The 57,671-nt window shown below is 34.5% G+C and carries 60 protein-coding genes and 1 pseudogene (2 of these 61 running past the window's edge); 25 read left to right on the forward strand and 36 right to left on the reverse strand.

The genetic code is table 11. The features are described 5' to 3' along the window. From NBT05_RS13375 to NBT05_RS13390, 4 genes are all read left to right on the forward strand, one after another. On the forward strand, positions 1 to 566 hold the 3' end of the coding sequence (locus NBT05_RS13375; protein WP_265770361.1) for a protein adenylyltransferase SelO. It extends 1,000 nt beyond the left edge of the window; the window shows 566 of its 1,566 coding nt (coding positions 1,001-1,566); the start codon falls outside the window, past its left edge; its stop codon occupies positions 564 to 566. An 8-nt stretch (positions 567 to 574) separates the two neighbouring features. After that, a complete protein-coding gene (locus NBT05_RS13380; protein WP_265770362.1) occupies positions 575 to 838 on the forward strand; it encodes a peptide methionine sulfoxide reductase in 264 nt (87 codons plus the stop codon). Between the two features lie 166 nt (positions 839 to 1,004). Next, positions 1,005 to 2,330, forward strand: a complete 1,326-nt coding sequence (locus tag NBT05_RS13385; RefSeq protein WP_265770363.1) for a M16 family metallopeptidase — start codon at positions 1,005 to 1,007, stop codon at positions 2,328 to 2,330. Positions 2,331 to 2,364: 34 nt separating this feature from the next. Further along, positions 2,365 to 4,434, forward strand: a complete 2,070-nt coding sequence (locus NBT05_RS13390; RefSeq protein WP_265770364.1) for a M16 family metallopeptidase — start codon at positions 2,365 to 2,367, stop codon at positions 4,432 to 4,434. Between the two features lie 139 nt (positions 4,435 to 4,573). Here the strand turns inward: NBT05_RS13390 and NBT05_RS13395 are convergent, their stop codons facing one another. After that, positions 4,574 to 4,894, reverse strand: a complete 321-nt coding sequence (locus NBT05_RS13395) for a hypothetical protein (protein ID WP_265770365.1) — start codon at positions 4,892 to 4,894, stop codon at positions 4,574 to 4,576. 339 nt (positions 4,895 to 5,233) lie between these two features. Here NBT05_RS13395 and NBT05_RS13400 point away from each other — a divergent pair, with 339 nt between their 5' ends. Beyond that, on the forward strand, positions 5,234 to 5,626 hold the full coding sequence (locus NBT05_RS13400; protein ID WP_265770366.1) for an acyl-CoA thioesterase: 393 nt from the start codon (positions 5,234 to 5,236) through the stop codon (positions 5,624 to 5,626). Here the strand turns inward: NBT05_RS13400 and NBT05_RS13405 are convergent. Both NBT05_RS13405 and NBT05_RS13410 read right to left on the reverse strand, forming a co-directional pair. Continuing rightward, a complete protein-coding gene (locus NBT05_RS13405) occupies positions 5,612 to 5,908 on the reverse strand; it encodes a DUF721 domain-containing protein (protein ID WP_265770367.1) in 297 nt (98 codons plus the stop codon). The genes NBT05_RS13400 and NBT05_RS13405 overlap by 15 nt on opposite strands. Beyond that, positions 5,901 to 6,317, reverse strand: a complete 417-nt coding sequence (locus NBT05_RS13410) for a hypothetical protein (RefSeq protein WP_265770368.1) — start codon at positions 6,315 to 6,317, stop codon at positions 5,901 to 5,903. The genes NBT05_RS13405 and NBT05_RS13410 overlap by 8 nt, the downstream gene beginning before the upstream one ends. A 129-nt stretch (positions 6,318 to 6,446) precedes the next feature. On the opposite strand from NBT05_RS13410, the gene NBT05_RS13415 reads away from it, so the two are divergent. Both NBT05_RS13415 and NBT05_RS13420 read left to right on the forward strand, forming a co-directional pair. After that, positions 6,447 to 6,809, forward strand: a complete 363-nt coding sequence (locus NBT05_RS13415) for a BlaI/MecI/CopY family transcriptional regulator (RefSeq protein ID WP_265770369.1) — start codon at positions 6,447 to 6,449, stop codon at positions 6,807 to 6,809. Next, complete coding sequence (locus NBT05_RS13420) at positions 6,806 to 8,233, forward strand: M56 family metallopeptidase (RefSeq protein ID WP_265770370.1); 1,428 nt, start codon at positions 6,806 to 6,808, stop codon at positions 8,231 to 8,233. The genes NBT05_RS13415 and NBT05_RS13420 overlap by 4 nt, the downstream gene beginning before the upstream one ends. 150 nt (positions 8,234 to 8,383) lie before the next feature. On the opposite strand, the gene recF is transcribed toward NBT05_RS13420, so the two are convergent. Then, on the reverse strand, positions 8,384 to 9,466 hold the full coding sequence (gene recF / locus NBT05_RS13425) for a DNA replication/repair protein RecF (protein WP_265770371.1): 1,083 nt from the start codon (positions 9,464 to 9,466) through the stop codon (positions 8,384 to 8,386). Between the two features lie 233 nt (positions 9,467 to 9,699). Here recF and NBT05_RS13430 point away from each other — a divergent pair, with 233 nt between their 5' ends. Both NBT05_RS13430 and ribH read left to right on the forward strand, forming a co-directional pair. Further along, the gene (locus tag NBT05_RS13430; RefSeq protein ID WP_265770372.1) at positions 9,700 to 10,482 is read left to right on the forward strand and encodes a tetratricopeptide repeat protein; all 783 of its coding nucleotides are present in this window, start codon (positions 9,700 to 9,702) and stop codon (positions 10,480 to 10,482) included. Positions 10,483 to 10,525: 43 nt separating this feature from the next. Further along, complete coding sequence (gene ribH / locus NBT05_RS13435; protein WP_265770373.1) at positions 10,526 to 11,023, forward strand: 6,7-dimethyl-8-ribityllumazine synthase; 498 nt, start codon at positions 10,526 to 10,528, stop codon at positions 11,021 to 11,023. Positions 11,024 to 11,055: 32 nt separating this feature from the next. On the opposite strand, the gene NBT05_RS13440 is transcribed toward ribH, so the two are convergent. Beyond that, complete coding sequence (locus tag NBT05_RS13440; protein ID WP_265770374.1) at positions 11,056 to 11,604, reverse strand: GNAT family N-acetyltransferase; 549 nt, start codon at positions 11,602 to 11,604, stop codon at positions 11,056 to 11,058. A gap of 300 nt (positions 11,605 to 11,904) precedes the next feature. Between NBT05_RS13440 and NBT05_RS13445 the strand changes: the two genes are divergently transcribed. Further along, complete coding sequence (locus NBT05_RS13445) at positions 11,905 to 12,405, forward strand: Panacea domain-containing protein (protein ID WP_265770375.1); 501 nt, start codon at positions 11,905 to 11,907, stop codon at positions 12,403 to 12,405. Between the two features lie 3 nt (positions 12,406 to 12,408). Then, positions 12,409 to 12,954 (forward strand): hypothetical protein, encoded by a 546-nt coding sequence (locus tag NBT05_RS13450; RefSeq protein ID WP_265770376.1) that lies wholly within the window; start codon positions 12,409 to 12,411, stop codon positions 12,952 to 12,954. A gap of 39 nt (positions 12,955 to 12,993) precedes the next feature. On the opposite strand, the gene NBT05_RS13455 is transcribed toward NBT05_RS13450, so the two are convergent. The 14 genes from NBT05_RS13455 to NBT05_RS13520 form a co-directional block, all read right to left on the reverse strand. After that, positions 12,994 to 13,575, reverse strand: coding sequence for a DUF6434 domain-containing protein (locus NBT05_RS13455; RefSeq protein WP_265770377.1), 582 nt, complete (start codon positions 13,573 to 13,575; stop codon positions 12,994 to 12,996). 50 nt (positions 13,576 to 13,625) lie between these two features. Beyond that, positions 13,626 to 14,696 carry an L-dopachrome tautomerase-related protein gene (locus NBT05_RS13460; RefSeq protein WP_265770378.1) on the reverse strand — a complete coding sequence of 357 codons (1,071 nt, stop codon included), beginning with the start codon at positions 14,694 to 14,696 and terminating at the stop codon, positions 13,626 to 13,628. Between the two features lie 159 nt (positions 14,697 to 14,855). Then, positions 14,856 to 15,398, reverse strand: a complete 543-nt coding sequence (locus tag NBT05_RS13465; RefSeq protein ID WP_265770379.1) for a YbhB/YbcL family Raf kinase inhibitor-like protein — start codon at positions 15,396 to 15,398, stop codon at positions 14,856 to 14,858. A 32-nt stretch (positions 15,399 to 15,430) separates the two neighbouring features. Beyond that, positions 15,431 to 16,084, reverse strand: a complete 654-nt coding sequence (locus NBT05_RS13470) for a peroxiredoxin-like family protein (RefSeq protein WP_265770380.1) — start codon at positions 16,082 to 16,084, stop codon at positions 15,431 to 15,433. A gap of 101 nt (positions 16,085 to 16,185) precedes the next feature. Next, positions 16,186 to 16,920 carry a helix-turn-helix domain-containing protein gene (locus NBT05_RS13475; RefSeq protein WP_265770381.1) on the reverse strand — a complete coding sequence of 245 codons (735 nt, stop codon included), beginning with the start codon at positions 16,918 to 16,920 and terminating at the stop codon, positions 16,186 to 16,188. A 112-nt stretch (positions 16,921 to 17,032) separates the two neighbouring features. Then, positions 17,033 to 17,638 (reverse strand): hypothetical protein, encoded by a 606-nt coding sequence (locus tag NBT05_RS13480; protein ID WP_265770382.1) that lies wholly within the window; start codon positions 17,636 to 17,638, stop codon positions 17,033 to 17,035. A gap of 322 nt (positions 17,639 to 17,960) precedes the next feature. Then, complete coding sequence (locus NBT05_RS13485) at positions 17,961 to 18,449, reverse strand: AAA family ATPase (protein ID WP_265770383.1); 489 nt, start codon at positions 18,447 to 18,449, stop codon at positions 17,961 to 17,963. A 321-nt stretch (positions 18,450 to 18,770) separates the two neighbouring features. Continuing rightward, positions 18,771 to 19,883, reverse strand: a complete 1,113-nt coding sequence (locus NBT05_RS13490) for a serine hydrolase domain-containing protein (RefSeq protein ID WP_265770384.1) — start codon at positions 19,881 to 19,883, stop codon at positions 18,771 to 18,773. Between the two features lie 314 nt (positions 19,884 to 20,197). Further along, on the reverse strand, positions 20,198 to 21,592 hold the full coding sequence (locus NBT05_RS13495) for a serine hydrolase domain-containing protein (RefSeq protein WP_265770385.1): 1,395 nt from the start codon (positions 21,590 to 21,592) through the stop codon (positions 20,198 to 20,200). A gap of 408 nt (positions 21,593 to 22,000) precedes the next feature. Continuing rightward, positions 22,001 to 22,444, reverse strand: a complete 444-nt coding sequence (locus NBT05_RS13500; RefSeq protein ID WP_265770386.1) for a hypothetical protein — start codon at positions 22,442 to 22,444, stop codon at positions 22,001 to 22,003. A 170-nt stretch (positions 22,445 to 22,614) separates the two neighbouring features. Continuing rightward, entirely contained in the window at positions 22,615 to 22,947 is a 333-nt protein-coding gene (locus tag NBT05_RS13505; protein ID WP_265770387.1) for a DUF3995 domain-containing protein, read from the reverse strand. A gap of 94 nt (positions 22,948 to 23,041) precedes the next feature. Beyond that, the gene (locus NBT05_RS13510; protein ID WP_265770388.1) at positions 23,042 to 23,554 is read right to left on the reverse strand and encodes a DUF6265 family protein; all 513 of its coding nucleotides are present in this window, start codon (positions 23,552 to 23,554) and stop codon (positions 23,042 to 23,044) included. Between the two features lie 174 nt (positions 23,555 to 23,728). Then, positions 23,729 to 24,208, reverse strand: a complete 480-nt coding sequence (locus NBT05_RS13515; protein ID WP_265770389.1) for a GNAT family N-acetyltransferase — start codon at positions 24,206 to 24,208, stop codon at positions 23,729 to 23,731. 187 nt (positions 24,209 to 24,395) lie between these two features. Beyond that, positions 24,396 to 24,881, reverse strand: a complete 486-nt coding sequence (locus NBT05_RS13520) for a hypothetical protein (RefSeq protein WP_265770390.1) — start codon at positions 24,879 to 24,881, stop codon at positions 24,396 to 24,398. Between the two features lie 41 nt (positions 24,882 to 24,922). Between NBT05_RS13520 and NBT05_RS13525 the strand changes: the two genes are divergently transcribed. Then, positions 24,923 to 26,446, forward strand: a complete 1,524-nt coding sequence (locus NBT05_RS13525) for an IS1182 family transposase (protein ID WP_265770391.1) — start codon at positions 24,923 to 24,925, stop codon at positions 26,444 to 26,446. Between the two features lie 118 nt (positions 26,447 to 26,564). Here NBT05_RS13525 and NBT05_RS13530 read toward each other — a convergent pair whose 3' ends face one another. Continuing rightward, complete coding sequence (locus tag NBT05_RS13530; protein WP_265770392.1) at positions 26,565 to 26,879, reverse strand: class I SAM-dependent methyltransferase; 315 nt, start codon at positions 26,877 to 26,879, stop codon at positions 26,565 to 26,567. A gap of 246 nt (positions 26,880 to 27,125) precedes the next feature. After that, entirely contained in the window at positions 27,126 to 27,578 is a 453-nt protein-coding gene (locus NBT05_RS13535) for a GNAT family N-acetyltransferase (RefSeq protein WP_265770393.1), read from the reverse strand. Positions 27,579 to 28,040: 462 nt separating this feature from the next. Between NBT05_RS13535 and NBT05_RS13540 the strand changes: the two genes are divergently transcribed. Both NBT05_RS13540 and NBT05_RS13545 read left to right on the forward strand, forming a co-directional pair. Continuing rightward, positions 28,041 to 29,900, forward strand: a complete 1,860-nt coding sequence (locus NBT05_RS13540) for a DNA topoisomerase IV subunit B (protein WP_265770394.1) — start codon at positions 28,041 to 28,043, stop codon at positions 29,898 to 29,900. A 51-nt stretch (positions 29,901 to 29,951) separates the two neighbouring features. Then, positions 29,952 to 32,657, forward strand: a complete 2,706-nt coding sequence (locus tag NBT05_RS13545) for a DNA gyrase/topoisomerase IV subunit A (RefSeq protein ID WP_265770395.1) — start codon at positions 29,952 to 29,954, stop codon at positions 32,655 to 32,657. Between the two features lie 629 nt (positions 32,658 to 33,286). Here NBT05_RS13545 and NBT05_RS13550 read toward each other — a convergent pair. The 6 genes from NBT05_RS13550 to NBT05_RS13575 form a co-directional block, all read right to left on the reverse strand. Beyond that, a complete protein-coding gene (locus tag NBT05_RS13550) occupies positions 33,287 to 34,045 on the reverse strand; it encodes a M57 family metalloprotease (protein WP_265770396.1) in 759 nt (252 codons plus the stop codon). Positions 34,046 to 34,241: 196 nt separating this feature from the next. Beyond that, a complete protein-coding gene (locus tag NBT05_RS13555) occupies positions 34,242 to 34,820 on the reverse strand; it encodes a hypothetical protein (RefSeq protein ID WP_265770397.1) in 579 nt (192 codons plus the stop codon). Between the two features lie 115 nt (positions 34,821 to 34,935). Next, on the reverse strand, positions 34,936 to 35,511 hold the full coding sequence (locus NBT05_RS13560) for an alkylphosphonate utilization protein (protein WP_265773249.1): 576 nt from the start codon (positions 35,509 to 35,511) through the stop codon (positions 34,936 to 34,938). A gap of 21 nt (positions 35,512 to 35,532) precedes the next feature. Further along, complete coding sequence (locus NBT05_RS13565; protein ID WP_265770398.1) at positions 35,533 to 36,342, reverse strand: TerC family protein; 810 nt, start codon at positions 36,340 to 36,342, stop codon at positions 35,533 to 35,535. After that, positions 36,342 to 36,734: a DNA topoisomerase IV gene (locus NBT05_RS13570; RefSeq protein WP_265770399.1), complete on the reverse strand. Its 393-nt coding sequence runs from the start codon at positions 36,732 to 36,734 to the stop codon at positions 36,342 to 36,344. Before NBT05_RS13570 ends, NBT05_RS13565 begins: the two co-directional genes overlap by 1 nt. A gap of 65 nt (positions 36,735 to 36,799) precedes the next feature. Further along, complete coding sequence (locus NBT05_RS13575) at positions 36,800 to 37,261, reverse strand: helix-turn-helix domain-containing protein (RefSeq protein ID WP_265770400.1); 462 nt, start codon at positions 37,259 to 37,261, stop codon at positions 36,800 to 36,802. 353 nt (positions 37,262 to 37,614) lie between these two features. Here NBT05_RS13575 and NBT05_RS13580 point away from each other — a divergent pair, with 353 nt between their 5' ends. The 7 genes from NBT05_RS13580 to NBT05_RS13610 all read left to right on the forward strand — a co-directional run bounded on the left by NBT05_RS13580 (position 37,615) and on the right by NBT05_RS13610 (position 43,699). Continuing rightward, positions 37,615 to 38,775 (forward strand): M14 family zinc carboxypeptidase, encoded by a 1,161-nt coding sequence (locus tag NBT05_RS13580; protein WP_265770401.1) that lies wholly within the window; start codon positions 37,615 to 37,617, stop codon positions 38,773 to 38,775. 72 nt (positions 38,776 to 38,847) lie between these two features. Beyond that, positions 38,848 to 39,327: an Lrp/AsnC family transcriptional regulator gene (locus tag NBT05_RS13585; protein WP_265770402.1), complete on the forward strand. Its 480-nt coding sequence runs from the start codon at positions 38,848 to 38,850 to the stop codon at positions 39,325 to 39,327. Between the two features lie 105 nt (positions 39,328 to 39,432). Then, positions 39,433 to 42,015 (forward strand): phosphoenolpyruvate carboxylase, encoded by a 2,583-nt coding sequence (locus NBT05_RS13590; protein WP_265770403.1) that lies wholly within the window; start codon positions 39,433 to 39,435, stop codon positions 42,013 to 42,015. 120 nt (positions 42,016 to 42,135) lie between these two features. Then, positions 42,136 to 42,390: a type II toxin-antitoxin system HigB family toxin gene (locus NBT05_RS13595; RefSeq protein ID WP_265773250.1), complete on the forward strand. Its 255-nt coding sequence runs from the start codon at positions 42,136 to 42,138 to the stop codon at positions 42,388 to 42,390. A gap of 2 nt (positions 42,391 to 42,392) precedes the next feature. Next, positions 42,393 to 42,749 (forward strand): helix-turn-helix domain-containing protein, encoded by a 357-nt coding sequence (locus NBT05_RS13600; RefSeq protein ID WP_265770404.1) that lies wholly within the window; start codon positions 42,393 to 42,395, stop codon positions 42,747 to 42,749. Continuing rightward, a complete protein-coding gene (locus NBT05_RS13605) occupies positions 42,749 to 43,129 on the forward strand; it encodes a VOC family protein (RefSeq protein ID WP_265770405.1) in 381 nt (126 codons plus the stop codon). The genes NBT05_RS13600 and NBT05_RS13605 overlap by 1 nt, the downstream gene beginning before the upstream one ends. A gap of 3 nt (positions 43,130 to 43,132) precedes the next feature. Beyond that, positions 43,133 to 43,699: a pentapeptide repeat-containing protein gene (locus NBT05_RS13610; RefSeq protein ID WP_265770406.1), complete on the forward strand. Its 567-nt coding sequence runs from the start codon at positions 43,133 to 43,135 to the stop codon at positions 43,697 to 43,699. A 291-nt stretch (positions 43,700 to 43,990) separates the two neighbouring features. On the opposite strand, the gene NBT05_RS13615 is transcribed toward NBT05_RS13610, so the two are convergent. Further along, positions 43,991 to 45,490, reverse strand: a complete 1,500-nt coding sequence (locus NBT05_RS13615; protein ID WP_265770407.1) for a PLP-dependent aminotransferase family protein — start codon at positions 45,488 to 45,490, stop codon at positions 43,991 to 43,993. 64 nt (positions 45,491 to 45,554) lie between these two features. On the opposite strand from NBT05_RS13615, the gene NBT05_RS13620 reads away from it, so the two are divergent. Beyond that, positions 45,555 to 46,226 carry a pyridoxamine 5'-phosphate oxidase family protein gene (locus NBT05_RS13620; RefSeq protein ID WP_265770408.1) on the forward strand — a complete coding sequence of 224 codons (672 nt, stop codon included), beginning with the start codon at positions 45,555 to 45,557 and terminating at the stop codon, positions 46,224 to 46,226. Between the two features lie 144 nt (positions 46,227 to 46,370). Here the strand turns inward: NBT05_RS13620 and NBT05_RS13625 are convergent, their stop codons facing one another. Both NBT05_RS13625 and NBT05_RS13630 read right to left on the reverse strand, forming a co-directional pair. Next, positions 46,371 to 46,688, reverse strand: coding sequence for a helix-turn-helix domain-containing protein (locus NBT05_RS13625; RefSeq protein ID WP_265770409.1), 318 nt, complete (start codon positions 46,686 to 46,688; stop codon positions 46,371 to 46,373). Next, positions 46,688 to 46,951: a type II toxin-antitoxin system RelE/ParE family toxin gene (locus NBT05_RS13630; RefSeq protein WP_416346196.1), complete on the reverse strand. Its 264-nt coding sequence runs from the start codon at positions 46,949 to 46,951 to the stop codon at positions 46,688 to 46,690. Before NBT05_RS13630 ends, NBT05_RS13625 begins: the two co-directional genes overlap by 1 nt. A gap of 957 nt (positions 46,952 to 47,908) precedes the next feature. Here NBT05_RS13630 and lpdA point away from each other — a divergent pair. Then, positions 47,909 to 49,300, forward strand: a complete 1,392-nt coding sequence (lpdA, locus tag NBT05_RS13635) for a dihydrolipoyl dehydrogenase (RefSeq protein WP_265770410.1) — start codon at positions 47,909 to 47,911, stop codon at positions 49,298 to 49,300. Between the two features lie 186 nt (positions 49,301 to 49,486). On the opposite strand, the gene NBT05_RS13640 is transcribed toward lpdA, so the two are convergent. The 3 genes from NBT05_RS13640 to NBT05_RS13650 form a co-directional block, all read right to left on the reverse strand. Beyond that, entirely contained in the window at positions 49,487 to 50,239 is a 753-nt protein-coding gene (locus NBT05_RS13640; RefSeq protein ID WP_265770411.1) for a diphthine--ammonia ligase, read from the reverse strand. Next, positions 50,239 to 50,658 carry a type II 3-dehydroquinate dehydratase gene (gene aroQ / locus NBT05_RS13645; RefSeq protein ID WP_265770412.1) on the reverse strand — a complete coding sequence of 140 codons (420 nt, stop codon included), beginning with the start codon at positions 50,656 to 50,658 and terminating at the stop codon, positions 50,239 to 50,241. The genes NBT05_RS13640 and aroQ overlap by 1 nt, the downstream gene beginning before the upstream one ends. Positions 50,659 to 50,911: 253 nt before the next feature. Beyond that, on the reverse strand, positions 50,912 to 51,550 hold the full coding sequence (locus tag NBT05_RS13650; RefSeq protein WP_265770413.1) for a porin family protein: 639 nt from the start codon (positions 51,548 to 51,550) through the stop codon (positions 50,912 to 50,914). Between the two features lie 167 nt (positions 51,551 to 51,717). On the opposite strand from NBT05_RS13650, the gene xerD reads away from it, so the two are divergent. Continuing rightward, the gene (gene xerD, locus NBT05_RS13655) at positions 51,718 to 52,614 is read left to right on the forward strand and encodes a site-specific tyrosine recombinase XerD (protein WP_265770414.1); all 897 of its coding nucleotides are present in this window, start codon (positions 51,718 to 51,720) and stop codon (positions 52,612 to 52,614) included. Between the two features lie 694 nt (positions 52,615 to 53,308). On the opposite strand, the gene NBT05_RS13660 is transcribed toward xerD, so the two are convergent. Together NBT05_RS13660 and NBT05_RS13665 are read right to left on the reverse strand one after the other, a co-directional pair. Continuing rightward, positions 53,309 to 54,937, reverse strand: a complete 1,629-nt coding sequence (locus NBT05_RS13660) for a M1 family metallopeptidase (protein WP_265770415.1) — start codon at positions 54,935 to 54,937, stop codon at positions 53,309 to 53,311. Positions 54,938 to 55,101: 164 nt separating this feature from the next. Beyond that, the gene (locus NBT05_RS13665; RefSeq protein ID WP_265770416.1) at positions 55,102 to 56,442 is read right to left on the reverse strand and encodes a M28 family metallopeptidase; all 1,341 of its coding nucleotides are present in this window, start codon (positions 56,440 to 56,442) and stop codon (positions 55,102 to 55,104) included. A 181-nt stretch (positions 56,443 to 56,623) separates the two neighbouring features. Here NBT05_RS13665 and NBT05_RS13670 point away from each other — a divergent pair. Beyond that, positions 56,624 to 57,148 (forward strand): annotated as a pseudogene (locus NBT05_RS13670) (transposase); the annotation flags it as partial. 145 nt (positions 57,149 to 57,293) lie between these two features. On the opposite strand, the gene istB reads toward NBT05_RS13670, so the two are convergent. After that, positions 57,294 to 57,671, reverse strand: the 3' end of a protein-coding gene (gene istB / locus NBT05_RS13675; protein ID WP_265770419.1) for an IS21-like element helper ATPase IstB. Its footprint extends 378 nt past the window's final position; 378 of the gene's 756 nt are visible here — the last part of the coding sequence; the start codon falls outside the window, past its right edge; its stop codon occupies positions 57,294 to 57,296.

A 57,671-nucleotide genomic window follows, 5' to 3' on the forward strand; every position in this document is an offset into this window, starting at 1 on the left:
CTTTGTTAGAAACTATTTTAGAGGAAACTTATCAACGTATAGAAGTTTCGTATTCAGCAATGATGCGAAAAAAAATCGGGTTAACCTTTCAAAAAGATGAAGATAAAAAGCTTATTAAAGAATTAACCGACGTCCTACAAGAATCCGAAACAGATATGACGATTTTCTTCAGGTTGTTATCCGGGTATCAAAATGAAACCATAACCAAAGGTGTAGAACTGGTTAAAGCTGCTTTTTACCGAGCTTCGGAAATAGAAGATGATGTAAAAGAGAAGTGGACGCGATGGTTTATTTCTTATGCTAAACGATTGCAAGAAGAGGATATCAACTTTGAAGAACGAAAAAAAGTGATGAATACAGTTAACCCAAAATATGTATTACGTAATTATATGGTACAATTAGCAATAGATGCAGCAAATCAAGAAGATACTACTGTTCTTAACGAATTATTTACCCTTTTACAAAATCCGTGCGAAGAGCAACCGGAGCAAGAAAAATGGTTTGCCAAACGGCCGGAATGGGCGCGAAATAGAGTAGGATGTTCCATGCTTTCCTGTAGTTCCTGATTTATTATATGAGTCCGGAAGAATTACAAGAAGCTATTTTAAAAATTCCCGAAGGGTATTCCGAAGTATTTTATGACAGTAGAAAATACGGAATTTCTAAAACTGTATTTAATCAACATAAATCTTTGAAAGTTTATGCCCAAGAACTGGGGGGTAGCAATTTTATTAGTTTCAATTATTACCTCCTACAATCAAAACAGGTTTTAAAACCCTGTGAAATGCCGGAAAACAAAGTGATTCATTTTTTAGAAAACCTAAGTTATTTGAAGTGAAAAAAAAGTTAAAATATTGTAGGTCACTACGGGTAGTGTTGATATTTGCAGGAATGACCTTAAATCCTATAATTTTTACTTTTAAACCTTTTTCTTGATTAAGAATTGTAACAAATTATGGGTTTTGGTTACTAATTGAATGTAAATTTTATTATCAACTACTTTTATGAAAAACTACCTTAAATACATGGCAATGATGATTGCTATAATGCCATTGATGAATCTTGCCGCACAGGAGGTGGAATTTACCGAATACGATTTGGATAACGGATTACACGTAATCCTTCACCAAGAGAATAAAGCTCCTGTGGTTACCGTAGGTGTGATGTACCATGTGGGGGCTAAAGACGAAGACCCAGGAAGGACAGGTTTTGCCCATTTTTTTGAACATCTGTTATTTGAAGGAACAAAGAATATTGGCAGAGGGAAATGGTTTGAAATTGTAACTTCAAAAGGAGGAAGTAACAATGCTAATACTACACAAGATCGGACTTTTTACTATGAGACATTTCCATCTAACAACCTGGAAGTTGGCTTGTGGATGGAATCCGAACGTATGATGCATCCGGTTATCAATCAGATAGGGGTAGATACCCAAAATGAAGTAGTAAAGGAAGAGAGAAGACAGCGATATGATAATGCACCTTACGGAAAAGCACTGTTAACTGCTAGTAGAGAACTCTATAAAAAACATCCGTACAAGTATCCGGTTATAGGATTAATGAAGGACTTAGATGCTGCAAAGCTTGAAGAATTTCAAGCCTTTAATGATAAATTTAACAATCCAAATAATGCCACCCTGGTAGTAGCTGGGGATATTGATATTGAAAAAACAAAAAAAATGATTGCGGACTATTTTGGTCCGATCAAAAATAATGGAAAGAAAATTGAGAAAAATGAAATTAAAGAAGAACCGATTACTCAAGAAATTATAGCAAAAGAAACGGACGCTAATATACAGGTTCCGGCTAAATTGCTAGTATACAGAACTCCGAAACAAACGGATAAGGATGCCTACGTAATTGATTATATTTCTACCTTATTAACCGGAGGTAAAAGCTCAAGACTGTATAAAAAAATGGTGGAAGATAAAAAAATGTCATTACAGGTATTTGCATTTCCCATTTCGAGTGAAGACTACGGCACTTATTTGATAGGAGCATTGCCCTTAGGAGGAGTTACGTTGCCGGATTTACAAAAAGAAATAGACGAAGAAATCGACAAGCTAAAAGAAGGTCTTATTTCCGAAAGAGAATTTCAAAAATTACAAAACCAATTTGAAAATGATTTTGTAAACTCTAATGCTACGGTTCAGGGTATTGCTAATTCTTTAGCCCGTTATCACGTACTATATGATAATACCAATCTAATCAATAAAGAAATAGATATTTACCGATCTATTACCCGAGAAGATATACAACGTGTTGCAAAAAAATACTTAAATAAGAATCAGCGAGTAAATATAGACTACGTTCCGGAAGCAACTAACTAATTATATTTATAAATCTCAAACTATTAAAATACTAATGAAAAAATATATTATTTATCAAATTCTATTTCTATCTGTCTGGATACAGGTAAGCGCACAAGTTGACCGGTCACAAATACCTGAGTCCGGGCCTACACCAGTATTAAATTTAGGAAAACCTGATAGTTTTACGTTAGGTAACGGTCTTGAAGTGCTGGTCGTAGAAAATCATAAATTGCCACGTATAACACTCAGTCTAACCTTAGACAATGATCCTACTCCGGAAGGAGGTAAAGCCGGAATTGCTACTATAACTTCCGGAATGCTAGGAAAAGGAACTACTAAGGTAGACAAGAATACTTTTAACGAAGAAGTAGATTTTTTAGGAGCTTCGCTTGAAGTTGGAGTAAACGGAGGCTTCGCTCAAGCTTTATCTAAATATACGGATAAGATTTTTGAATTATTTAGCCAGGCAGCTTTAGATCCTAATTTTACCCAAGAAGAGTTGGATTTGGAAAAAAAGAAGTTAATCCAAGGATTAAAAGCTGGTGAAAATAGTGCTGACTTTATCGCTGGGAGAGTACGAGCAACATTAGCTTACGGTAAAAATCACCCTAGGGGCGAGTTTACGACAGAAAAAACTGTAAATACTATTACGTTAAACGATGTAAAGAGTTACTATCTTAATAATTTTGTACCTAAAAATGCATATCTAGTAATTACAGGAGATATTGATAAGAAAAAAGCAGAAAGCCTGGTTAAAAAATACTTTGTTTCCTGGACGGGTGGTACGGCTCCATCTGTTGCTTTACCCGAAGTAAAAGATGCACAATATCGTCAGATTAATTTTATTGATGTACCTAACGCCGTTCAAACGGAGATGGCAGTGATGGGAATTACGGATTTAAAAATGACTGATAAAGATTATCATGCGGCCAGAGTTGCGAACTACATTTTAGGAGGTTCTTTTAATAGTTATATTAATATGAACCTAAGAGAAGCTCATGGATACACTTATGGAGGTAGGTCCAGTTTACCCTATAGTAAAAATCATAAATCGGCCTTTAGAGCTTCTGCCAAAGTAAGAAACGCAGTTACAGATAGTGCTGTGGTTGAAACTTTAAAAGAAATTAAACGTATCCGTACTGAATTTGTAAATGATACTGTACTTAAAAATGCCAAAGCAAAATTTTTAGGAGATTTTATTTTAGCATCAGAAAGAGACCGTACGATAGCTGATCGAAGTGTACGGATAAAAACTCAAAATTTACCTGAAGATTTTTATACCACCTTTATTTCAAAAATAAATGACGTTACTAAAGAAGATGTAAAACGAGTAGCTGAAAAATATTTTCCTCTAGAAAAAGCACGAATTGTTCTAGTAGGAAATGCAGGAGAAACTTTAGAAAATCTTGAAAAAATTCAGTTTGAAGGAAAGAAAATTCCAATCTTGTTTTTTGATAAATACGGAAAGAAAACAGAAAAACCGCAAGCAAGTGAAACAATTCCCGAAGGTTTAACAGCTACTGCCGTAATTGATAAATACTTAAAAGCAATAGGAGGAGAAGATAAATTAAAAGAAGTGAGAAGCCTTTTTACTACGGCGGAAGCTTCTATGAACGGGGCTACGCTAACGATGTTAAACAAAGTAAGCGCTGATAATAAAATGATGATGGATGTTCAATTTGCGGGAAACTCAGTGAATAAAAACGTATTTGATGGAACAAGCGGATACGTTTCCGCACAAGGACAAAAAGTATCATATACCCAGGAGCAAATTAATCAGGCGAAAAAAGATATGTTTCCTTTTCCTGAATTAAATAATAAAGAGGAAGCAGAATTAAAAGGAATTGTTTCTTATGAACAAGGTAAAGCCTATCAGGTTAATTTTGGAGATAAAAAAACTTCATTTTATGATATGGAGACCGGACTAGGGGTAAAAGATGTAATCATTCAAGAACAAGGTGGTCAAAAAGTGACATCTACCATATTATATAAGGATTACAAGGAAATTAATGGAATTAAATTTCCACAAAAAATGACAATTTCTTTTGGACCACAACAAATGGATTTTACAGTTAAAGATGTTAAAATTAATGAAGGGGTTTCTGAGGAGGACTTTAAATAACCTAATTTTTAAAATATTTGAAGACCTTAAAAGCGTACGTTTTTAGGGTCTTTTTTTTTGGGATTCGATCGATATGAATAACACAATATTTTATCTGCTATTTAATATTATTTCTGCACTATTTTAAAGATTACTTTAATTAATAATCAGCTAGTTGTAATACATCGGCATAAAAAGCTTCCAGTTTTTCTTTCATTTCGTCGTGAAAACCTTTGTAATAGATCTTTAGCTTTTGGTCACGAATAGAAACTACGTACATAAAGGTTTTCTCCTTTTCTCGCCAGACTTTACGCTTTCCCTGAAATTGAAAGTTATCACCAAAATAATCGAATAACATTGATTTTACCGCTCCTGTATTGTATTGTGGGATAAACAAATGATGACGAATAAGTACTTCCCTTTGGGCTTGAACCTGATTAATAAATAGTATAAACACGAATAAAGTAAGTAATCTTTTCATAACCTGTATTTAGCTTGCATGGTGGAATTTAGAAATAACAATGGGAACGTATTATTGTAAATACGAATAATCTTAGTGCAATCACAAGAGTAAACATAAAAGCACCATCTATATTAACTATTAAAGCCTAATTTCAATACTTAAAATTGAATTTGAGACAGGCTATTTTTCTCTATTTTATTACTATTCATTACATAATCTGTCGGCTTTATAATAAATTTTGTCAGGTTTAATTTATGAAGGTTGTAATTAAGAGAAGCCTATTTTTAAAATGAGGATTGTAGTAATTTTGATTAACTGTAAGTTTGTTTATTTTTGCTAACCAAAACTAACCTAAGCATGAGATACCATACCCGTAAACTAGTCAAACCAGGAGACCTCAACCCAAATGAAACCTTGTTCGGAGGGAGGATGTTAGAGTGGATTGATGAAGAAGCTGCTTTATACGCAGTAATCCAATTAGAAAACAGAAGGATTGTAACGAAGTACATGTCAGAGATCAACTTTGTTAGCTCAGCAGTTCAGGGGGATATTATTGAGATAGGAATGGATGTGGTAAAATTCGGAAAATCTTCATTAGTTTTAAAATGTGAGGTTCGTAATAAACTTACCCGAAAAACTATTATTAAAGTAGATAATATTATTATGGTGAACTTGAACGAGCAAGGTAAACCTGCTCCTCATGGTAAAACAAAAATTGAATACGTGAAAGACCGGTTATCGCAGGATTAGTTTCTGAATAAGTTCAGATTGCAATTGTTCATTAAGATTAGCAACTATTTTTTGTTTGCCGTAGCTTAACTCCTCTCGTAGGACAGAAGATGTAAGTTCGACATAAAGTACATTATTTTTATACTTTATAGCTTGGGTGTAGTTAGCGATAGCTGTACCCATAACGGCAAACCAGGCATCTCTTGCTTTTACATCGTCTAAGCCTTTCTCTAATTTATTCTCCTGTACAAAATCTTTCAATACATCTTGTATGCTTTGATATTCTATCTTTGATCTACTCATCTGTCAAATTTAATTTTTCATAGGGTCGATATTCATATTGAATTCCCTCTTCATTTATAATCAATAGCTTATCCTTTTCTGCTACTAAGATCGTTTCTTTCCAGGAGGACCATGAGTTTTTATACATAAAATGTACACTATCACTGGTTTTTTTAATTTGAAACCTTTCAGAATCCCCGGTTGCTTTAAACGTCCCATCAAACTGAGGTTGTAGTTTTTTACGAATCCCGGTAGTATCCTTGATCTCAAAATAATCAATATTTTGATTGAATTTATAATGTTTTTCATCCCCGTTAGGAGCGATTACCTTATTTATCTCCCAATATCCGGTAATATTAGACAACTTGGTCGAAGTATCCGAACGGGTACAAGAGATACTTATCACTAGAATAAATAGATATTTAAACATGTAAGTAAAAGTAAAAAGAAAGTAGAAAGATAAATGAATTGATAAGTAAAGTTATTCACTAAAAAATTAAAACTAAAAAATTAGTTCAAACTAAATATTTAGTTTATATTTGAATTGTAAATGGAAATTATGAAGCAATTAACTAAAGCCGAAGAGGAGATTATGCACATTCTTTGGGAACTAGAAGAAGGTTCGGCACAACAGGTAAGAGATCAATTTGATGAACCTAAACCGGCCTATAATACGGTATCAACCATTATCCGAATTTTAGAAGATAAAAAATTTGTTAGCTATCGTAAAGAGGGAAGGGTACATATTTATTTTCCGATAGTAAAAAAAGCGGATTATAGTAACAATAGTATTAATAAATTGGTTGATAACTACTTCAGTGGTTCTTTTAAAAGTATGGTCTCCTTTTTTATGAAAAAGAATGATATTAGTTTAAATGAATTAGAAGAGATCTTGAACACTATTAATACCGAAGAAGAATGATTCATTATTTATTACAGGTATTTGTACTACAGTCATTATTCCTACTGACGTATGATCTTTTATTGAAGAAGGAAACATTTTTTAATCAAAACCGGTTGTATTTAGTAAGTACTTTGATTGCTAGTTTTTTTCTGCCTTTCATCCAATTTGATTTTGTTTCGGATAGGGTTTCACAAGAATACTTAATATCATTACCAGCCGTAATTTTATCTGATTCTGTTAATTACGTAGTACCCCTTCCCGAACTTTTATTAAGTTTTAAAGGTGTTAACCGTCTTGACATACCTTATGGTACTATTATCTATTACCTTTGGATAACAGGGGTTGGGCTGCAAAGTGTACTACTTTTTAAAAAATTTACCTCTCTTAATTATCTGCGCAGAAACAATAAAATCACCATAGTTGATAAAAATAAAATAGTTTGCCTTTCTCATTCAAATACCGCATTTTCTTTTTTAACCACCATTTATATAGGGGATCAAATAGAAGACGAGCAAAGAAATACAATTTTATTACATGAAAAAGCTCATATTAAAGAGTTCCACTTTATTGATTTACTCTTACTAGAACTATGTAAAATTGTGGGTTGGTTTAATCCTTTATTTTATGTCTATCAAAGTAGGTTAAGGGCTTTACACGAATTTATTGCGGATGCTTATGTGGTAAAGCAAATTAATAAAAAAGAATACTATCAGGATCTATTTTCGCAAGTATTTAAAACAACTCATATTTCATTTATAAATCAATTTTTTAGTCATTCATTAATCAAAAAACGAATAGTTATGTTACAAAAATCAAAGTCAAAACGTATTTTTCAACTGAAGTATTTAAGTGTAATTCCATTGTTAGTTGGTATTATTTTTTATAGTTCCTGTACTAAAGATGTAAGTGAACATGATATAACATCAAGTCCTTTCCCAAATAAGGTAGAAGATTTATTAAGTTATCTTGATTCCCAAGAAAAACTATCTGAACAAGATCAGGTTGCCCTTGATAAATTAGTAAAAAGCTTAACGGCTACTAACGGGCAATCCAGTAAACTACAAAGTAAGGCGTTAGAAGATGAAGTGTTGAAGAATAACGTCCCTTTTTCATCCTTAGATAAGGCACCGGTACTAGCGGAATGTAGTCATTTGTCAGGAGATGAAGCAAAAAAATGCTTTTCTCAAACTATACAAAAGCTAGTTTCAGCGCAATTTAATACTGAGATTTCTAAAGATATGGAACCTGGTGTAAAACGGATTTATGTTCGTTTTAAAATTAACCAGAATGGAAAAGTAGAAGATGTAAGGGTAAGAGCACCAAATGCGGTATTAGAAGAAGAAGCTAGTCGGGTAATAAAACTATTGCCGGAGATGCGTCCGGGTGAAGTTTCCGGAAAATCAGTGAATGTTTTATATTCATTACCTATAATTTTGAAGTGAAATAATCGATGTACCACTTAAAAGTTAGTCGGATTTGTTGAAGTTTAGTAAACCATTATTAGATGTATTTTCGGCAAGTCCCGGCTAACTTTAATTTTTATAAAATGGTAAATATGATAGTTTCTACCAAAACCCTACATTAAGTAAGTTTTAGCTAAGTTCAAACAGTTTATAAGACGCTGAGATATTTTTTATAACCTCCTCGGTTCGTTTTGCGTGGGTATCCGATATAAATAATTGTCCGAACTTTTGTTCATTTACCAGTGCTACAATATGAGAAACGCGCTGTTCATCCAGTTTATCAAAAATATCATCTAGTAAGAGGATCGGGGTAACCTTGTTTTGTTGTTTTAGGATTTCAAATTGGGCTAGTTTTAATGCAATTAAAAAAGACTTTTGCTGTCCCTGGCTACCAAATTTTTTTATTGGGTACGAATCTATCGTAAAATCCAGGTCGTCTTTATGAATACCTACTGAGGTATACTGGAGCATCCTGTCCCGTTGCAGATTGTTTTTTAAAAGATCAGATAATCCTATATGTTGTAATTTACTTTGATAGGTAATAGAAACCTTTTCGTTTCCCGAAGTAATTGCTTCATAACGTTGTTTAAAAACCGGGATAAATTCGGTTAAAAATTCTGTTCTTTTTTCAAAAATATTGCTACCTAGTTGGTGAAGTTGTTCGTTGTAAATGTCAAGCGTAGTTGCATCAAAAGTTTGATTAGCTGTAAAATACTTTAGCAAAGAATTGCGTTGCGACACTACTTTATTGTACTGTAGCAATTCATGTAGATATTGCGAATCATTTTGCGAGATAATCCCATCAATTAATTTACGTCGGGTATCACTTCCTTCCGTGATTAGGTCCCGATCGGCTGGCGAAATCATGACCAAAGGTAAAAAGCCTATATGTTCGCTAAAAGTATCATAGTTTTTACCATTGCGTTTGATCATTTTTTTTTGTCCCTTTTTTGCGCTGATAATTACCTTCTCTTCCCGTTGATCCCTTTGATAGGTACCTTCTATCATAAAGAAATCTTTACCGTGGGTAATATTTTGGCTGGTTACCGGGTTAAAATAACTTTTCCCGAAAGAAAGATGGTAAATAGCATCTAGTACGGTAGTTTTACCTACTCCGTTATTACCGACCAGGCAATTAATTTTATTATGAAATGTAAAATCAGCCGATTCAAAATTTTTATAATGAAGTAAGGTAAGCGTATTAATTTCCATAGGGTGAAGGTAAATGGGCAGGCTTTATTTTATCTGATAGATCGCGAATTTACAAACATTAAGTAAAATAAGAATTTGTTAGTAACATAAAACAATAACCCAAATAATATAGACATTAGTAAAGTAAGCGTTTAGTTTTTAAATAGTTTTCAATAAAAGGTATGTAAATAAATAAGGCGAAGCTTTCTAATCCCAATAAAAATTTTATTTTTGCCGTGCATAAAATTACACACATGGCAACGTATAAAAAACGAGGTTATAAAGAAAAGGCTAAGAAAGTAGAAGATGTTGAACAATCGTTTGATCATGTAGAAGAAAATTCTACTACTGCCGAAGTATTTAATACCCTAGATGAAGGAGCTTCAAAAACAGAAGAATGGGTAGCTGCCAATCAAAAATATATATTTATTGGAGTTGGTACTATTGTTATACTAGTTTTAGGATGGTTAGGATATCAAAAATATATTCAGGAGCCTAAAGAGATTGAGGCATCTAACGAAATGTTTGTGGCACAGCAATATTTTAAAGAAGCGGTAGAAGCAGATGCGGCTTCTAAAGATTCTTTATATACCTTAGCCTTAAATGGAGCTGAGGGTGCTGGCTTTTTAGAAATAATTGAAGAGTACGGCGGAACCAAAGCAGGAAATTTAGCGAGGTATTTTGCTGGATTCTCCTATTTGAATACCAACCAATATCAAAAGGCTATTGACTATCTGGATGAATTTAAAGCTGGTGATGAAATTCTGGGACCCTTAGCTACCGGTGGAATAGGAGATGCTTTTTCGCAACTGAATCAAGATGAAGAAGCCTTAAATTATTACCAGAAAGCCGCGGATATGCGGGAAAATGAATTTACTACCCCCAGGTTCTTATTAAAGTCAGCCTTAATTGCACTGGATCTAGGTAAACCGGAAGTAGCACAAAAGAATTTACAGAAAATAAAGGATAAATTCCCAAAAAGTCCGGAAGCCAATCAAATAGAAGTGCACTTAGGACGAGCCCAAGCGATGCTTTAGCATTCTCTGTTTGTTATTAATATTGATCTAAACGTATTCATTTTTGGCTACCGAAAATAAAAATCTTTCTCAGTACGATAAAAGTATTTTACCAGATGCTTCCGGTTTTAAAATTGGGATCGTCGTATCTGAGTGGAATGAGCAGGTAACCGGAGGGCTTCATCAGGGAGCCGTAGATGCCTTGTTAGATTGCGGCGTACTTAAAGAACATCTACTGGAATGGCAAGTTCCCGGTAGTTTTGAATTAATCTACGGATGTAAAAGAATGTCGACTACCCATGCTTATTTGGATGCTATCATTGCAATAGGTTGCGTTATACAGGGAGAAACTAAACACTTTGATTTTGTTTGTGAAGGGGTTACTCAGGGAATAAAAGATTTAAACATGCAAGGGGACATTCCCGTAATTTTCTGTGTGCTTACCGATAACACTTTACAGCAATCACTAGATAGAAGCGGGGGTAAGCATGGTAATAAAGGAGTCGAAGCCGCAATTGCTGCTATCAAAATGGCGGAAATTCGGCGATTATCTGCATTCTAAAACTTATTCAAAAGATAGTAAGAACACTAAGTTTACTTCCAGTCCCAATATATAATATTCCATTCGTCCGTCATATCTTTAAAAGTAGCTAAAGTTTTAAATCCAACTTTTTGATGGGCTCTCATCGATCTTTTATTACTGGAAGATACTTCGGTTACACATACATCGAATTTATTAGCATAGACCTTTTTATGCTTGTCGTATAGACTTTTGAAAATACCTTTTCTTCTATATTCTTCTGAAATACATATTTGCCCCATAACATAATATTTAAAATCAATCAGTAGTGCATCTTTATATTTAGTTTTCTCAAAGGTTTCAAACATAGGCGTTAATAGAGGAACTGAATTTTTAAATTCTTTTAGTAAAACCAAAGCATAGCCAATCACTTTACCTTTGTCTACAGCTATAACCTGCTTTGCGCTATTGTTCATTTTTTGTAGTAAATCAAAGTCGTATTTTACCGTTACAAAACCATCCTTTTTTCCTGACTCCGGTGAAATATTTTTGTAGTGGTTTTTATTTTGTAGTTCTAAAATTTGTTCTAATTCAATATCAGACGTTAGTAGTTTTAGTTCCATATTATGACTAGAAAATATCTTTGTTTTTAGGGTTCAATATAGCAAACAAACTGCGGAATAAAACGCTTTATTCAAGGATTGTGAAAGATTGAGCGGAAACCTTTAAAATTATTCCCTAAATAGAATTTTTATATTTTATAGTTGCTGTGTAGTCAATTATCTCTTTTTAATGAACCTTTTAAATTGAAGTATTTGTGCATACATTATAATTCATAGTTTTCTGATATTTCAGTATATTACCACTAATTTCGATTAATATCGTACATTTGTATATGTGAGATTTCGCTAATATAGACTAAAATGAAAACAAATTATTCGGCACTAGACATCTCTTCTTTTTTTATAAAGAAAGGCGTCAATCCGTTAAAATTACAGAAGTTACTATATTATTCACAACTCTGGTTTTTTGTCAAAAATGATAGTAAGTTGTTTAACGATGGAATTCAGGCTTGGATATACGGTCCGGTTGTATATGATGTTTGGGCGAACTTTAAATTTATGAAAAGAGGTTCAATTATTCCTATTGGTAGAGCAGTTAATCTTACTTTAGATAACTTAACTATAAATCATTTAGATGATGTTTGGAGATCCTATGGTCATTTATCAGGTTCGGATTTAGTTGATTTGACCCATAATGATCTACCTTGGAAAAATAGTAGAAAAGGACTCTTAAGTAATCAACCAAGTGATAAAGAAGTAATTATTAACAAAGATACTACCAGGTATTTCACCTTGGATTCCAATAATAAGATCCCAGTCATAAAAACACAAAATACTTTAGGGCACTATTCTAATTTTTAGGATATGGCAAAGAAAGGTTTGGTATTCATTCAAAATGAATATCCAAAAAATGATGAAGAATTTCTTTATCGTCAAAAATATAGGTTTATTCCTTATTTTGGAAAACCAATTAGAACAATCATAGAAGTTGAAATTTATAAGAATAACATCTGTATAATTTCCTTTTACGAGCATAATAAGGGAACGGACAAAACTAAATATAAAATTCGCTCTAACATTGGTGCTGGCCATACAAAAGCAATATTTAAAGCATGTTTAGATGCATACTACAGGTTGAATGAAGATTATGCTCTAATATTTTCTGCGGCAAACGATATTGATAAAGTTGAAGAAGACAATTCAAGATATTCAGCATACTTACTTTTCTTATCAGTCTATTTTACGAATTATGAAGATTATGATAGACAAGGTTCAATTGCTATAAATACTTTGATGTTGTATCATAGAACCTTTCAATATAAGGACGAAGCAGATTTATTCTATAGTGAATTCGAGAAAAAAGTAGAGGCCAGTATAAATATGGAAGACGACGAATCAGATAAAGTTTGATTTTCTATTTTCAAAAGTTAAAACAGTATCCAATATCGCTCAAATCAAATCAGCTTTTGTATAATTATTGTCTCCGGGTTTAGATTTCTTAAGGTTCCAGTAATGAATAGCATCCTGTAATGATCTACCAGGATTGTCCTTTAAAAAATCCCGGATATAGGTATTGTATTCAAACTGTGGGGCAATTTGTTTTTCTGTTTTATTAGTACGTTTTTCTTCCATTATCAACTGCCATTGCAAAATAGCATCCCCCAGAGTACGTCCTTGCGAGGTTTTCATCCAATTCATAAATGGTACATTAAACTTAAAATGATTACCTATCTGATTCTTGAAAAATATTCTTACATTCTCCGTATTTTTATAATTATCTGTGATTTTAGTTTCATTGGTAAGCCTCTCTGTATTCCAGTCAAATCTTGATGTTCTTGAATTCCTTCTTTTAGTTGATGTTCGTTCTCCGGTTTGTAAAAATTTTACAATTCGTTGTGTCAATTCAATTTTACCACCTTTTTTGTCTAAATTTTCGGAACGACAAAAAGCTACCAGTTCTTCTTTATACCAGTAATAGTCCTTAAAATCTTTGATTGAAATTTCGGTAGTTAATTTTGGTCTGCTATTCATAAATAGATTTACGAGGTGGTTGTTTGATTTTCTTACAGCTATTGCCTTTTCTACCTATATTTAATCTTTAATATTCGGAATGGAGTCTCAGATACATCTTTATCTCCGGTAAAGGCAGGGGATTTATGTAATTGATTGACAGCTATGTAAAGCCAATCCTCATGTATACGAACATTATCGGGCCAATCTAATAGTTCATCTTTCTTTAATGTTTTAAGAGTGCCATCAGTAGAAAGGACATCAATACTACTGTTTTGAATATTGGTAAAATAATGATTGCCCTGATCATCAGTGGCGACACCGTCACAAATTGGTTTTTTGTTTACTACAGAAATAAGTTTAGTTACTTCGCTATCATCTTTTCCATCCCGAATGTCTTGTGTGGGTAATTGATACCATTTGGTGCCATTCATCGCTCCATAATACAGCGTTTCTCTATCGGCAGATAAGGTTATCGGATTGATACCTATTCTAGCTGGTTTCCCCATAAAGTATTGCACTTTATTATCGATAACCATATCAATATCTTCGGCTTGCATACTAGATAGGTCTGTAATTTTTCTAAAGGTATTGTTATTAATATCAACTACAATAATTCCAGGATTACCAAAATCAGCTAGATAGGCAAAGCCATTTTTTTCGTCTACAGCTACATCTTGTACAAAACTTGTTTTAGGAGCTAATTCTTGAGGAATATCAAAACGAAATAGTTCTTTATTTGTATGAATATCGTAAGCAAATAATCGGATTTTTCCAATATTCAGACCTGCATCGATTACCCAAAGCCGATCAATATTGTCAAATATGATACCTAAAGGGGCATCTAATTTATCGTTAGATTTAGTTTCAGCGGTAGATTGAATTTGTAAATTAGGAAAAGGAGTATACGCATTTTTACCGGTGATTTCAATTAATTGTAATTTTTTAGATCGTATAGGATGAATACTACTAAAAACCCTACCTTCTTTTGAAACGGCTACATTACCTGGATTGATATCCATTTCTGCTACCACTTCAAGGGTACCTACGGGTTTATCATTTACTTCCTTTTTATTTTTGGTTAAAGTAGTACAGGAAAAAAGAATAGGTGCTATAAGTAATAAGGTAATTAACTTTTTCATTTGATTTTATGTTTTAATGGTGAGGCAGTCTCATAAATAAATTTTACTATCCTTTAGAGCGAAGTCGAGAAAATCATATTTGAATTTTAAGATCATTTTCGACTACGCTCAAGGTGACAGAATAGTGATTTATTATTTTATATACTTCTTCATTCTTGTTTATCTTTTATAATATGCAATTAAAGATGCTTTACTAATCGTATTTGCACCAATAAAATAGTTTACTTGAGCCGCAGGAGTATCTGCTGAAAGATCTATACTATCAGTACTTAAAGCATACACTGTAAAAATATAAGGATGATCTCCGTTTCCTTCCGGAGGACAAGCACCTCCGAATCCTTTGGCACCAAAATCCGTGGTACTTTGAATCGTTCCTGCGGGTGCTAAACTAAGGCTGGGATTTCCTGCATTGGCTTTTAATTCCTTAGTACCAGCTGGAATATTAAAGGCTACCCAATGCCACCATCCGCTTCCGGTAGGTGCTTTGGGGTCATATACAGTGATAGCAAAGCTTTTAGTGTCTTCCGGAGCATTTTCCCAGGATAATTGGGGAGAAATATTTTCGCCTTCGCAACCAAATCCTGAAAAAACCTGTTTGTTTGTAAGTTGTCCGCTAATATCCGTACTTTTCAGGGTAAAGGTTTGGCTATTTGCGTTGATAGTAGTAAAAATTACGGAGAGGAATAAAATTAAATGTTTCATAAGAGTATATTTTAGACTTGTGAATACTATATTTAAGCTGGTATGGATTGTTTTTTAATTACTTCAAGGATCACTTCAGGATCTAATCTTTCTGTATAATCTTCTGGTACAAAACTATAGATAACTTCTCGTTTTTTATTAACAATAAAGGTTGCAGGCATAGGCAGTTCATAATCTTTATTACCATTATGAGCATCTACGTTAAGGTTAAAGGAATGATATAGCGCTCTTAAATCTTCAGGCATTTGAAAAACCAGTCCGAGTTTTTTGGCATACTTATTATCAATATCACTCAATACGCTAAAGGATAATTCATTTTTTTCTGAAGTGGTTAAGGAATGGTCCGGTGTTTCAGGAGAAATCGCAATTAAATCCGTATTCAATTTTTTTAATTCCGGAAGTATATTCTGAAGTGCTTTTAACTCCATATTGCAATAAGGACACCAGCCTCCTCGATAAAAAGAAATTACCAGGTAATCATTAGAAAAATGATCAAGCGAAACTTCATTTTCGGTTGCATCCGGTAACTTAAAAGCAGGTAAGGTTTCTCCCGTTTGTATAGCATTTGAGCTTAATTTGGCTTCTTTTAAACTATTGGTACTTTTTTCCATAATAGCCAGTTTTTCGGCAGGAAGGTTTTGAGCGGTGGCAGCTTTTTTAGCAGCAAGTGTTTGAGATAAATTCATGATTTTATTATTTTAATTAACTAATTTGATATTACAAAGATGTATCAAATCTCTAGCTTATAAAATGGAATAAATTACGAAAAGATGGAAAAAATTCGCATCTAGACAGCGTCTCTAAATTGTGTTCGGAATTGTGTGGGGGTTAAGGTTGTATTCTTTTTAAAGTATTTGATAAAATAGTAGGGGTCTTCAAAACCTAGTTGATAAGCAATCATTTGACTCGTTCCATCTGTATGGAGCAATTTATATTTTGCTTTTTCAATAACTTTTTCGGTTATAAAATTACAGGGCGTTTTGTTCTCACTTTTTTTGACCTCTTTGATAAGCGCTTTCAGCGGAATCCCCATCATTTCGGCATAAGTCCCTGCACAATAATTTTGTTCTATGTTCTGTTCTATAAGTTCTGAAAATTGTGCTATAGTAGATTGTTCTTTTTGACTACTGATATAATCATTAAGTAATTCACTCCATAAGATATGTAAATAACTCTCCTTTAAACGAGGATTACTTTCTGAGTTTAAGATAAATTGAATTTGGTTTTTTTTCTTATCTGTATTTTTAATTTTTTTAAAGTCAAAAGAAGTATTTACTTTCTTTACCAAATCTTCCAGGTCTGTAAAGATGTTTAAAAAGCCAGGATCAAGTTGGATCACAAAACCCTCGATATAGGGAGATGCTGCGATAATGTCAAAAGGCGTGTCGAAAAAGAAATAGCTTTTTGAAGGAACAGAGGTATTCACTTTATCTCTTTCAATTGTTATACTTCCGCTTAGCAGAATACAAATATTTTTTAGACTGGGTACAATGGTTTCATTATTTTTTATTGGATAAATCATTTTATTTTAAGATTAAATGTGAGATTAATTTACGCATTTTTATCATTAGTCGTAAAATGAGTTTTAAACTGAATCTAGGATGAGGTTTATAGCGACTACAGTTGATTTTAAACTAATCACATTTAGCATTCATATTGACTTCGGTAAGTTGATCCCAAATTGGATGATCATTATTCTGAGGGGATAGGTAAAACCAAACCAAATATTTCCCTTCTTTTGAACAATAGTCAGTAGTTATTTTAGCATTTAGTTCGATAATCCCCTTTTTAAAAAACTCATCATATAGTTTAATAGATCCTGTAAAGGTATTTTTATCTATTTGCTGAAAAGAGGATGTTGTCTTGGGGATTTTTTTAAAGAAATTTAAATTGGTAATTGCCCCGGTATTCATTAGTCCATCGAAATAGGTGTTGATGATGTTTTCTAATTTGGAAGTATCCAAATTCGGATTCTCCTGGATTATCCATAAGAAAACATATGAGAAATAATCTTCACTGTCTTTTTTACCCCAACCCGGTGCAAATCGTATATGTTCTTCACCTTGATAGTCCAAATCTCCGGCAAATAGTAATGGAAATTCCAAAACTTCGCTACGCCAATTATCTTCGGCTACCAGGACATTCTCAATCGTATTATGTAACCGAGAATACAGGTATGCAATACCTATGGTAATAATGATTACTACTACAAGTAAAACTTTAAGTATTTTTTTTAGCATCTGCTGGTTGTGCTGATTATTTAAAATCTTAAATTGTGTATGGTATGTTTTTATAAAACCAAGATATGAAATATATTAATGGAGAAAAAATAGATTGTAATACGGGTTTTTATTGAATGTTTTTACTTATCTGTGGAAGGAATACAGGTTATAAGTTGTAGAAACGTAGGGGTAGGGGTATGCACTAACCCTATATTATAATCAAAACTAATAATAGTGTTATGTATTTGCCTAAAATCTTTATACTAAGATTACAGCAATCCCTTGAAATGTACTTGGACTACTCATGGAATACTGGTTGATCTAAACAATGATTTTCGCATTATTCCCCAATAATCATTCCTCCTTTCATTTCCTTTTCAGTAGGTTTTTCGAACCAGTTTTCCATAAAGTCAAAATTATTTTTACTTACTTCAAATTCAAAAGTTTCTCCTTTCTCTGTATTCCTTTTTAAAACTCTTTGCAACCGGGTTTCTTTTGAAATATCTAAAAAATGCATTTTAAATGTATATCCATTTACCTTCGCAAACTTTCTAAATTTTTCGCGATGCTCAAATTTTGAAAACCCCAAATCCAAGATAGCATCTGCACCTGATTGTTCTAACTGCACGATTAAATCCATAATTATCTCTTCGGATCTTTCGATTCTTTCTAGAAACCATTCTAGTCCGTCCGTTATTTTTTTATCGTCTAGAAACAAAGTTTTGTTCCACTTATCAATCGAAAAAATAATACCTTTTGTTTCTTCCTTTAACTTAAGTGCATACGTAGTTTTTCCGGAACCCGTATTTCCAACGATTAAATGTATCATTTTGGTTTTTGAATGTTTGTTTGTACGCTCACAGTTATGGCAGAACTTAGCAGGTTAATATATAAAATGTATTAACAAAGTAAGAATGCAATATCTTATATTTAGTTTTACAAATAGTAGCCAGTTCTTATTTAAGATTATTATTTATGTGGGTAGCAATGGATAAGAAGTGATTAGCATACTAGCCGTACATTCAAGTCCATAGGTAATTTAACAAGGCTTGTAACTGAATGAAATAGTAAATAAATACTATTTTAAATTTAGACTATTATTTTATCACTTAGGCCTTTATTGTTCTAACTATTATACTGAAAATACTACTTATTTTAACCTATTTAAAATGCTATTAGCCAATTCTTTAATTATTTGATTAGCTTCAGGAAAACTAGAATTTGCTATAATGGAAATACCTATATTTTGTTCTGGATATATCATCAACCAGTTTTGACTACCATAGATTCCTCCATGATGCTCCAAATGACTACTATTTTCATCTTGGATTATTTCCCAAAAATATCCAATCCAAATATTATCAACATCGTGAAATAATTTTGTGTGCGATATTTTCACATTAGAATTTTCACTATTTAGTTGCCATTTAATATAGTTTAATAAATCTTTTGAATTTGATTTGATTCTACCAGCTGCTCCCCATAATTTTATTGGTTTTTTAAAGTTTGGCATTAATTCGTTTCTATCATTATATCCATTAGCGAGTAATAATTCGTTATTCTTATCTAAATTAATGTACGTATTGGTCATTTGAGCGGGTATAAGTAGTTTTTCTTTAAGAATTTGCTCAAAGGATTTATCATATACTTTTTCTAAAATATATGCTATTAGATTTGGTGCTACATTAGAATAACTATAAACTTCTCCAGGTTTTTGGTGTAATTCTAAGTATTTAACTTCTGATAATAGTTCTTCTTTTTTATATTCATTTAATTTCTTTTTAGCTTTATAATAATTATTAGTAGTAGCCTTTTGATATAATTCAGAAATTCCTTTAATATTTAAGGGCAAACCACTAGTATGCGTGATTAGATGTTTTATTCGTACAGGTTCTCCATTAAATTCAAGGTTTTCATATTCTTTTCCCAATATATCATAAACCGAGCTTTCTAATTTAAGTTTCTGTTCGTTAACGGCACAAGCTACAAGGTATCCGGTCATTGTTTTAGATACCGAAGCAATTTCATAAAGTGTTTTATTACTGGGCTTATTATTCAAATGTTTATCTAATTCACCATAATGTCCTAAAAAACTTCTTTTCTTGTCAACTACAGCTATTGAAATAGCGTTAAATCGATGATCTTTTAGAACTTTCTCAACCTCGTTTTCAACAATGATAGATAACTCCTTTTTATTAGATTGTGAATTACAACTCTGCGCGACAATTAAAATTAAACTATATACTATCCATTTGATTTTCATTTTGACTCCTTGTTATACATTTCCTACAATGCGCAGAAGGTTATGTAAATTGTTATATAGCAAGATATAAAATATCTTAACGGTGTAAAAACGTAATATTTTAATTGTAACTTGACAAGTGGCAACCGCCTCTTACATGTTTTTGCTAGGTTGAAAGAGGGGGGGCTGAAAAAGACTTTGAATAATTTTATATATGGTAGTTATTCGTTTAATTGCTAAATTTAGTAATAAATCGCAGATAAAATGTGTAAGGGAGACTTTCATGAGGTAGTCTTGAAATAGCACTTAGTTATACACAGTAACAGATTTAGTTCTTAATCTATTTTCTCAAATGCATTTACATTGCCTAAAGACATATACCTTATTTTTTTATCCTCACTTCTTTTAAATCCCATAATTCTTTTACCATCATAACTTTTAAATAATAAAGGTTCTACTTGATAAAATTTTCTACTGAATCCAGACAAAGTGCTATCGTTATTTGCAGAAAGTTCGTAAGTTTTTTGCTGTTCATAGTTAGAACATGTATAGCAGTCCGACATCCATTTATAATTTCCGGCAAATTCCGAAACATCTTCGTGCATTCTTTCAGGATTCGAATTAACTATGTTATCAGTTCCGAAATGCTTTAGAACCTGAGATATTACTTTTTTTCTCAACCCAGTATTTTCATGATGATGAACAACGAAAACCCCTAAATTAATCTCTGGAACTAAGGTCATAAACGAACTATAGCCTAACATATCGCCTCCATGGTTGTAAGTTTTAAGACCAAATTCTTTTCTTTCATAAAATCCATATGCAAAACCATAAACTTCTGAATGTATAGAAAGTTGTTGCTTTTGCATTGACAAGGCTGATTCTGTATTTAAAATGGTGTCATTATTTAATTGACCGAGATTAAGATGCATTTGTAAATACCTTCCCATATCTGCGGTAGTACTATTGATCGAGGAAGCAGGAAAAGTATGGTACCATTCCCAAGGTTGCGGAACATTCAGTCCATTTTGATATTCGTAACCTATGGATAAATTACTTTCTTGATTTTTTGGTAATTCTATACTTGTCATTGTCATGTTAAGTGGATCCCAAATGTTTTTTTTCATAAAATCCTCAAGAGATAATCCACTAATATCTTCTATTAATAATCCTGCAAGTGCAATTCCAAAAGTAGAATAGGCAGAGACAACCCCGGATTTCCTTATTCTTTTCAATTTACCATCAAGAAAAGTCTTTAATGGTAGTTGTTGGTTTTTGTTGTAAACAACTCTACCCCTTAATTCATCAAATCCCGCACTATGGGTCATAAGATGCGAAGCAGTTACACTTTCTTTAAATGCTGTTGGAACTTTTACTGATTTTAAATACTGGTTAACATCTGTATGCAAATCAATTAAGTTTCTATCTTTAAGTTGAAGAAGTGCAGTAACGGTAAAGGTTTTTGTTATCGAACCAATTCTAAAAATTGTAGAATCGGGATCAATAGGTTTGAGATTTTTACCTAAGGTTGTATATCCATAACCTTTTTTGAGTAATATTTTTCCGTCTTTTACAATGATATAAGAAGCTCCAGGAATTTGCTCCGACTCCATTGTATAAGTTATCAAAGAATCTAGTTTAATTTCTAAATCTTTAATAGTAATTTTTTCTGCTTGCGAACAAACAATAGAAGTTATTAGTATGAATATTATTGAGCAATAAATTCTCATTCTTTTGATTTTAATTGAAGTAAAGATAAAAGTTTATAAGTCATTTCGATGGTAAAGTATTGAATGAAACAAAGAGAAAAGCATTTTGAAATTTCAACGGATTAATTCTGAAGAATTACTAAATTTTTGGTTAAAATAAACTAGCGTAAAAGCTATAGTCAAGAAAAACATCAGTATGAAATTTACATTTCGTAACATTTCTATATGTTGTTCAACCTTGTTTAGAAGATTAAAGTTATTGCGTTCATGTCGAGTTTCTTCTATTGACAACTATATGAATTTATATTTATTCATTCCAAATTTAAATACCATCTCGCTTAATAAAAAAACATCAATAAACTTAGTAGAATTTTTTAAGGCAAAACTATTTCAAAATTCCCATAATACTTCTCTTATTCAATAGAATCACTATTGCGTTAAAGGAATGGTTAATATGTGATTTATATTTGAAACACTACAGTTTCCGGAATAAATTGATCCTGAATATTCATGATGATGCCACGGAAAGATATTTTTAAAAGTCGGAAGATTACTTTTTAATTGAGTGTTTACGATCCCTGGTGCTAAATCTACAATATCAGGAAATACACAGCCTAGTAGTATTGCGGAAATTAAAACCCTATATTTCTTTTGAACGAAATAAATGATTGTTGCAATTAGAAATAAACTGATGAAAAAATCTAATTTTGAATTTATAGGATAGCAGTGTGGAGTGTAGTCCAAAATCCCGTGTGATATTAGTCCAAGTACAAATCCGGAGGATACTTTTCCTATTTTAAATGAATTTATCTCCAAATGGCTAACAGAAGCGATAATCCCTGCACCAATAGAAATATGGAATATTATATTCATTCGTTATAAATCGTATATTATGGTTCTATCAAAGGTAACGACGAGTATTATCTGGAAAATTTTTAAAACTAGTTATCTACCTATTAGTTGTATCCATATTCCTACTATCCCAATAGTTAAACATAAGGGTGTAAACCATTTTGAATCAGCTTTTGCAAATTGGATATTCTTTATTTTTTAAACAATCCCACATATCTAAAATCCCCAATCGCTCTTATCAAAAAAATAAATGGAATGATCCAATACCCATAATTTGCTACCCAGTTCGGGAGATCAATAGTGGTAAGTCCGGATTTTACAAAGTAGAACAATCCGAAAGATACTAAAACAAGAGCTACCACCAAAGTTGCCAATGCTGGTATAGGAGATGGATTTGTCTGATCATCTTTGGTCGGAATAACCTTATCCAATCCCCATTTTCCGCCAAAAAGCCAATAAAAATGAATAAGCCCTAATACCATAAAAATAATGGACAAAAATATGGATAATAGCGTTGTTGTCATATTTGGGCAGTTGAAAAATAAGTATACTTATTCATTTATTTTAACCTGAATAAGCAATTGCCTGGTCATTAATCATATAAGTTGTTTGCTATTTTTATAACTCACCAATTTTTTCAAATTCAAACGGAATTTCGATTTCTGAATTTGAAACTATTGCCTTTATGTTGTCTCCGCTTTTCCAGTATTTAATTTTATTAGGAAAGTCAATTTCGTTATTTACACAGATAAATTGGCTTTCGTTATGTTCTGTCATTTCAAAAATAATACTTTCTTTTTCTTCAGGAACTTTTACAAATAAGTTCCATTTTCCCTTGCTATTTATGAACCTTATCCTTTCTTGTTTTATGGTATCTTTATTCTGCATGGTAAATCCAATCCCGGTATATTCAGTTTTACTATTTTTCGTCCAGTTTTCAAATGTTTCTTTTCCTTCATCATCATTTAATCTTTTCCATTTTCCTACAAGCCAATCAAAATTGGTGGTTTCTTGCTGCTTTTCTACTTGTTTAATTTCTACCTGTTGCTTTTCAGATTTTATGTTGTCTTTTTTGTGATTATTACAGGAAATAATTAAAATTCCGATTAGAATAGTGATTATGTTTCTCATAATATGTGTTTTATATGATATTGGCTTTATATGTTGTTTATACGAGCAGATGAATATAAGGTGTTTTTTGAAAACAATATATAGAATAGCCTAGTGGAGTAAAAGAGTATGTTATTTTAAATACAGCTAAATAAGTAACCTATAGATTACACTTTTTAATTTAAGCGGCTTCATTCATAATTCTCTTTGCATAATAAGGGATTTATCCGTTTCAACTTTCACTTCAAACCCTAATTTGCTATAAAGTCTAAATGCCGGATTTCTTTTATCAACGCTTAATGAGATTGATTTTATGTTCAATTCTTGGTATAATTTGATTATTTCTTCAATCAGTTTGGTTCCAATTCCTTTGTTTCGGTAAGATACTTTTACTGCAATACTTAGTTCAGGCGTTTTGGAATTTATAAATCCGTAACCTTTATCTTTTTCGTTAAAAAGTCTGCCCCAACAAGCTCCTACCAAAGTTTTGTTTTCAATAGCAACTAAACACACATCGGTCTTTTTCAAACCAAAATCAGTAATATATTTTGCTAAATTGGGTTTTTTAATGATAGACTTAGGTAATTGCGGTTGTCCGTCTTCTACAAATATGGCTTCGTAAAGCATCTCCTTTAAAAATTCGATCTCATTATCTGCTATTTTGCGAATGATCAATGTGGTATGTTTAAGAATTATCTAAACTAGAAATCAATTGCTGTCGTTTAGGTTGACTATTTAACTGAACATAAAATTTTATTTTTTCAATAAAAGCCAAATTAAATTTGGCGAACTAAAAATACATAAGGAAATTTCAATCGATTAAAAGACGCGTTATATTACTATACCGGTCAACCAAATTTTTTTATTTCACCGCTACAATTCTAATTCTTTTATAATCCGCAAACCATTTACTATTAATAAGACATTTGTCCTTTATTTTTTCCTGTACTTCATTTTTAATTTCTTCTTGATGATTCTCCAAAACTCCAATAAAAAAGCTTTCTGCGAACATAGAAAGCCAATCTTTGATCCCAGATTTTTCATCCGCGAGTTCAGTGGGTCGGTCATAATGTTCTGCGGAAAGAACTTTAAATCCACCTGATTCAAGCGCAGTAGCATACTCCCCAATGGAAGGAAAATACCATAAGTCCAAATTAGCTTGGTTGTTATAACCTCTTATTTTTAGTGAGTTTCGCAATTCAGTAATTAGGGTCTGTACGTTTCCCTTACCCCCAAATTCAAGAACAACTTTTCCATTGGTTCTTAAATTATTGTACATACATTCTATAGAACCCTTAACATCTTTTACCCAATGTGCTTGTTGCACAAGATAGTAAAAAGCTAACATTGGGTTAATATGTTTAGTTCATTGATTTACTATCTTGAAGTATGCAAGGCAAGAAGATATATCAGGAGAAGTTGTTCAATAGTTTCCAGCTTAGTGACCGTGTTGGCAAAGGTAATTTCTACCGCAGGCTTAAAGAGGCTTTGGACCTGGACTATTTATACAATCTTACTTCAAAGTTTTATGGTTCTAGCGGTCAAAAAAGTATTGATCCAGTGGTTTTCTTCAAACTCTGTTTGGTAGGTTATCTGGAGAATATCATAAGTGACCGCAAGCTTATTGAACACTGTAGTATGCGACTGGATATTCTTTATTTTTTAGGGTATGATATTGATGAAGAACTTCCTTGGCATTCGACTATCTCGAGAACACGTCAGTTATTTCCGGAGTCCATATTTGAAGAGGTCTTTACAAAAGTACTTGAGTTGTGTATGGAAAAAGGTATGGTCAGTGGTCACACCCAAGCTATTGACAGCGCCCCTGTTAAAGCTAATGCATCAATGGATAGTTTAGAGCTTAAAGTCCCAAACCAAGATCTGGATGCCCACCTGGCAGAAGTACGCCATATCAGTGAAAGGGATAAACAAACCTTCAGAAAAGCCAAGCAGGATAAATCCAGTAAAGACCAAAGAATCATTACTGCTAATGAGAAAGAACTGCAAGGAATCACTTCCAGGAACAAAAGATGGTCAAAAGATCAGGATCAGCGCCCGGGAGCTGGAAACAAAGGAAGTCGTTATACGAGTAATAAAACTCATTACAGTCCCACAGATCCGGATGCAAGGATCAGTGTTAAGCCAGGTAAGGCCAGAAAACTGAACTATTTAAGCCAACTCAGCGTAGATACAAACAACCACGTCATTACCGATATAAAAGCTTACCATGCAGACGGCAAGGATAACCAGCAACTACCTGATATTGTAAAGCGCTTACAAAGGCGGTTATGGAAGCAAGGTATGTTTTGGGAAAATTGTGTAGCTGATACCGGTTATAGTAGTGGAGAGAACTATGCATTTCTGGAAAGTCAAGGTATAAAAAGTTTTATACCGCCTCACGGCACCTATAAGGGTGGTCCGGATGGTTTTCAGTATATAGAAACAGAAGATCATTATCTGTGTCCCAAAGGAAACGTAATCCCATTTACCAAAGAGTTTTTAGATTATAGAACCAAAACAAGAAAGAAGGAATACAGAGCCAGTAAAAAGATATGTACCGGTTGTCCACTGCGTAAAGAATGCCTAAAGAGCAGTCAGGAGAAACGAATAACGGTTACTTATTACCGGGCGGAATATGAGCGTAACATAGCTAGAGTAAACAGTAAACAGGGGCGCTATATGAAAGCCAAACGGCAGAGTACTGTGGAGCCGGTATTTGGGACTCTTACCCAATTTATGGGACTACGAAAAATTAATACTATTGGGATCCAGCAAGCAAACAAGATTATGCACATGGCGGCTATTGCTTATAACTCAAAGAAATACCTGAAATTCACCAAGAAAAACCCAATAAGTAAAGTGGGAGTCTGTTTAGCCCATAATTTTTCGATTAAAATACCTTTTAAGGCGTAAAATAAGCAATTTAGCGCTAGTTGTGTTAAGGTAGTTATGAATATATCCCTCTAGAAAATCAGGGCTTAAACTCAAGATTATTGATTGTCCTTTGACTTTTTAGGGGCTTGTGCAACGGTTACCAATGTAAAGTTGCATTTGAAAAAATCGAATCAAACTTTTTATCAAACTTAAAATTACTGGCGTCTGCCACTTGAAACTCAATATTAGTAAACTTTGATTTGGCATCCATGATCATTTCAGCCGATTTATCAATTCCAATCACTTCTTTAGCGAATTCGCTTATCTTGTAAGTCAATTGTCCCGATCCACAGCCTATATCCAAAATTCTTTCATTTTGTTTTGGATCCAACAAGTTTACTAAACTCTCTCCATATTGATAAACAAAGGAATGTTTTTTATTATAAAGATCAGGCTTCCATTTTGTTGCCATAGTAGTTGTTTTCAGTTGTTTACTTAGGTGCGAGTGAATATATTACGCTTATACAAAACAAGATATAAAATATTATAAAAAAGTAGAAAATTGCTATTCTACTTACAGTTCGATAAATAGCAACTATCTATTGTTCATTTTCCGCTCCCGGCGGTGGTGAGTAAGAAGAATCTTACGTATAAAACGTTTTGGTTTAGAAGTAATTAGCTGTGCTTTATATATTGTAAAAGCAACTGGCTTTTATCATTAAAAATGCATTTTCATTCCTTCATAAGTTGCTTTAAATCCTAAATCTTCGTAAAATTTAATTGCTTTCTGTCTTTTTTTGTCAGTTGTTAATTGTAATAAATGAGCATTTCTTTCTATTGCTCGGTTAATTGCCCATTCAAACATCTTTTTTCCAATTCCAAATCCCCTCTTGTCTTTTCTAATTCTAACCGCTTCAATTTGTGCTCGAATTCTGCCACGATAAGTAAGATATTGAATAAATGACAATTGTAAAGTTCCTATAATTTCAAAATTTTCATTTTCTAAAATTATAAGTTCCTGATTTGGGTCAGCCTGGATATTTTCAAATGCAATAAGATATTCAGTCGGTAATGGTATTTGATAATTCTCTCTTGTTTTTCCAAGTTCATCGTCTGCAATCATTTCCACAATTTTGGCAACATCAGTTTCGGTTACTTTTCTAAATTTCATCTCTAGTTCGTTTTTTTGAATTCGTTGCTAATATGAGGTCGACCATGGCATGTTTTTTCAAAGCAAGATATAAAATATCCTAAAAAAGTATAAAATTACTATTCTGCTTACCGTTTGGATAAATAGCAACCATCTATCGTTCGTTTTCTGCTCTTGACGGTGACAAGTAGCAATTGGTAGTGAGACGCTCGCGCATCAAGCCCATCCGGAGCATGGCAAAGTTACAAAAGCACAGAAAATTTTAGATTCATCGATACTTTTCGTTTTAAAAGCTTAATAACCCAGTAACCCAATAACTTAATACAAAATAACAAAGACCTCTACCTAATGCCTTCTACCTACCCAACTAAAAAACGAACATATCAACAATATTTTACGTACAATTGTTAATTACTTTGTAAAGTAGGTGTTTTATAAGTCTGTTTGTCCTCTTATATTAGAGCAAAGAAGAGTCCCTGAATTATGAGTGAAGAAACAAAATATACCGAGGATAATATACGGTCGCTGGACTGGAAAGAACATATCCGTATGCGCCCCGGGATGTATATCGGGAAGTTAGGCGATGGATCTTCGGCAGATGATGGTATCTATATTTTAGTAAAAGAAGTACTGGACAATTCGATTGACGAATATGTAATGGGTGCCGGTAAAACTATCGAAATTTCCATACAAGGTGAAAAAGTGATCGTCCGTGATTACGGCCGTGGAATTCCGCTAGGTAAAGTGGTAGATGTGGTGTCCAAAATGAATACTGGGGGGAAATACGACTCCCGTGCGTTTAAAAAATCCGTGGGACTAAATGGGGTAGGGACCAAGGCGGTAAATGCCTTGTCTACCTATTTCCGGGTGGAGTCTAACCGGGATGGGAAATCGGCTTCGGCAGAATTTGAGCAGGGTAACCTGACCAATCAGGAATTACTGGAAGAAACTTCACGGCGTAAAGGGACTAAAGTTTCATTTATTCCCGATGCGTCCATTTTTAAGAACTACAAATTTCGGTCAGAATACGTAGCTAAAATGCTTAAAAACTATGTATATCTGAATCCAGGACTGACAATTGTTTTTAATGGCGAACGCTATTTTTCCGAAAACGGTTTAAAAGACCTACTTTCAGACACCATCAATGCAGACGATCGGTTATACGATATTATCCACCTCAAAGGAGATGATATTGAAGTAGCCATGACGCATAGTAAAACACAGTATAGCGAAGAATATCATTCATTTGTTAACGGACAACATACCACTCAGGGAGGAACACATCAGGCAGCTTTCCGGGAGTCGGTAGTAAAAACCATCCGTGAATTTTATAATAAGAACTACGATGCCAGTGATATCCGAAAATCTATCGTTTCTGCGATTAGCATCAAGGTGATGGAACCAGTTTTTGAAAGCCAAACCAAAACCAAACTAGGTTCTACCGAAATGGGAGGGGATCTGCCTACCGTACGAACTTATATTAATGATTTTGTCAAAACGCAATTAGACAATTATTTACATAAAAATCCGCAAACTGCGGAAGGCCTGCAACGTAAAATTTTACAGGCAGAACGCGAACGTAAAGACCTTTCCGGAATTCGGAAACTAGCAAGAGAACGGGCAAAAAAAGCAAGTTTACATAATAAAAAACTACGGGATTGCCGGGTACATCTGACTGATAGTAAAAACGAAAGAAACCTGGAAAGCACCCTCTTTATTACCGAAGGGGATTCGGCTAGTGGGTCGATAACCAAATCCCGGGATGTCAATACACAAGCAGTATTTAGTTTACGAGGGAAACCACTGAACTGCTACAATATGTCCAAGAAAATTGTGTATGAAAATGAAGAATTCAACCTGTTACAAGCAGCGCTGAATATTGAAGATTCTATGGAAGATCTTCGGTATAATAATATTGTCATCGCTACGGATGCAGATGTAGATGGTATGCATATTCGGTTGTTACTGATTACTTTTTTTCTTCAATTTTTCCCGGAATTGATTAAAGAAGGGCACCTTTATATTTTACAAACCCCGTTATTTAGGGTTCGGAATAAAAAGGAAACTATATATTGCTATTCCGAACAAGAAAGGCGAGAGGCTATTGCAAAACTTTCCGGCAAACCCGAAATTACCCGTTTTAAAGGATTAGGAGAAATTTCGCCGGATGAATTCGTACACTTTATTGGAGACGATATGCGCCTGGACCCGGTAATGCTGGATAAAGATAAATCTATTGAAGAATTGCTATCTTTTTATATGGGTAAGAATACACCCAAGCGACAAGAGTTTATTATAGATAACCTAAAAGTAGAATTAGACCTTATTGAAGAAGCTTCCTAATCATTATTGCTAAAGAGAAAGAATAAAACTTAAAAAGCCTCCGGATTTTATATGAGTTCAGAAAACGAAAATGAACCTTTAGATAACGAATTACAACCTGAAAATTTAGAACCCCAGGAAATTATTACCAAAATTACGGGCATGTACGAGGACTGGTTCTTGGACTATGCTTCTTATGTAATTTTAGAACGAGCCGTACCCGCTATTGAAGACGGGTTAAAACCAGTACAGCGTCGGATTTTACATTCTATGAAAGACCTGGACGATGGGCGCTACAATAAAGTGGCGAATATCGTTGGACATACCATGCAATACCATCCGCACGGAGATGCCAGTATCTCTGATGCCATGGTACAAATCGGGCAAAAAAACCTGATGATTGACATGCAGGGCAACTGGGGGAATATATTGACCGGTGACCGGGCAGCAGCAGCACGTTATATCGAAGCGCGCTTATCCAAATTTGCCCTGGACGTTGTGTATAACCCCAAAATTACTGAATGGCAATCTTCTTATGACGGCCGTAAACGCGAACCTGTAAACCTTCCCATTAAATTTCCGTTACTTTTAGCCCAGGGGGCCGAAGGGATTGCAGTGGGGTTAAGTACTAAAATTTTACCTCATAATTTTATCGAATTAATTGAAGCTTCCATAAAACATTTGCAAGGGAAGCGGTTTAAAATATTACCTGATTTTCCTACGGGTGGTATTGCAGATTTCACCAATTATAACGACGGATTACGGGGCGGAAAAGTACGCGTAAGGGCAAGGATTTCTCAAAGGGATAAAAATACCTTGGTTATTAACGAAATCCCATTTTCAACAACAACCGGTACCTTAATTGACTCCATTTTAAAAGCCAATGATAAAGGGAAGATCAAGATTAAAAAAATTGAAGACAATACCGCTGCCGAAGTTGAAATCCTAATTCATATACCATCCGGGATTTCGCCGGATAAAACTATTGATGCCCTATTTGCTTTTACGAACTGCGAAATTTCAATTTCGCCTCTGGGTTGTGTAATTGAAGATAATAAACCCGATTTTATTGGGGTTAGTGAGATGTTACGACGTTCTACCGATCATACGGTAGAATTATTAAAAAGCGAACTGGAAATTCAGTTGAATGAATTACAGGAACAGTGGCATTTTGCTTCGCTCGAACGAATATTTATTGAAAACCGAATTTACCGGGATATTGAAGAAGAAGAAACCTGGGAAGGAGTAATTGCTGCCATTGACAAAGGTTTACAACCACATATTAAACACTTAAAACGTGCGGTCACCGAAGAAGATATTGTACGTTTAACCGAAATCAGGATTAAGCGGATATCCAAATTTGATATTGATAAAGCACAGCAAAAAATTGATGCCCTGGAAGCAGACATTGCACAGGTAAAACATCATTTAGAGCATTTGATAGAATACGCTATCGATCACTTTAAGCGACTTCGTAAGACTTACGGAAAAGACAAAGAACGTAAAACAGAAATTAGCCTGTTTGATGATATCGAGGCTACTAAAGTGGTGATCCGTAATACTAAACTATATGTGAACCGTACCGAAGGTTTTGTAGGAACTTCCTTAAGACGAGATGAATATGTAGCGGATTGTTCTGATATTGATGATATTATCTGTTTCACCCGTGAAGGTAAAATGACGGTGACCAAAGTAGATGCCAAGACTTTTGTAGGTAAAGACATTATCCATGTAGCTATTTTTAAGAAAAAAGATAAACGAACCATCTACAATATGATCTATCAGGATGGTCGCGGTGGTACTACGTATGTCAAACGATTTGCAGTATCAGGAGTTACACGCGATAGGGAATATGATTTAACTCAGGGTAAAAAAGGTTCAAAAATCCACTATTTCAGTGCTAATCCTAACGGCGAAGCCGAAATTGTAACCATTCACCTACGGCAGTCCGGAAGTATTAAAAAATTAAAATTTGAGCTTGATTTCTCAGAACTGGATATTAAAGGTCGGGGTGTACGAGGGAATGTAGTTACTAAATATAATATAAAAAGGGTAGAACTAAAAGAACAAGGGATTTCTACTTTAAAACCACGTAAAATCTGGTTTGACGACACGGTACGGCGTATTAACGTAGACGGTAGGGGAGATCTTTTAGGGGAATTTAGAGGTAAAGATCGTTTGTTGATTATTGAACAAAATGGAATTGCAAAAACGGTATTTCCGGAAGTAACCTTACATTTCAGTTCGGATATGGTGGTATTGGAAAAATGGAACCCAAAGAAGCCAATTTCCGCCATTTACTGGGATGGCGAAAAAGAAAAATATTACGTAAAACGATTTTTAATCGAGCATCCCGAACGAGAAGAACATTTTATATCAGAGCATCCAAAGTCATTTTTAGAAATCGTTTCAACAGATTACCGACCGGTAGCTGAAGTGGTTTATAATAAATTACGGGGTAAAGACCAAAAACCAAATGATGAGATTAATTTAGAAGAATTTATTGCGGTAAAAGGTATTAAAGCACATGGTAACCGCCTTACAACAGAAAAAGTAAAACAAATCAATCTACTAGATCCCTTACCCTATGAAGAAGAGCTTCCTGAAGTTATTCCGGAAGAAGAAAGTACAACAGAACTAAACAATCCGCTTCAACTTAAAAAAGATAGCACATTCACCGAAGGTAATACGTCCGAAAACACTAAAAACCCCTCCGATTCGGATGGCGACGATACCCCAGAGCTAGACGGCAACGGAGAACAAATCACCTTGTTCTAACAGAGCACCTGATTGTGGTTCAGGAGGTCGTAAGTATAGGTAGTCAGTTTTCTTTCCAAATACCTATACTGAGTTCCCCTTTAGAGACCAGTACTGAGTTCCCCTCTAGAGAGGGGCTAGGGGTGTGTTGAGTAGGAGTAACCCCAAATGATTAAGAGTTCCCCTCTAGAGAGGGGCTAAGGGTGTGTTGCGTATGAGTAAGCCCACAATGGTAAAACTCCAAACAGTCCACAACAACAGAAGTCCAATCAGTACGAAACACACCCAAGAATTTCTAGTGAATTAAAATTCACTGAAATTCTATCCCTCTCAAGAGGGAAAGCCAAAGAGTTCCTTCTCAAGACCTGTACTGAGTTTATCGAAGTAGTGGCTAGGGGTATGTTGAGTAAGAGTAAGCCCGCACGAGTAAGAGTTCCCTCTAAAGACCCGTACTGAGTTCCCCTCTAGAGACCCGTACTGAGTTTATCGAAGTAGGGGCTAAGGGTGTGTTGCGTATGAGTAAGCCATTTGAGTAAATACATAACAGTAAAAGTAACCACCCCCACTCCAAAAATCAAAACCAAGTATTTGCAAAAAAGGTCGAACTTGATTAAAGTTCGACCTGAGTAACGTATAGGTTTATATTATTTCTAAAAACAAACGTTATTTCCAGGACCATAAAGTCTTCTTAAAGCTCTTCGATCATTAAAACTTAGTTGTCTTACCGTTCCGGCGCGACCTCCATTCATTAAAGAAGCATTATCCTCATTTGCCACTCCCGGAACGGGCCTTCCGAAAGGAGCAGTATTAGTATGTGCAAATCCGATATTATGACCTATCTCATGTTCAATAGTGGATCTTACGTTAGCATTTAAAAATGGCCTACCATTAAAGAAATCCGGATTAATTAATATAGTTCGTCCTGCTCTGCCATTTTCCGGAAATTGAGCCATTCCAGCTACATTAGGAGCTAATCGTCCCCCATCAAAGTTAATTACAATATCTGCATTATTAGTAACCCTTACTAATCTTAAAAAACTACCGTTCACATTGTTCCAGTTCCTTATCGCCGTATTTACCTGAACATTCCATCTATTTCCTAAATTACTTCGGATTCGCACATTTCTTGACCTTTGACAAGTCATTACACGAACAAATCTTTGCTTAGTGACGGGTTTAACAATATCCTCCGTAGTAAGGTAAATATCACCTTCTACAAGATATCCTTCTTCATAAGGTACCACAGGAATTTCGACAGTGTCAAACCCTAAATTTTCCAGACCTGAAATGATATGTTCAGGGATTGTTTCTTTATTAACTTCTGTAATTGATTCCATGCTTTCATCCTGACATTGGACCATGATAAAAGCTACACCTAATAAGGCTACTAAAGATTTTAAATTTTTCATTGTGTGAAATTTGTTTAATTAATAATCTATAAAACTTACTGTTAAGTTAATGAAATACAGGGCTTAACAATTTTATTTCGCATTAAAATAATGTTAATTGTAAGAAAATGCCTAAAATATAGTTGGATATAAATGGTACTCAAATAAAATTTACGAATAGTAAATCATATAAAAAGTGAAGATAAGTTAGTTTAAACTAATCGATTGGAAATGTTGCTCCCAGGGCTAATGCACCTGAAAATTGATTTACATTTAAATGGAAATAGTAAGTAAATTCAAAACTTGTATTATGATTGCGCCCTAAAGCTAAACCTAAAGTGAAGGGAATATGTAATACAAATCCGTCCTTATCCACCTGACTAAAAGGAGAGATGGTTTTAAAAGAACCTAAAGCGCCCCCGATTCCTAAATCTATATAAGGCGCTATATAAGGTATAGGTGCGCATAACCTAATTTTACCCCCGAAAAAAACAGCTCTGGTAGAAATTCGAGAATCAGAAAATTGAGGTTCAAGTTCATCTTTACTGGTCGAAGTATAGACAAAACCTAAATACGGACGCATGCTAAACCATTTGGATTGACTTACAATATACTCTGCCTGGGCATGGAAACCATTACCGAATAGATCAATTTCTACATCATTGGAGGAAGTAACACCTAAACCCACAGAGATATTAATATACTCACCCTTTGTGAGTTGACCCCAACTGTATAGACTAGTAAGAAGAAATAGAAAGAAAAGTTTAGACGTTTTAGTAGAACTGATTGTTGACATTAGATTAATTTTTGATTGATTTTAGATGAATAATTGTAAAATAATATGAAGTACAAAACCTTAATTAAAGGATTCCGGCGAAACTACTAAATTGTGTGAAACATTAAAAACAAATTTAATTCTTCTTTACAAACTTGGTAAGAATCACAATACGCTGACCGTCTACCTTCCCTTCAATATGCTCCGCATTATCATGGACTAAAGTAATATTACGAACGGCGGTACCTCTTTTTGCGGTGAAATTGGCACCCTTTACATCCAGGTCTTTGATTAGAACTACGGTATCTCCGGGGGATAGTAAGTTACCATTAGCATCTTTGTGGATAACCTTAACGGTAACAACACCTTCTCCCGAAGCTTTAGCCCATTGTAATCGTTCTTCATTGAGGTACATCATATCTAATAGATCTCGCGTCCAACCTTCTTCTTTTAACCGAGTAAGCATACGCCAAGCCAATACCTGAACACCAGGTACTTCACTCCACATACTATCATTAAGGCAACGCCAGTGATTTGCTTCCGTTTTTTCAGGATCTTCAATTTGTTCTTTACAAGTGGCACAGATATAAACATAAGCATCAATACCCACGTTGGGAGAATCTTCAATAAGATGTATAAAGAGGGTATCTTTAGCAGAACATAATTCACAAATATGCTTACTACGTACTTTTAGCTCTTTCTCCATGGGTATAAATGATTCAAGTGATACTATTTAACTTTCTGTGGTAACACTTGTTTTTCCTTTTTTACGAAGTTTAAAATTAATAAATTCTACAAAAAGGGAAAAAGCAATAGTAAAGTATAAATAACCCTTAGGGATTGTACCTACTTTACTATCAAAAATCTCGAGATGCGCTAAATGTGCTGCTTCGGCAATTAGCATAAAACCAATTAGAATTAAGAAGGAGAGCCCTAAAATCTGAACGGATGGATGCTTATTGACAAACCTTCCTACGGGAGTTGCAAATAACATCATAATTAAAACAGATATGATAACAGCAATGATCATTAATAGCAACGCATCATTCGGGTTTTCGCTTAAACCGTTAGTCATTCCGACTGCGGTAAGAATAGAATCAAAAGAAAAAACGACATTAATTAAGGTAATCTGCATAATAGCATTTGATAACGTAGTGGAGCTTTTAGCTTTTAACTCTTTTTCTTCTTCTCCCTTTTCATCTACTTTTTCATGAATTTCGTGAACACTTTTATACAGTAAAAATAAACCACCACCAAACAGTATAAAAGCTTGTCCGCTAATTCCGGCTTCCATCCAGGGGAGGTTGATATGCCAGAAAGGTGCTTCCATAGCGACTAATAGAGATATCCCAAATAATAAAATAATACGCATAACCATGGCTAAAATCAACCCGATATTGGTTGCTTTCTTTTGCTGGTTTTCCGGAAGTTTGCTGGAAGCAATAGAAATAAAAATAATATTATCAATTCCCAGTACGATTTCTAAAAAAGTCAAAGTAAGTAATGCCACCCAGGCATCTGCCGAAGCAAATATATCAAACATCAGTTTATTTTTTTTACGGTTCCTATTTGTTTATCTTTAGTTTGCCCTACCAATCCGTATTCAAAAGTATACGTATTACCTTTCGTAGTCAAGATTTTCATATGAAGGGCTTTTTCTTCCTTTCTATTCGTCGGGTGTAGTTTTTTGACAATGTATTCACAATTATTAATCCAGCGGATACTTGCGGTATCACTTTTACCCCGGAAGAAATCAATCTCTATGGAATCATTCCGTACAAAGGTTGTTTTTGCCAGTTCACCATTTAAAAAGGTTTCAAATTCAAAAGTACCTTGTTGGAAATCTATACACTTTCTTTCTATTTGAGTACATTTTGTAAATAACCCAAAAATGAGTACCGATACATACATCATAAAAGAAACCTGTTTTTCCATAATCCACCTATTAGGCTAAAATAGTTTTAATTCTAAAATAGGAGGGATGCGATACCTAAAAGTTGTCAAGATTCAGTTGGAAAAAATTGTTTAAAACTACCATCGGTATAAAAATAGGTGATATGATCCAATTGTTTTACTCCTGAAACTTTAGTTATTTTTTCCAATTTTTGAGTTCGTATTTCCTTCTCTTCCGGATTTGGTTCGGCATTAATTTTTGATACGTCAGAACGCTTATTCTGTTGAAGAGTCTTAGGTAATTTTTTCAGATTTTCATCTTTGATTTCCTGCATTTTTTCTGCATCCGTTAGCGTACCTTTTCCTTGTAGAAACCACCTTACATTAAGTTCCGGGTAGGTGTCAATAATTTTAATTAGTAAATCCAGGCTTGGCTTATTTCGACCGGAAAGAATATGGGATATAGAAGACCGGCCTACACCAATAGCATCCGCAAACATAGCCGCATTCATATCATAATGTTGTAGTAGTTGTTTAATACGTTTTGTAAATTCCGGCTTGTTTACCATTGTAACTAATCTTAGAGATACAAATGTAATCAAATTAATTGATACATTCTTAACCTTAGCAATCTAGCTTCAATTAACACATTAGATAACGATAGTTAAATATTGATTTTAAGTAAATTAATTATTTAATAATATGAAGTTAAAGAATAAGTATACATGTATGCTAATTACATTTGTAAACTTTAAATGGATTTGAAGTTATTAAAGATATGTGTTCCTAAAGTTTACAAATGTGTATCTATTTTCGTTTAGTTCTAACGGATATTTCACAATTTTAACAAGATGATAAAATGGTAGAAATAGAAAGGATACCTATAAATATATTGTAACCGAAAATAAGTAACTTTGACCTTATGATAGCAAAACAAACCTACCCTTTACTTCATCAAAAATATATGGAACCCCGCATGTGCGGGCGTTATATTAATTACGAAATTATTTCCCCTTTAATAGAGCAACATTCAGGTATGTTTTTAAAACAAGAAGTTGGAACTTCAGAAGGAGGAATTCCAATCGATATGTTAACAATAGGTTCCGGTGAATTTAAGATTTTAGCCTGGTCTCAAATGCACGGGAATGAGAGTACAACAACCAAAGCTTTTTTTGATTTTCTCAACTTTTTAGCAGATTCTGACAACAAAGATGCTCAAGGTATTCTTAAAAATTGTACCATCTATTTTATACCGATGCTAAACCCTGACGGGAGTAATGCCTACACTCGTGTAAACGGTAATCAGGTGGACCTTAACCGGGATGCAAAAAATCTTTCTCAAAAAGAGAGTATATCTTTTAGAAAAACAGTAGAAAGAATTCAACCTGATTTCGCCTTTAACCTTCACGGGCAACGAACTATTTTTAGTGCGGGAGATACAAATGTACCAGCAAGCATTTCATTTTTGTCCCCTGCTGCAGACAAAGAACGATCCTTAACTCCTTCCAGAAAAGTCGCTATGCAGTTAATTGTTGAAATGAATAAAGTACTACAAGAGTTTATACCAAATGGGGTAGGCAGGTACGATGACGGCTTTAATGATAATTGTACGGGTGATACCTTAGCCATAATGAACGTACCTACCATTTTATTTGAAGCCGGTCATTACCCAAAAGATTACAAACGGGAATACACCCGAAAGCTCATATTTTATGCGTTGCTTATTGGAATTACTACTATTTCTAATCAATCCTATAAAACCATAGATGAACAACGGTATTTTTCAATCCCGGAAAACGGTAAAAATTTTAATGATATTCTTATCCGCCAGGTGTATTTAAAGGAAAAGTTAGTGGATATTGCCATACAATATGAAGAGCAATTGTACGGAAAACAGTTACAATTCATTCCGAAAATAGTTAAAATTGGAAATCTAGAAAATTTATTTGGTCACCGGGAAATTCATGGAAATCAACGTGTAATAAGGCACGAAAACGATACAGTACAGGTTGTTGAAGGAGTTAAGATGTTAAATTTCTTCCTAAATGATGAATTATTCTCAACAGAACCAACAAAAATTTAAATTAAGATGTGCAATAAGTTAATTTTTCTGTTATTTTTGCAAAGAATTAATTGGGAAATTATATAACCACTTATGGCAAAATTTAAATTAGACGAAGTTGATCACCAGATTCTGGATATGCTAATCGAGAATACCCGTACCCCCTTTACGGATATAGCAAAAAAATTATTGATTTCGGCAGGAACAGTTCACGTACGTGTAAAGAAAATGGAAGAAGCGGGGATAATCGAAGGTTCTTCATTAACCCTTGATTATAAAAAATTAGGATATTCCTTTATTGCTTACGTAGGGATATATCTCCAAAATACATCTCAAACTAAATTTGTTTTACAACGAATTAACGAGATACCGTTTGTAACCGTAGCGCACATAACTACTGGTAAGTTTAATATTTTCTGCAAGGTACGGGCAAAAGATACCAACCATGCAAAAGATATTATCTTTAAACTGGATGATATTGATGGTGTGTACAGAACCGAAACGATGATTTCTTTAGAAGAAAGTATCAACGATAAAAAACGTTTGATGCATTCAATCTTTCAGGAATTATAATGTTTATATATGCATATAACATCAACCCTTTAAGAAACCTTAGAGGGTTTTTTTATGAACAAATAGCCAGTATTAATTACTTTTATTACAACTTTATAAAGCACTATGGCCAGATTACCTAAAGTAGAAAGATTCAATCATTATGTATTAACCAAGTACGAAATTTACAACAGTATTTTTATGACACTCCCATTTGATTCAGTGTCAAATACTGGGGTATTGCTACCACTGTTTAAGAGTATTTGTGAAGAAGGGTATAAAAAAGAGAATAATCCTACGGAGATTGTCAATACGTTTTTTGACGTTTATCAGAACAAGCCTTCCTCAAAAGAGAAATACGATCTATTATTTCGTTTTATCCAATATATTGAACGTCAGGTAGTATTATTTGATGCTATTGAAGATGCTGCTTTTCCAATCGTAAATAATATGGAAGGCAGGGGAACCCTTAGAAGCATTAAAGAAGAAGCACAAGCAAAAGGACAGGTAACTCGATTGCAGGATTATTTGAAAACCTTTAAAATTCGACCTACCTTAACGGCACATCCTACTCAGTTTTATCCGGGTACGGTACTTGGGATTATTCATGACCTGGACACCGCCATTCGAGAGAATAATTCTCAGATGATTAAAAAGCTGTTAGCGCAGTTAGGTAAAACCGCTTTTTTTAACAAAGAAAAACCAACACCTTATGATGAAGCAGTAAGCTTGATTTGGTATCTGGAAAATGTATTTTATCACGCGGCTAGTACTATATTCGATTACGTACAACGCAATATCTTTAAAGGAGATGATTTACATAATGATCTGATCAACTTAGGCTTTTGGCCGGGGGGTGACCGGGATGGAAATCCGTTTGTAACTACAGAAACTACGATTAAAGTAGCCAAACGATTGCGTAAAACCATCCTGATCAACTATTATCGGGACATGCGTAAGCTAAAACGAAGAATTACGTTTGGAAACCTGCAAAATAAATTGGCTGAGTTGGAAACCGCCCTGTATAATAATTTCTATTACAGTAAAACTTCAGATCGTTTATCTATGGATACCTTGTTAAACGGACTATTAGAAGTGCGAGACGAACTGATTGAAAAGCATCAGTCCTTATTTTTGGAGGAACTGCAAAGTATGATTAATAAAATCCGAATTTTTGGGTTTCACTTTGCTACTTTGGATATCAGACAAGATTCAAGGGTACACCATAAGGTTTTACTAAATATAGTAAGCAGAACGCAGGAATTAGGACTAGATATTTTTCCTAAAGATTATACTGATAAATCCGAAGAAGAACAAATTGAAATCCTTTCTAATTTAAAGGGTAGTTTAGACCCTTCACAGTTTGATGAAGATATTACCCGAGGTACCTTAGAGTCTATTTATGCTATAAAAACCATTCAGGAAAAAAACGGCGAACGTGGCGCCCACCGATATATTATTAGTAATAATGGAAGTGTATTAAATGTCATAGAAACTTTTGCTATGATTCGTTTATGCGATTGGGATGAACCTACAGTAGACGTCATACCTTTATTTGAAACCGTACCGGATTTAAAAATTGCTCATGAGGTGATGGAAGCTTTATACACCAATCCATCTTATGCTGCACATTTGAAAAAACGTGGTATGAAGCAAACTATTATGCTCGGTTTTTCTGATGGAACTAAAGACGGTGGCTATTTAATGGCAAACTGGGGTATTTTTAAAGCAAAAGAAGCCTTAACCGAAATTTCAAGAAAATATGATGTTAAAGTGGTATTTTTTGATGGTAGGGGAGGCCCACCAGCACGAGGAGGCGGAAATACCAATCAGTTTTACGCATCATTAGGTCCGACGATTGAAGATGAAGAAATACAGATTACCGTACAGGGACAAACTATTAGTTCCAACTTCGGGACTTTAGATTCTTGCCAGTACAACCTGGAACAAATGCTAGGGGCAGGGGTTGAAAATGCTATGACCAATAATGAGAGCAATTTATTTTCAACTGAAAATAAAGTAACCATGCAGGAGTTAGCGGATATAAGCTATCAAACCTACGTGGATTTTAAAAGTCATCCGAAGTTTTTACCGTATTTGGAGCATATGAGTACGTTAAAATATTACGGGAAAGCAAATATAGGAAGTCGACCTTCCAAAAGAAATACAGGAAGTACTTTAGAATTTTCGGATTTACGGGCCATCCCATTTGTAGGAAGTTGGACAATGCTAAAACAAAATGTACCCGGATTTTACGGGGTGGGTACCGCCATTAAAAAGTTGGAGGATAAAGGCGAGTTTGAACGTGTACAACAATTGTATAAAGATTCGGCTTTCTTTAGAACCTTGATTGCTAACAGTATGATGAGTTTGACCAAATCTTTCTTCGGATTAACTTCTTATATGAAAGATGACGAAGAATACGGGCAGTTTTGGCATATTATCCATGATGAATTTGAACTAACTAAAGCGCTATTATTGAAATTAACCGGATATGGCGAATTAATGGAAAACGAACCTGCGGGGAAAGCATCTATCGAAATGCGGGAGAATATTGTATTGCCTTTGCTAACTATTCAGCAGTATGCTTTAAAGAAAATCCAGGAAATCAAAAGAGGAGGTGCAGATGACGCAGATTTAGAAATCTATGAAAAAATGGTCACCCGTTCTTTATTCGGAAACATTAATGCCAGTCGTAATTCAGCGTAGTAAACAATAAGCATTTTACATTACCATATAAAAAAGTTATCATTTTGGTAACTTTTTTATATTTGTAGTAAAGTATAATATTTAATAATATTTTCGAGAGGAACCTTAAAAGATTTTTAGATAAAACATAAAGATTGCGAGATTCAGTTAAAAATTTGGTATTGGGAAATGAATAATTCCAAATGGAAATCCATGAACCATTTAAAAAGCACATATCCGGATGCAAGTATTTTGAAAAATAATCGAGTTGTTTTTAATATAAAAGGAAATAATTATCGACTAATCGTACGTTTTAACTTTGATTATCAACTTGCCTGGATACGTTTTGTTGGCACACACGCAAACTATGATAAAATTGATGCAAATAAAATTTAGTTATGAAAATAGCACCTATAAAAAATAGTAGTGATTATAAGAAAGCCTTAGAAAGATTAGAGTTTATTTTTGAGGCTAAAAAAGATACCGAAGAAGGTGATGAATTGGAAATATTAGCTATGGTAATTGATAAATATGAATCAGAACATTTTCCTATAGATATGCCAGATCCAATTGCAGCAATTACATTTAGAATGGAGCAGCTAGGCTTGAAACAAAAAGATTTAGTCGAAATAATTGGTTTTAAAAGCAGGGTAAGTGAGATTATGAATAAAAAACGAAAACTAACCCTGGAAATGATTCGAAAGTTGCATAAAAAATTAAATATTCCCACAGAGGTCTTAATTCAAGAGTACTAATGAATTTAAACCAAGTTACCGTACCCTCCTTAAACCTTAAAAGAGCCGTTTCTTTTTATCAGAAGTTAGGACTGCGGTTAATCGTAGAATCAATACCTACTTACGCCAGATTTGAATGTCCTGAAGGTGATAGTACCTTTTCAATACATTTGGTAGAAAAGTTACCGGAAGGGGAAGGGGTTTATACGTATTTTGAGACTTACAGGTTAGATAAAGAAGTAGAAAAATTAGTTCAGGAAGGCATCACATTTTTAAGTTTACCAGAAGACAAACCCTGGTTATGGCGAGAAGATCGACTTAAAGATCCTGATGGTAATTTAATTATATTTTATCAAGCCGGAGAAAACCGAAAGAACCCTCCTTGGCGTATAACTACATAAAAAATGACCGGAATTGAAGAAGAATACAACGAAGTAGATTACAGTGATAAGAAATTACCACTGCAAAATTATGACGCTTGTATTTTTACCAATTGTAATTTTTCAGGTGCTAACTTATCTGCTATAGTATTTACCCAATGTTCCTTTTTCAATTGTAATTTTACCGGAGTTAAATTAAAAGAAACTTCTTTCCAGGAAGAATGTCAGTTTATCGAATCAAAACTGGTGGGTGCTGACTTTTCGATATGCAACCCCTTTATGATTTCATTTCAGTTTGACAATAGTAATTTGGAGTATAGTAGCTTTGCAAATTTAGACATCAAGCATACCACCTTTAAAAACTGTAATTTAAAAGAAGTGGATTTTACAGATAGTGATATTTCTAAAAGTATTTTTGCTTATTGTAATTTAGAAAAAGTCATTTTTGAAAATACTACTGGTACCGAAGTAGATTTTCAGACTGCAATGAATGTTCAAATTGACCTGGAAACTAATAATTTTAGGAAATCCATATTTAGCCGAAATAATATAGACGGGTTACTTTCAAAGTATAAGATTAGAATTCATTAGTGTCCGGTAAAGATTCAAGATCGCTATCGCTTCTAGAAACAAGAATCAAGACTAATCTTTATAGTGTTAAAAATCAATATTGTAATAAATATTTACGTTAAAGAACAAATTACTTTTAAAAAAGTGAAAAAGCAACCTCCAAACACTTTAAAGTTTGGAATTACCTTATTATAATATGCTTTCTAAACTTTTATCTATTTTAACCGAACACTAATGATTATAAATAATGATTAAAAACGAAATTCTTTTAGTGTCAATCAAAATAACGTAAGCAAAACAACAAAGTCTTCTTTATTGACTACTTTTCTTAAGCTGATTCATTACCTTCTGTAAACGATCTATACTTTGATAAATTTCTTCGGTAGTAAGGCAGGCAAACCCCATTCGGATTCCTTTACTTGTAACAGCATCACCATAAATTAAATAATCCGATGAAAACGGAATATCAAGTGCTTTTGCCGAAGCCATAACATTATCCCAGGTGTACGTATCGCGTAACAATACCCAAACCGCCATGCCGCCTTCAGGTTTAGTAAAATTGAAAAACTTACCACATTGTTCAGAGAGAAGTTTGCAAAACAGGTCCCGACGTTTCTTATAAATTTTACGTACTTTTTGGATATGTCGATAAACATCTCCGTTTTTAATAAGAATACTAATTACATGTTCTAAGATAGTATCCCCTTGCCGATCAATAATACTTCGCAAGTGTGCAGCTTCTCGAATAAAATCAACGGGTCCAATTAAATACCCGATTCGTAGCGCAGGAGCTATAATTTTAGTAAACCCTCCCAGGTACAGCACATTTCCGGTTTCGTCACTACTAGCCAGGGGTAGGATAGGAGCGTTGTTATAATGAAAATCATAATCATAATCATCCTCAATAATAGCAAACTGGTATTGTTGTGCCAACTGTAGCAAGTGCATCCTTCGCTGAGGGGATAAGGTAACGGTAGTCGGATAATGGTGATGCGAAGTTACATAAACTGCCTGTATAGGTTGAGTTTTACATAAAGTTTCAATCTCTTGGGTATTTAATCCATCTTTATCAATACTGACTGTTTTTACCTGACCACCGCAATACGTAAAAGTGTCATTAGCCGTATTATAATTGGTATTTCCACAGATAATTATTCTGTTTTTCAAAAGTAGTTGTCCTGCCAGGTACATACTCATTTGACTTCCCCGGGTAATCAAAATTTGATCGTAAGTAATATGAAGGCCCCGGGTGGCGTTTAGATATACCGCCAATCTTTTCCTAAGTTGAAGGTTTCCGTAGATAGAATTATATTTTAATAAATGCCGATTGTAACTTCGCTTCATGACATCCCGATATACTTTTGATATTTCATCAATAGGAACTAAACGGTGATCCGGAACACCATCTGCAATTAGGTTAATTTTTTTATCAAGAACTTCAGGTTTTTGATATAATAAATCATTTTTAAGAAAATCAAAAGAAGCGTATTCACTGTTATTTTTTTGATGTATAGGTTGTTTAAAACTTACGGGTTGTACTACCGGAAGTTGCTTAGTGACAAATGTCCCCTTATTTACTATGGTTTCTATCCAGCCTTGAGCCTGGAGTTCAGTATAAACAGCAATAATGGTTTTTCGATGTAGGTTGAGTTCGTTAGCTAAAGTCCGGGATCCGGGAAGCTTTACACCCGGTTGGAGTTTTCCTGAGCGTATGAATTTAATAACTTGATGCGAAAGCTGAAGATAAACAGGTTCCTGTTTTTTACGATCGTAGGAAACATTTCCTTTTAATGGAAAAACCGGACTACTCATATATTACTATCTGGATGATTATGATAGTCCAAATCTACTGTAATTTTGACAAAAACTAATTACTATGTCATCCTATTCAGTAAATAATCTTAACAAAGTAATTCGAGGTAGTAAGAGAGCAACTTACAACATCGAAGAAATTGATGCCATTGCCGATGCTGGTTTTTTATGCCACGTTGGGTACGAATTTGAAGGTCAAACCATCGTGCTACCGATGGCTTACGGTAAAATTGGACAAACCTTTTACCTGCATGGGTCTTTAAAAAACCGGATGCTTACCAATTTAATAAGTTCAGGTAAAGCTTGCCTATCGATCACCCATTTGGACGGTTTGGTTTTAGCCAGGTCCGGATTTCATCATTCAGCCAATTATCGGGCAGCAACGATATTTGGAACAACCCGAATGGTACAAGATCGTGATGAAAAAATGAAGGCTTTAGAATCTGTAGTTAATCAAATGGTTCCGGATCATTGGGATACTTTGCGAGAGATGAATGAGAAAGAATTTAAATCCACCTTAGTAGTCGCTGTAGATGTTACTACTGCTTCCGCCAAGATCAGGGCGGAAGGCGTTATTGACGAAAAAGAAGATCAAAACCTTCCTGTTTGGGCAGGAGTAATTCCAATCAAACAAATAGCCGAAGCACCTATAACCGCTCCCGATGTACCCAAAGAGGTAGAAATTCCAGAGTCGGTCAAGGATTATGCTTCTAAGAATAGCTTTCTAAAATTATAAATTTTGGAAAGTTTCAACTTATGAAATATTGATTGGCCACTGTATTATCTAGTGACCATATTCAACGTTTGGTTTAAGAACGCCTCTTGTATGTTGCATTTGCATGCTAAATGCAGAAGATATAAACTGTTGTGTATTTTGCTTTTATTCAGTTGCCAAATCCACTTTTTGATTTAGCAACTCTACATTAAAGTTAACCTTTGCATTTAATGCTCTAAACACTTTTAAGATTGTTTCAAACCTTGCATCTCTCAAATTATTTTCAATTTTAGAAATCTGCGCTTTTTTTACTCCAATTAACTCTCCAAGTTGCGTTTGGGTTAATTTTCTTTCCTTACGAGCTTGTTTGATTGCTTCTCCAATAAAGTCAAGTCGCAATTCGTTTTCGTAAGCATTTCTTTTAGCTGTCCCTTTTTTACCAATATATTTATCTTTAGCTTCATCAAATGTGTATGTTTTCATCACTTCTTGTTTTTATCTTCAAAATATTTGTTCATTAATTCGGTCGCTTTGTCAATCTCTTTTTTCGGTGTTTTTTGAGTTTTTTTAATAATTCCGTGTGTTGCAACTACTATAGTCACTTTATTTTCAGTTTTATCCCAAAATGCAAAAAGTCGATATTGCTTTTTATTATACAAAGTCCTAAATTCCCAAATATCCGAAGTAAGCTTTTTAAAGAGGGTATTGTCCGTTTTAACTTTTGCTCTGTCAATGTTAAAGAGTATTTTCTTTTAAGACTTTTCTTCAAGTGTATTTAAGAAGTGAAAAACTTCTTCTAGAAATTCGACTTTAAATTTTACCGTCATTCAGATATTAGCTTATTACAAATATAAAAGTTTCCTTTTTAGCAAACAAATTTTGTCACATAAACGGTTTCAGCGTATTATAAACAACAATAGAATAAAAGTAATTACTTTAAACCACAATGTCACATCGAGTGCGCGAGGTACGAGCGTGTATCGAGATGCTCAATTTTGCCACTCGACCAGACGGTAGCATTATAAATAACTTCCTTAAATTAAACGTCACATCGAGTGCGCGAGGTACGAGCGTGTATCGAGATGCTTAATTTCGCCACTCGACCAGACGGTAGCATTACAGATAGTTTTGTTTAACCACAACATTACATCGAGTGCGCGAGGTACGAGCGTGTATTGAGATGCTCATTCTTCAGAATAAAACCACTCGACCAGACGGTAGCATTACAAGTAGCTTCGTTTAACTACAACGTCACATCGAGTGCGCGAGGCACGAGCGTGTATCGAGATGTTTGTGCTATGAAAGTAAGAGGTATAATTCAAAAAGGTCTCGATACAATTTTGTTCTTCATTCTTCAGAACAAAACCACTCGACCAGACGATAAATTTTATGTAGTGACATAAAGCACAACGTCACATCGAGTACGCGAAGCATGAGCGTGTATCGAGATGTTCACTCTTCAGAATAAAACCACTCGACCAGACGGTAGCATTACAGATAGTTTTGTTTAACCACAACGTCACATCGAGTGCGCGAAGCATGAGCGTGTATCGAGATGTTTGTGCTATTAAATAGATAATACAATAAAAGTAGTACTTATACTTCTAATTCTGGCGAAACGTAAAGCTTTAACGCCTAGCTTTAAAACTTCTTTTAGATTCTAACAATAATCCTTAAATTCGCGGCAGCAAAAAATCTTATATATGACTTCATACGATATTATTGTTTTAGGTAGTGGCCCCGGCGGATATGTTACGGCAATTCGAGCTTCGCAGTTAGGTTTTAAAACGGCGATTATTGAAAAAGAAAGCCTGGGTGGGGTATGTTTAAATTGGGGGTGTATCCCAACCAAAGCTTTACTTAAAAGTGCACAGGTATTTGAATACTTAAAACATGCCAAAGATTACGGATTAACGGTAGAGAAGTTTGATAAAGATTTTAATGCAGTAGTAAAACGTAGCCGAAATGTTGCCGAAGGAATGAGCAAAGGCGTACAGTTTTTAATGAAAAAGAATAAAATTGACGTTATTGAAGGTTTTGGAAAGCTGATCAAAGGTAAAAAAGTGGAAGTTAGTAGTAGTGACGGCAAAAAAACTACCTATGAAGCTAAAAATATTATCATTGCTACCGGGGCACGTTCGCGTGAATTGCCCAACCTACCTCAAGACGGTCAAAAAGTGATTGGGTATCGAAAAGCCATGACTTTAGAAAAACAACCGGAAAAAATGATCGTAGTAGGATCGGGAGCTATCGGAGTGGAATTTGCCAATTTCTACAATTCTATGGGTACCGAAGTAACTATTGTAGAATACCTGCCTAACCTGGTTCCGTTAGAAGATGAAGAAGTTTCCAAACAATTTGAGCGAAACTATAAGAAATCCGGGATCAAAGTAATGACGAATGCTGCGGTAGAAAGCGTAGATACTAGCGGTGATAAGGTGAAAGCTACTGTAAAGACTAAAAAAGGCGAAGAAATATTAGAAGCTGATATTGTACTATCTGCCGTAGGTATTAAAACAAATATTGAAAATATTGGCCTGGAAGAATTAGGAATTGCTACAGACCGGGATAAAATTGTCGTTAATGATTGGTACCAAACCAACATCCCCGGAATTTATGCAATTGGTGACGTGGTACCTGGCCCTGCACTGGCACATGTGGCTTCAGCCGAAGGAATTATTTGTGTGGAAAAATTAGCCGGGTTACATGTTGAAGCTTTAGACTATAACAACATACCGGGATGTACCTATGCTTCCCCTGAAATTGCAAGTGTAGGAATGACTGAAAAACAGGCCAAAGAAGCCGGATATGAAATTAAAGTAGGTAAATTCCCATTTTCTGCATCCGGAAAGGCGAGTGCTGCCGGGACTAAAGATGGATTTGTAAAAGTGATTTTTGATGCTAAATACGGAGAATGGTTAGGTTGCCATATGATTGGTGCCGGAGTAACTGATATGATTGCTGAAGCTGTTTTAGGTAGAAAACTGGAAACTACCGGACATGAAGTACTAAAAACCGTTCATCCTCACCCTACCATGAGTGAAGCAGTAATGGAAGCCGTAGCAGATGCTTACGATGAGGTTATTCATTTGTAATTTTTAATAGTATAGCTTTAAGATTGAATGATCTTTTAAGTAATACTATTATATAACACTGTCATATAGAATACGGTATTCATAATATAATGGTAAAGTCAATACAGGCTTGTCAAAGTTTTAGACACTTTAGACAAGCCTGTTTTATATGGAATCAGCGGATAAATTAAAGTTAAATAAAAGAGGTTACTTATTTACGCTATCTACCTTCGGAATTAAATCGCAATACCAGAAAGCATTATCCCAATTCTGGTCATTACTTGAAGTACCACAAACTTCGTCATCATCATTATCATCAGTAGCTTGATAACTTTTAAGTACTTTTTCTCCTATGGAAAAAATTATCGGACTTTTGAAAATAGGACCATCGTAGACAAACGTATGAAATTCACCGTTTTCTCCGCACGGGTCAACACCTTCCGGCAAACGCTTTAGAAAATCCTCGTTGATTGGAACCCCGCAAAAAGTCTTATCTAATAGCTTAGCATTCGTACAAACTACGATTGCTTTATATCCTAAATCAATAAACTCGCGGACTAATTTACGGGTATCTTTTTTCCAAAGTGGAAACACTGGTTTGATACCTACAAGCTCTAATTGTTTCTCACGATAAGCACGTAAGTCTTCTAAAAAGATATCACCAAAAACCGAATGAGTAAGCCCTTGTTGTTGTAGCGTTTGAATATGCTGCTTAAGTATTGCATCATAAGTAGTCATACTAACATTACCAGGTAGTTCAATAGTATGAAGCTTCATACCTAAACTTTCTACTTGCATCTCTAACAAAGCTTTACGAACTCCGTGCATAGAAATTCTGTTAAACTCACTGTTAACAGAAGTCACCAACGTATCAATGGTAAAAGTTGGATTTTTTAATAGGGTATGCAACGTAAGACAACAGTCTTTACCTCCGCTCCAATTCAAATAGGCTTTTTGCATTACACCTCTATAAAACTTCGGATTGCCAGGTCATAGCCTTTAATACCAAAACCCATTATAATACCTGATACTACAGCAGAAAGGTATGAATGATGCCGGAAGCTTTCTCGTTTATGCGTGTTTGAAATATGGACTTCGATCACCGGGGTTTTAATCGCCTTGATAGCATCTGCAATGGCAATAGATGTATGTGAATAGGCACCTGCATTAAGTACCACCCCTTGAAATATATCGTCAGCCTCTTGCAATTTAGTAACCAGATCTCCCTCGTGATTGGACTGATAATAGGCTAGTTCAATATCTTTATACCGGAACTGTAGATCTGCAAAAAAGTCTTCAAAAGTCTGACTTCCGTAAACCTCTGGTTCTCTTTTACCTAGTAAGTTTAAATTAGGGCCATTTATAATTAGTATTTTCATGTTTTTGTTTTGTTTAATAAGCAACTAGAATGTTTTTACTCTCCTAATAGTATAGTATTCTAAATCATTAGTGTCCGGTTAAAATAAATAAAAGTTTGTAAAGCCTGGTAATATATGGTGATCTTAAACTTTAAAGTAGTTGGAGGTTGCTTTTTTAGTTTTTTTAAAATTAATTAGTTTTGATTCTTCATTTTAGAAGCAATAGCGATCTTGAATCTTTACCTAACATTTATGATGTAAAGTTTACATTATGTTATTGATCGGCATCCTGGGTTTCTTCATTAAATATCCTTCGGTTATCTTTGGTTTTAAATAAATACCCGAGGGATACTTGCGCCATTTGATTTTTAGCTTCAATTGAAGTATTATTAAAATCTCGCAAACCGGAGTAATACCGTGCCTGAAAAAATAATCCTGATTCAAGATAATAGCCTATACCTACGACTGCTCCGAAATCAAAATTATTAAAAGAATCGTAAAAAGGGTCATTATCCGGTAAGTCTTCATTACCAAAAGTACTTAAATTAGCTACTTGTAACCCGGCTTCAATAGCAAAGGAATTTTTAATATAATATTTAGCTAAAACTGGTAAAGCAATATAGTTCATTCCAATCTCTTGTGTTTGATTTTCTACTTCCATAGTATATCCTTGTGCGGAATAAAAAAGTTCTCCTTGCACATAAAACTGATCAAACACCGGATATTCAACCAAAACCCCAAAATGAGCCCGGGTTCTACCTCCGGTGTTTTCCAAGTCACCGGTAACAAAACTATAATTAATTCCTCCTTTGAAACCAGCTCTGGCAAACTTTAGCTCTTCATCCTTAATTTTTTGGGCATTAGCTATATCTACGAGCATAACCACTATAAAAAATATTAAAAATTGTTTCATAGAGAGGGTGTATTGATATTCAAAAATACCTTATTTTTTACTATTTTTAGGACTTGACCTCTAGAAGTAATTCAAATGCGTCTGAATAACTAATTAAAAATTTTATGAACTTAAATAGTGATGCCCTTGTCTTATTTTCCATCATTTTCTATTGATATTAAGAAATTATGAACTGGGAACAAGCTGTTAAAGATTTTACTTCTTACCTCACGATTGAAAGAGGACTATCTAAAAATTCTATTGATAATTACCAATATGATATCTATAAATTGGTCAAATATCTAAAGCAGCACCAAATTAAAACGGTTCCGGTAACAATCAATAAAGAAGTATTACAGCAGTTTATTTATACGATTGCTAAAGAGGTCAACGCACGATCTCAATCCCGAATCATATCGGGCTTAAAAGGGTTTTTTAACTATTTGCAGTTTGAAGATTATCGAAATGATAATCCTATGGACTTAATCACTACCCCTAAAATAGGAAGAAAACTACCGGATACACTTTCTACTGAAGAAATAGATATCCTAATTAGTAAAATTGATCTGAGTAAAGCCGAAGGAGAGCGAAACCGGGCGATGATTGAAACGCTTTACGGATGCGGGCTCAGGGTTAGTGAACTTATTAATCTAAAACTTTCCGGTTTATTTTTTGAAGAAGGTTTCATTAGCGTTATCGGAAAAGGTAACAAACAACGATTGGTTCCGGTGGCTCCTGTTACCGTAAAATATATTGACATCTATAAGAACCAAATTCGGTCACATATTACTATTGCCAATGGTCATGAGGATATTCTTTTCTTAAACCGAAGGGGGAAACAACTTACACGGGCTATGATCTTTACTATTGTTAAGAATCTGGCTACTAAAGCTAATTTTAATAAAAATATAAGTCCACATACTTTCAGGCATTCTTTTGCTACGCATTTGTTAGAAAATGGAGCGGATTTACAGGCAATACAACTAATGTTAGGACACGAAAGCATTACCACTACTGAAATTTACATGCACGTAGATAAAAGTCACCTTACCGAAGTCATTAATACATTCCATCCTCGGAGGTAGTTGGTGGACTTTATTAGTTGATGGTTTTTAGTTGTCCGTTGATAGTTTACATTATGATCTCTCGTACCTCATGCACTCGATGTGACGTTTCTGTTTAATGGAGCTATTTGTAATATTACCGTCAGGTCGAGTGGCAAAATTGAGGAACGAAATTTTGTTGTATCGAGACCTTGGTGAATTATACCTTTTACTTTTCATAGTAAAAACATCTCGATACACGCTCATGCTTCGCGCACTCAATGTGACGTTGTGTTTTATACAACTACATATAATTTTATCGTCGGGTCGAGTGGCAAAATTGAGGAACGAAATTTTGTTGTATCGAGACCTTGGTGAACTGAAATACTTACTTTCATAGCATAAACATCTCGATACACGCTCATGCTTCGCGCACTCGATGTGACGTTGTGCTTTATATAATTTTGTCGTCAGGTCGAGTGGTTTTATTCTGAAGAATGAAGAATAAAATTGTATCGAGACCTTAGTAAATTATCCCTCTTACTTTCATAGCACAAACATCTCGATACACGCTCGTACCTCGCGCACTCGATGTGACGTTTCGGTTAATCAAATCTATTTATAATGTTACCATCGGGTCGAGTGGCAAAATTGGGCGTCTCGATACACGTTCGTACCTCACGCACTTGATGTGACGTTTTTACCTATAAAATGAGAAATTTCAATAATCTTATCTCTACAAACCTACCTCCTCAACCTCTATATAAAATCCCGGATCGACTTTAAATTCAGTTGCGCGCACTAGAAGGGATTGCCAATCTGCGGTGGGTGTGATCCATAGTTCTTTACCGTCTATAATAATTTTAACAGGTATGGTAAATCCTGGTACAACCGATGTAAATTTATACTGAATATGATCTTTTTCTTTTTTGTAAGATAGTACCGGAATATCCGTAGTTCGTAAGTATTGATCGAAAAAAGGTTTTAATGATAAACCGGATTCTTTTATAATATAATTTTCTATTTCCTCAGAAGTGACGGTTTTATGGTAAAAAGTTGTATTTAAACCTCTTAAGATAGCACGCCATTTTTCGTCATCATTGATCATTTGCCGTAGGGTATGTAAAACATTTGCTCCTTTATAATACATATCTCCTGATCCTTCCTGATTGACTCCATAAGGTCCAATCATAGGTTTATCGTTTAAGATTTTTTTGCGGGTACCGATTACGTAAGCGGCAGATGCTTCTTTACCATAATAATAGTCTAAAAATAAATTTTCGGAATACGCTGTAAAGCCTTCATGAACCCACATATCCGCGGCGTCCTTGTAAGTGATATTATTGGCAAACCATTCATGACCGGATTCGTGGATTATAATAAAGTCAAATTTTAACCCCCAACCGGTACCTGATAAATCCGTACCTAAATAGCCATTTGTATACCGATTTCCGTAAGTGACAGAACTTTGATGTTCCATACCTAAATAGGGAGCTTCGACCAGTTTAAAACTATCTTCGTAAAAAGGGTAGGGACCAAACCAGTGTTCAAAAGCTTCCATCATTTTGGGTGCATCTTTAAATTGTTTTTTTGCTTTGGCTTTATTGTAACTAAGTACGTAATAATCCATATCCAAAACCCCTTTTTCCCCTTGATATTTTTCACCAAAATGAACATAATCTCCAACATTAATATTTACGCCATAATTATTAATCGGATTGCTTACAAACCAATGAAACGTTGTTTTTCCATCTTTATGCTTCTCGGTTTTTCGAAGCCTTCCGTTTGATACATTCATAAAACCTTTGGGTACTTTAACACTAATCAACATGCTGTCTACTTCATCATACATATGGTCTTTGTTAGGCCACCATACACTAGCCCCTAATCCCTGGCAAGAAGATGCTACAAATGCTTTTCCGTTTTTATCTTTAGTCCAGGAGATACCCCCATCCCAGGGAGCCCGAACGGCTTCCCTTGGTTTTCCTTCGTAAAAAACAGTAATACTATCCAGCGCATTTAATTTAGGAGTATCCGGAAGTGTGATAAAATGTGCATTTATCTCAGAAGTTACTGGTAATTCTTTTCCTCGCTGTACTACTTTGGTAATTTGTAAAGGAGGTTGAAGGTCAATCTGCATAACCAAATTTGGATTCAGTACTTTATAATGCACCGTATTTTTACCGACAATTGTTTTTTGGTCAGGGTTTACTTCAATATCCAGATGGTAATAGGTAAGGTCCCACCATTCCCGTTCGGGAGTAATAGATCCTCTTAAGGTGTCCTGTCTAGTAAAGTTTTTTTGTTGCGAAAAACAGGTAAAAAAACTAAAACAACATCCGATTAGAATAAAATATTTCTTCACGATTAAAAAGTTAAGTTTGTATGAGATCAAAAATAGTTCCTAAACTGATTCTAAGCTTATCATTTTTTAAAAAGAAGAAATTATACTGTTGCTTAGCAGTTTCTTTGAATGATAGATACCTAAAGAAGTTGACAACGATATTAGAACAGCGTACATAATTACCACTACTCCCTAAAAACTTCGGAAGGAAATACAACCGGGCTTTCAAAACCATTAGTTCCTACCGTAGAAATTCCGAAGAAATAATTGTCAATTACAATTCCATCTAAGGTAAATTGAGTTTTGTCTCCTACAAACCGACTGTGATCCCAGGTAGGGCTGGTTGTATCTCGCCAATAGATTTTGTAACCTTTAACCCCGGAATTACCTGCTTTTTCCCATTTAAATTTAGCGCTGGGTTCTACGATTCCACCAATTTTTACGTTTTTAGGTGCCGGAGGTGCCCAGGCAAGACTTGCCAGATTAATTGCATTGACCGCTGTTAATTTGGCAGCATATTCAAAATTGACGTGCTCTACCGTATCTCCGTAATCTATTCCGTTTTCGGTACGGATATCCTGATGCTGTTGGGTATAGTTTTCATGAGCTTCCATAATCCGAATTCCGGCGAAGCCCAGATCATTAAAAGGTTTATGATGACCGCCACGACCAAATCGATCCAGGCGGTAGATCATCATGGGTTTCATCTCAGGCATATAAGTTTTTACATTACCATGCACATACCTTGCCAGTTGTCGGGAAATTCCGTCCACCTCTCCGCCATAATAACGACGTGCTTTGCGTTGCTTTTCTGTTTCGGTGGGATTGGTAGGTTCAGAAAATATTCTAAAGCTGCGATTGTCAATAACTCCGTCCACTCCTTTAATATTTCCGATCATATCATTGTTTAAAATACCAATAATATCCCAGCCATTTTCTTTAGCATATTTGGCTAATCCGGCACCGCCAAACAACCCTTGTTCTTCTCCTGATAGTCCTACGTATAAGATACTACTTTCAAACTGATATTTTGATAAAATCCGGGCAGCTTCCATGGTTCCCGCCATACCGCTGGCATTATCGTTAGCTCCTGGCGCGTCAGTCGTAAAATCCATGGTATCACTAGCTCGTGAATCAATATCCCCACTCATGATAACAAAGCGGTTCGGATATTTAGTTCCTTTTTGTATGGCTAAAACATTAACTACCCAAGCATCTTTGGGTATACGGGTTCCCATATCTTTAGTAACAAAATCTTTTTGATACGAAACCTGTAAACAGTTGTTACAATTCTTAGAGATAGTTTCAAATTCGGATTTAATCCAGCGTCTAGCCGCGCCAATCCCCCGGGTTTCTGAAACTGTATCACTAAAGGTGTTACGAGTACCAAAATCGGCAAGTTTTTTAATATCTTTTTCAATTCGATCTGCAGAAACCGAATCAATGATTGCATAGATTTTAGGATTGGTTTGCGCAAAGGTGGTAAGTATACTAAAAATACAAGTGAAGTAAAGAATTGATCTCATTGTGCTATTTTAAAGCTGGTAATTTAGGTATTAATTTGAAGTAGCTGATTTTTGTTTAGATAATTATAACAGAAATAGGGGTGGATACATAAAAGTTGAGTTTTTACTACGTATTTATCTAATGAGAGTGTAAACTGTACTCTGTCTGATTAAAATTTTAGTTTAATTTTAATGAGATATTATGACAACACAAGAACAACAAGAATTAGAGAAGAAGGCACTAGAGCAATTCATGTCTGGTAAGAGTCTTTTTAGTAAAGATGGTGCTTTTGCACCAATGCTTAAAAGTTTTATTGAGAAGGCTTTAGCGTCTGAGATGGAAGGTCACCTGGACGATGTTGAACGTTCCAAAGGAAACAAACGTAATGGCAAGGGCAAGAAGACCATCAAGAGCGGTTTTGGGACTTTTGATATTGAAACCCCTCAAGATCGTCTCAGTAGCTTTGAACCAGAGCTGGTCAAAAAGCGGCAAAGTATCCTGGCAGACAACCTTTCAGATAAAATAATCGGTCTCTATGGCCTGGGGATGAGCTACCGTGATATCTCTTCACACATCAAAGAGATGTACGACACAGAGATCTCCCATACCGTGCTAAGCCAGATTACAGATAAGATCATTCCGGATGTAAAAGCATGGCAGAACCGTCCTCTAGAACCTTTATACTGCATCGTCTGGTTAGATGCTATGCACTACAAGGTTAAAGTATGTTTATTTCAACTGAAAAGTATACCACTATTTCATTTCAAAAGTATACCATTTTAAATTAAATATCAATGGTACTTTAGTTCCCTGGGGGGTACCCCCAGGGAACTAAAGTAAGGTGGTGCCCGGATGTGATTTTTTTCTTTTTTCATTGACCCATCATTTGTTTGGTTTCTTTTAATCGGTAGGATTCTCCATTCATATTAATAAGATGTGCTTTATGGGTTAGCCGGTCCACTAAGGCAGCCGTGAGTACGGGATCACCGAAAATCTCTTCCCAACGTTCAAATCCCAGATTGGTAGTAATAATGGTTGATTTACGTCCTGCTCTTAAAGAGAGGTGATTAAATAAGAGTTCCGATCCTTCTTTATCGAAGGAGACATACCCAAACTCGTCACAGATGACCAGATCGTACTTCTCAAAGCGGGCTTCCATTACTTTTAAGTTGCGCTGGGAGTGCGATTCTCGTATTTGTGTCAATAGTTTATGTACGGTGGTGAACAGCACTTTATACCCTTGCAGGCA

Origin of the sequence: Aquimarina sp. ERC-38, assembly GCF_026222555.1 — a bacterium.
GTDB lineage: Bacteria > Bacteroidota > Bacteroidia > Flavobacteriales > Flavobacteriaceae > Aquimarina.

Bases quoted from the DNA above. Each gene is read 5' to 3' on its own strand.
- NBT05_RS13590 (WP_265770403.1), top strand. From the start codon at position 39,433: ATGGCCAGATTACCTAAAGTAGAAAGATTCAATCATTATGTATTAACC.
- NBT05_RS13455 (WP_265770377.1), bottom strand. From the start codon at position 13,575: ATGAATAGCAGACCAAAATTAACTACCGAAATTTCAATCAAAGATTTT.
- NBT05_RS13500 (WP_265770386.1), bottom strand. From the start codon at position 22,444: ATGAATATAATATTCCATATTTCTATTGGTGCAGGGATTATCGCTTCT.
- NBT05_RS13650 (WP_265770413.1), bottom strand. From the start codon at position 51,550: ATGAAACAATTTTTAATATTTTTTATAGTGGTTATGCTCGTAGATATA.
- NBT05_RS13470 (WP_265770380.1), bottom strand. From the start codon at position 16,084: ATGAATTTATCTCAAACACTTGCTGCTAAAAAAGCTGCCACCGCTCAA.
- NBT05_RS13410 (WP_265770368.1), bottom strand. From the start codon at position 6,317: ATGTTTAAATATCTATTTATTCTAGTGATAAGTATCTCTTGTACCCGT.
- NBT05_RS13585 (WP_265770402.1), top strand. From the start codon at position 38,848: ATGGCAAAATTTAAATTAGACGAAGTTGATCACCAGATTCTGGATATG.
- NBT05_RS13555 (WP_265770397.1), bottom strand. From the start codon at position 34,820: ATGTCAACAATCAGTTCTACTAAAACGTCTAAACTTTTCTTTCTATTT.
- NBT05_RS13405 (WP_265770367.1), bottom strand. From the start codon at position 5,908: ATGAGTAGATCAAAGATAGAATATCAAAGCATACAAGATGTATTGAAA.
- NBT05_RS13385 (WP_265770363.1), top strand. From the start codon at position 1,005: ATGAAAAACTACCTTAAATACATGGCAATGATGATTGCTATAATGCCA.
- NBT05_RS13575 (WP_265770400.1), bottom strand. From the start codon at position 37,261: ATGGTAAACAAGCCGGAATTTACAAAACGTATTAAACAACTACTACAA.
- NBT05_RS13640 (WP_265770411.1), bottom strand. From the start codon at position 50,239: ATGCAAAAAGCCTATTTGAATTGGAGCGGAGGTAAAGACTGTTGTCTT.
- NBT05_RS13550 (WP_265770396.1), bottom strand. From the start codon at position 34,045: ATGAAAAATTTAAAATCTTTAGTAGCCTTATTAGGTGTAGCTTTTATC.
- NBT05_RS13445 (WP_265770375.1), top strand. From the start codon at position 11,905: ATGAAAACAAATTATTCGGCACTAGACATCTCTTCTTTTTTTATAAAG.
- NBT05_RS13395 (WP_265770365.1), bottom strand. From the start codon at position 4,894: ATGAAAAGATTACTTACTTTATTCGTGTTTATACTATTTATTAATCAG.
- NBT05_RS13530 (WP_265770392.1), bottom strand. From the start codon at position 26,879: ATGGCAACAAAATGGAAGCCTGATCTTTATAATAAAAAACATTCCTTT.
- NBT05_RS13475 (WP_265770381.1), bottom strand. From the start codon at position 16,920: ATGATTTATCCAATAAAAAATAATGAAACCATTGTACCCAGTCTAAAA.
- NBT05_RS13415 (WP_265770369.1), top strand. From the start codon at position 6,447: ATGAAGCAATTAACTAAAGCCGAAGAGGAGATTATGCACATTCTTTGG.
- NBT05_RS13600 (WP_265770404.1), top strand. From the start codon at position 42,393: ATGAAAATAGCACCTATAAAAAATAGTAGTGATTATAAGAAAGCCTTA.
- NBT05_RS13535 (WP_265770393.1), bottom strand. From the start codon at position 27,578: ATGAAATTTAGAAAAGTAACCGAAACTGATGTTGCCAAAATTGTGGAA.
- NBT05_RS13610 (WP_265770406.1), top strand. From the start codon at position 43,133: ATGACCGGAATTGAAGAAGAATACAACGAAGTAGATTACAGTGATAAG.
- xerD (WP_265770414.1), top strand. From the start codon at position 51,718: ATGAACTGGGAACAAGCTGTTAAAGATTTTACTTCTTACCTCACGATT.
- NBT05_RS13615 (WP_265770407.1), bottom strand. From the start codon at position 45,490: ATGAGTAGTCCGGTTTTTCCATTAAAAGGAAATGTTTCCTACGATCGT.
- NBT05_RS13460 (WP_265770378.1), bottom strand. From the start codon at position 14,696: ATGAAAAAGTTAATTACCTTATTACTTATAGCACCTATTCTTTTTTCC.
- NBT05_RS13420 (WP_265770370.1), top strand. From the start codon at position 6,806: ATGATTCATTATTTATTACAGGTATTTGTACTACAGTCATTATTCCTA.
- NBT05_RS13490 (WP_265770384.1), bottom strand. From the start codon at position 19,883: ATGAAAATCAAATGGATAGTATATAGTTTAATTTTAATTGTCGCGCAG.
- NBT05_RS13620 (WP_265770408.1), top strand. From the start codon at position 45,555: ATGTCATCCTATTCAGTAAATAATCTTAACAAAGTAATTCGAGGTAGT.
- recF (WP_265770371.1), bottom strand. From the start codon at position 9,466: ATGGAAATTAATACGCTTACCTTACTTCATTATAAAAATTTTGAATCG.
- NBT05_RS13570 (WP_265770399.1), bottom strand. From the start codon at position 36,734: ATGGAAAAACAGGTTTCTTTTATGATGTATGTATCGGTACTCATTTTT.
- NBT05_RS13580 (WP_265770401.1), top strand. From the start codon at position 37,615: ATGATAGCAAAACAAACCTACCCTTTACTTCATCAAAAATATATGGAA.
- NBT05_RS13400 (WP_265770366.1), top strand. From the start codon at position 5,234: ATGAGATACCATACCCGTAAACTAGTCAAACCAGGAGACCTCAACCCA.
- NBT05_RS13510 (WP_265770388.1), bottom strand. From the start codon at position 23,554: ATGAGAAACATAATCACTATTCTAATCGGAATTTTAATTATTTCCTGT.
- NBT05_RS13520 (WP_265770390.1), bottom strand. From the start codon at position 24,881: ATGTTAGCTTTTTACTATCTTGTGCAACAAGCACATTGGGTAAAAGAT.
- aroQ (WP_265770412.1), bottom strand. From the start codon at position 50,658: ATGAAAATACTAATTATAAATGGCCCTAATTTAAACTTACTAGGTAAA.
- NBT05_RS13565 (WP_265770398.1), bottom strand. From the start codon at position 36,342: ATGTTTGATATATTTGCTTCGGCAGATGCCTGGGTGGCATTACTTACT.
- NBT05_RS13540 (WP_265770394.1), top strand. From the start codon at position 28,041: ATGAGTGAAGAAACAAAATATACCGAGGATAATATACGGTCGCTGGAC.
- NBT05_RS13525 (WP_265770391.1), top strand. From the start codon at position 24,923: ATGCAAGGCAAGAAGATATATCAGGAGAAGTTGTTCAATAGTTTCCAG.
- NBT05_RS13605 (WP_265770405.1), top strand. From the start codon at position 42,749: ATGAATTTAAACCAAGTTACCGTACCCTCCTTAAACCTTAAAAGAGCC.
- NBT05_RS13440 (WP_265770374.1), bottom strand. From the start codon at position 11,604: ATGGAACTAAAACTACTAACGTCTGATATTGAATTAGAACAAATTTTA.
- NBT05_RS13505 (WP_265770387.1), bottom strand. From the start codon at position 22,947: ATGACAACAACGCTATTATCCATATTTTTGTCCATTATTTTTATGGTA.
- NBT05_RS13450 (WP_265770376.1), top strand. From the start codon at position 12,409: ATGGCAAAGAAAGGTTTGGTATTCATTCAAAATGAATATCCAAAAAAT.
- NBT05_RS13545 (WP_265770395.1), top strand. From the start codon at position 29,952: ATGAGTTCAGAAAACGAAAATGAACCTTTAGATAACGAATTACAACCT.
- NBT05_RS13480 (WP_265770382.1), bottom strand. From the start codon at position 17,638: ATGCTAAAAAAAATACTTAAAGTTTTACTTGTAGTAGTAATCATTATT.
- NBT05_RS13465 (WP_265770379.1), bottom strand. From the start codon at position 15,398: ATGAAACATTTAATTTTATTCCTCTCCGTAATTTTTACTACTATCAAC.
- NBT05_RS13625 (WP_265770409.1), bottom strand. From the start codon at position 46,688: ATGAAAACATACACATTTGATGAAGCTAAAGATAAATATATTGGTAAA.
- NBT05_RS13380 (WP_265770362.1), top strand. From the start codon at position 575: ATGAGTCCGGAAGAATTACAAGAAGCTATTTTAAAAATTCCCGAAGGG.
- NBT05_RS13430 (WP_265770372.1), top strand. From the start codon at position 9,700: ATGGCAACGTATAAAAAACGAGGTTATAAAGAAAAGGCTAAGAAAGTA.
- NBT05_RS13495 (WP_265770385.1), bottom strand. From the start codon at position 21,592: ATGAGAATTTATTGCTCAATAATATTCATACTAATAACTTCTATTGTT.
- NBT05_RS13665 (WP_265770416.1), bottom strand. From the start codon at position 56,442: ATGAGATCAATTCTTTACTTCACTTGTATTTTTAGTATACTTACCACC.
- NBT05_RS13390 (WP_265770364.1), top strand. From the start codon at position 2,365: ATGAAAAAATATATTATTTATCAAATTCTATTTCTATCTGTCTGGATA.
- lpdA (WP_265770410.1), top strand. From the start codon at position 47,909: ATGACTTCATACGATATTATTGTTTTAGGTAGTGGCCCCGGCGGATAT.
- NBT05_RS13485 (WP_265770383.1), bottom strand. From the start codon at position 18,449: ATGATACATTTAATCGTTGGAAATACGGGTTCCGGAAAAACTACGTAT.